This is a genomic window from Methylobacterium sp. Leaf113, from assembly GCF_001423325.1.
Classification (GTDB): Bacteria; Pseudomonadota; Alphaproteobacteria; order Rhizobiales; family Beijerinckiaceae; genus Methylobacterium.
Genome location: NZ_LMNJ01000023.1, coordinates 169,678 through 225,403, shown reverse-complemented (window position 1 = coordinate 225,403; position 55,726 = coordinate 169,678). Strand labels below are relative to the sequence as shown.

54 protein-coding genes and 1 tRNA gene (1 of these 55 cut by a window edge) are annotated in these 55,726 nt (G+C 68.2%); 27 read left to right on the top strand and 28 right to left on the bottom strand.

Going from position 1 to position 55,726, the window contains the following annotated elements:
• Positions 1-275, bottom strand: partial view of a c-type cytochrome gene (locus ASF60_RS15060; protein WP_056186421.1) — the 5' portion only. Its footprint begins 85 nt before the window's first position; the window shows 275 of its 360 coding nt (coding positions 1-275); the start codon lies at positions 273-275; its stop codon lies beyond the left edge, outside the window.
• Between the two features lie 261 nt (positions 276-536).
• Between ASF60_RS15060 and ASF60_RS15055 the strand changes: the two genes are divergently transcribed.
• On the top strand, positions 537-725 hold the full coding sequence (locus ASF60_RS15055; protein ID WP_056186417.1) for a hypothetical protein: 189 nt from the start codon (positions 537-539) through the stop codon (positions 723-725).
• 67 nt (positions 726-792) lie between these two features.
• On the opposite strand, the gene ASF60_RS15050 is transcribed toward ASF60_RS15055, so the two are convergent.
• The 12 genes from ASF60_RS15050 to ASF60_RS14995 all read right to left on the bottom strand — a co-directional run bounded on the left by ASF60_RS15050 (position 793) and on the right by ASF60_RS14995 (position 11,242).
• Complete coding sequence (locus tag ASF60_RS15050; protein WP_056186414.1) at positions 793-1,374, bottom strand: hypothetical protein; 582 nt, start codon at positions 1,372-1,374, stop codon at positions 793-795.
• Between the two features lie 84 nt (positions 1,375-1,458).
• Entirely contained in the window at positions 1,459-1,698 is a 240-nt protein-coding gene (locus ASF60_RS15045) for a hypothetical protein (protein WP_056186410.1), read from the bottom strand.
• A 45-nt stretch (positions 1,699-1,743) separates the two neighbouring features.
• Positions 1,744-2,784 (bottom strand): formate dehydrogenase subunit gamma, encoded by a 1,041-nt coding sequence (locus ASF60_RS15040; RefSeq protein ID WP_056186409.1) that lies wholly within the window; start codon positions 2,782-2,784, stop codon positions 1,744-1,746.
• A gap of 71 nt (positions 2,785-2,855) precedes the next feature.
• Complete coding sequence (gene fdh3B, locus ASF60_RS15035) at positions 2,856-3,452, bottom strand: formate dehydrogenase FDH3 subunit beta (RefSeq protein WP_055955987.1); 597 nt, start codon at positions 3,450-3,452, stop codon at positions 2,856-2,858.
• 16 nt (positions 3,453-3,468) lie between these two features.
• A complete protein-coding gene (locus tag ASF60_RS15030; protein ID WP_056186406.1) occupies positions 3,469-6,411 on the bottom strand; it encodes a formate dehydrogenase subunit alpha in 2,943 nt (980 codons plus the stop codon).
• 7 nt (positions 6,412-6,418) lie between these two features.
• Entirely contained in the window at positions 6,419-6,661 is a 243-nt protein-coding gene (locus ASF60_RS15025; protein ID WP_056186401.1) for a hypothetical protein, read from the bottom strand.
• Between the two features lie 68 nt (positions 6,662-6,729).
• Entirely contained in the window at positions 6,730-7,356 is a 627-nt protein-coding gene (locus ASF60_RS15020; protein ID WP_056186398.1) for a TorD/DmsD family molecular chaperone, read from the bottom strand.
• 146 nt (positions 7,357-7,502) lie between these two features.
• Positions 7,503-8,198 (bottom strand): DUF3306 domain-containing protein, encoded by a 696-nt coding sequence (locus tag ASF60_RS15015; RefSeq protein ID WP_056186395.1) that lies wholly within the window; start codon positions 8,196-8,198, stop codon positions 7,503-7,505.
• Positions 8,195-8,782 (bottom strand): DUF3305 domain-containing protein, encoded by a 588-nt coding sequence (locus ASF60_RS15010; protein WP_082507972.1) that lies wholly within the window; start codon positions 8,780-8,782, stop codon positions 8,195-8,197. The genes ASF60_RS15015 and ASF60_RS15010 overlap by 4 nt, the downstream gene beginning before the upstream one ends.
• Positions 8,782-9,792, bottom strand: coding sequence for a DUF6352 family protein (locus ASF60_RS15005; protein WP_056186387.1), 1,011 nt, complete (start codon positions 9,790-9,792; stop codon positions 8,782-8,784). The genes ASF60_RS15010 and ASF60_RS15005 overlap by 1 nt, the downstream gene beginning before the upstream one ends.
• Before the next feature lie 62 nt (positions 9,793-9,854).
• Positions 9,855-10,430 (bottom strand): DUF6505 family protein, encoded by a 576-nt coding sequence (locus ASF60_RS15000; protein WP_056186384.1) that lies wholly within the window; start codon positions 10,428-10,430, stop codon positions 9,855-9,857.
• Entirely contained in the window at positions 10,427-11,242 is an 816-nt protein-coding gene (locus tag ASF60_RS14995; protein WP_056186381.1) for a biotin/lipoate--protein ligase family protein, read from the bottom strand. Before ASF60_RS14995 ends, ASF60_RS15000 begins: the two co-directional genes overlap by 4 nt.
• Positions 11,243-11,591: 349 nt before the next feature.
• Between ASF60_RS14995 and ASF60_RS14990 the strand changes: the two genes are divergently transcribed.
• Positions 11,592-13,589: a 4Fe-4S binding protein gene (locus tag ASF60_RS14990; RefSeq protein WP_056186621.1), complete on the top strand. Its 1,998-nt coding sequence runs from the start codon at positions 11,592-11,594 to the stop codon at positions 13,587-13,589.
• Positions 13,590-13,625: 36 nt separating this feature from the next.
• Positions 13,626-14,102, top strand: a complete 477-nt coding sequence (locus ASF60_RS14985) for a GNAT family N-acetyltransferase (protein ID WP_056186378.1) — start codon at positions 13,626-13,628, stop codon at positions 14,100-14,102.
• Positions 14,103-14,109: 7 nt separating this feature from the next.
• Here the strand turns inward: ASF60_RS14985 and ASF60_RS14980 are convergent, their stop codons facing one another.
• On the bottom strand, positions 14,110-15,333 hold the full coding sequence (locus tag ASF60_RS14980; RefSeq protein ID WP_082507976.1) for a c-type cytochrome: 1,224 nt from the start codon (positions 15,331-15,333) through the stop codon (positions 14,110-14,112).
• Positions 15,334-15,612: 279 nt separating this feature from the next.
• Here ASF60_RS14980 and ASF60_RS14975 point away from each other — a divergent pair, with 279 nt between their 5' ends.
• From ASF60_RS14975 to ASF60_RS14960, 4 genes are read left to right on the top strand one after another with little or no spacing between them, the layout of a single operon-like run.
• On the top strand, positions 15,613-16,776 hold the full coding sequence (locus ASF60_RS14975) for a molybdopterin-binding protein (protein ID WP_338011507.1): 1,164 nt from the start codon (positions 15,613-15,615) through the stop codon (positions 16,774-16,776).
• Entirely contained in the window at positions 16,776-18,749 is a 1,974-nt protein-coding gene (locus ASF60_RS14970; RefSeq protein ID WP_056186373.1) for a molybdopterin biosynthesis protein, read from the top strand. The genes ASF60_RS14975 and ASF60_RS14970 overlap by 1 nt, the downstream gene beginning before the upstream one ends.
• Positions 18,746-19,291: a molybdopterin-guanine dinucleotide biosynthesis protein B gene (mobB, locus tag ASF60_RS14965; RefSeq protein ID WP_056186370.1), complete on the top strand. Its 546-nt coding sequence runs from the start codon at positions 18,746-18,748 to the stop codon at positions 19,289-19,291. The genes ASF60_RS14970 and mobB overlap by 4 nt, the downstream gene beginning before the upstream one ends.
• On the top strand, positions 19,279-20,532 hold the full coding sequence (locus tag ASF60_RS14960) for a molybdopterin molybdotransferase MoeA (protein ID WP_056186368.1): 1,254 nt from the start codon (positions 19,279-19,281) through the stop codon (positions 20,530-20,532). Before mobB ends, ASF60_RS14960 begins: the two co-directional genes overlap by 13 nt.
• Here the strand turns inward: ASF60_RS14960 and ASF60_RS14955 are convergent.
• Positions 20,508-21,488 (bottom strand): substrate-binding domain-containing protein, encoded by a 981-nt coding sequence (locus ASF60_RS14955; RefSeq protein ID WP_056186364.1) that lies wholly within the window; start codon positions 21,486-21,488, stop codon positions 20,508-20,510. The two genes, ASF60_RS14960 and ASF60_RS14955, sit on opposite strands and share 25 nt — an antisense overlap.
• Before the next feature lie 73 nt (positions 21,489-21,561).
• On the opposite strand from ASF60_RS14955, the gene ASF60_RS14950 reads away from it, so the two are divergent.
• From ASF60_RS14950 to ASF60_RS14940, 3 genes are read left to right on the top strand one after another with little or no spacing between them, the layout of a single operon-like run.
• Positions 21,562-22,257, top strand: a complete 696-nt coding sequence (locus tag ASF60_RS14950; RefSeq protein WP_056186359.1) for an ABC transporter permease — start codon at positions 21,562-21,564, stop codon at positions 22,255-22,257.
• Positions 22,258-22,261: 4 nt separating this feature from the next.
• Positions 22,262-22,978, top strand: a complete 717-nt coding sequence (locus ASF60_RS14945; protein WP_244478441.1) for an ATP-binding cassette domain-containing protein — start codon at positions 22,262-22,264, stop codon at positions 22,976-22,978.
• Complete coding sequence (locus ASF60_RS14940) at positions 22,951-23,775, top strand: substrate-binding domain-containing protein (RefSeq protein ID WP_056186353.1); 825 nt, start codon at positions 22,951-22,953, stop codon at positions 23,773-23,775. Before ASF60_RS14945 ends, ASF60_RS14940 begins: the two co-directional genes overlap by 28 nt.
• A gap of 34 nt (positions 23,776-23,809) precedes the next feature.
• Here ASF60_RS14940 and ASF60_RS14935 read toward each other — a convergent pair whose 3' ends face one another.
• Together ASF60_RS14935 and ASF60_RS14930 are read right to left on the bottom strand one after the other, a co-directional pair.
• On the bottom strand, positions 23,810-24,055 hold the full coding sequence (locus ASF60_RS14935; RefSeq protein ID WP_056186349.1) for a hypothetical protein: 246 nt from the start codon (positions 24,053-24,055) through the stop codon (positions 23,810-23,812).
• A 20-nt stretch (positions 24,056-24,075) separates the two neighbouring features.
• Positions 24,076-24,717, bottom strand: coding sequence for a PRC-barrel domain-containing protein (locus ASF60_RS14930; protein ID WP_056186346.1), 642 nt, complete (start codon positions 24,715-24,717; stop codon positions 24,076-24,078).
• Between the two features lie 151 nt (positions 24,718-24,868).
• Here ASF60_RS14930 and ASF60_RS14925 point away from each other — a divergent pair, with 151 nt between their 5' ends.
• The 4 genes from ASF60_RS14925 (at position 24,869) to ASF60_RS14910 (ending at position 31,198) form a co-directional block, all read left to right on the top strand.
• A complete protein-coding gene (locus tag ASF60_RS14925) occupies positions 24,869-26,257 on the top strand; it encodes a Wadjet anti-phage system protein JetA family protein (RefSeq protein WP_056186343.1) in 1,389 nt (462 codons plus the stop codon).
• A gap of 228 nt (positions 26,258-26,485) precedes the next feature.
• A complete protein-coding gene (locus ASF60_RS14920; protein WP_056186340.1) occupies positions 26,486-26,755 on the top strand; it encodes a hypothetical protein in 270 nt (89 codons plus the stop codon).
• Between the two features lie 124 nt (positions 26,756-26,879).
• Positions 26,880-27,530 (top strand): DUF4194 domain-containing protein, encoded by a 651-nt coding sequence (locus ASF60_RS14915; RefSeq protein ID WP_056186337.1) that lies wholly within the window; start codon positions 26,880-26,882, stop codon positions 27,528-27,530.
• 212 nt (positions 27,531-27,742) lie between these two features.
• The gene (locus ASF60_RS14910; RefSeq protein ID WP_056186333.1) at positions 27,743-31,198 is read left to right on the top strand and encodes an SbcC/MukB-like Walker B domain-containing protein; all 3,456 of its coding nucleotides are present in this window, start codon (positions 27,743-27,745) and stop codon (positions 31,196-31,198) included.
• 14 nt (positions 31,199-31,212) lie between these two features.
• Here ASF60_RS14910 and ASF60_RS14905 read toward each other — a convergent pair whose 3' ends face one another.
• A complete protein-coding gene (locus tag ASF60_RS14905; RefSeq protein ID WP_056186330.1) occupies positions 31,213-31,686 on the bottom strand; it encodes a cupin domain-containing protein in 474 nt (157 codons plus the stop codon).
• A gap of 552 nt (positions 31,687-32,238) precedes the next feature.
• Between ASF60_RS14905 and ASF60_RS14900 the strand changes: the two genes are divergently transcribed.
• A complete protein-coding gene (locus tag ASF60_RS14900; RefSeq protein WP_056186327.1) occupies positions 32,239-32,610 on the top strand; it encodes a response regulator in 372 nt (123 codons plus the stop codon).
• A 1-nt stretch (position 32,611) separates the two neighbouring features.
• Entirely contained in the window at positions 32,612-33,409 is a 798-nt protein-coding gene (locus ASF60_RS14895; RefSeq protein WP_082507970.1) for a Crp/Fnr family transcriptional regulator, read from the top strand.
• A 58-nt stretch (positions 33,410-33,467) separates the two neighbouring features.
• Here the strand turns inward: ASF60_RS14895 and ASF60_RS14890 are convergent, their stop codons facing one another.
• The gene (locus ASF60_RS14890; protein ID WP_056186324.1) at positions 33,468-33,671 is read right to left on the bottom strand and encodes a ribosome modulation factor; all 204 of its coding nucleotides are present in this window, start codon (positions 33,669-33,671) and stop codon (positions 33,468-33,470) included.
• A 157-nt stretch (positions 33,672-33,828) separates the two neighbouring features.
• Complete coding sequence (locus ASF60_RS14885; protein ID WP_056186320.1) at positions 33,829-36,258, bottom strand: PAS domain S-box protein; 2,430 nt, start codon at positions 36,256-36,258, stop codon at positions 33,829-33,831.
• A 525-nt stretch (positions 36,259-36,783) separates the two neighbouring features.
• Between ASF60_RS14885 and ASF60_RS14880 the strand changes: the two genes are divergently transcribed.
• The 6 genes from ASF60_RS14880 to ASF60_RS14855 all read left to right on the top strand — a co-directional run bounded on the left by ASF60_RS14880 (position 36,784) and on the right by ASF60_RS14855 (position 42,448).
• Positions 36,784-37,875, top strand: a complete 1,092-nt coding sequence (locus ASF60_RS14880) for a sensor histidine kinase (RefSeq protein WP_056186317.1) — start codon at positions 36,784-36,786, stop codon at positions 37,873-37,875.
• A gap of 11 nt (positions 37,876-37,886) precedes the next feature.
• A complete protein-coding gene (locus ASF60_RS14875) occupies positions 37,887-38,342 on the top strand; it encodes a response regulator (protein ID WP_056186614.1) in 456 nt (151 codons plus the stop codon).
• A 112-nt stretch (positions 38,343-38,454) separates the two neighbouring features.
• Positions 38,455-39,756: a LarC family nickel insertion protein gene (locus ASF60_RS14870; RefSeq protein ID WP_056186314.1), complete on the top strand. Its 1,302-nt coding sequence runs from the start codon at positions 38,455-38,457 to the stop codon at positions 39,754-39,756.
• A 2-nt stretch (positions 39,757-39,758) separates the two neighbouring features.
• On the top strand, positions 39,759-40,577 hold the full coding sequence (locus tag ASF60_RS14865) for a hypothetical protein (RefSeq protein WP_056186311.1): 819 nt from the start codon (positions 39,759-39,761) through the stop codon (positions 40,575-40,577).
• A complete protein-coding gene (gene larB, locus ASF60_RS14860; protein ID WP_200940978.1) occupies positions 40,574-41,287 on the top strand; it encodes a nickel pincer cofactor biosynthesis protein LarB in 714 nt (237 codons plus the stop codon). The genes ASF60_RS14865 and larB overlap by 4 nt, the downstream gene beginning before the upstream one ends.
• 51 nt (positions 41,288-41,338) lie before the next feature.
• Positions 41,339-42,448, top strand: a complete 1,110-nt coding sequence (locus ASF60_RS14855) for an aldo/keto reductase (RefSeq protein WP_056186308.1) — start codon at positions 41,339-41,341, stop codon at positions 42,446-42,448.
• A 312-nt stretch (positions 42,449-42,760) separates the two neighbouring features.
• On the opposite strand, the gene cynS is transcribed toward ASF60_RS14855, so the two are convergent.
• From cynS to ASF60_RS14835, 4 genes are read right to left on the bottom strand one after another with little or no spacing between them, the layout of a single operon-like run.
• A complete protein-coding gene (gene cynS, locus ASF60_RS14850) occupies positions 42,761-43,249 on the bottom strand; it encodes a cyanase (protein WP_056186303.1) in 489 nt (162 codons plus the stop codon).
• Positions 43,250-43,283: 34 nt separating this feature from the next.
• Complete coding sequence (locus ASF60_RS14845) at positions 43,284-44,270, bottom strand: ABC transporter ATP-binding protein (protein ID WP_056186300.1); 987 nt, start codon at positions 44,268-44,270, stop codon at positions 43,284-43,286.
• A gap of 5 nt (positions 44,271-44,275) precedes the next feature.
• On the bottom strand, positions 44,276-45,115 hold the full coding sequence (ntrB, locus tag ASF60_RS14840; RefSeq protein ID WP_056186297.1) for a nitrate ABC transporter permease: 840 nt from the start codon (positions 45,113-45,115) through the stop codon (positions 44,276-44,278).
• 3 nt (positions 45,116-45,118) lie between these two features.
• Entirely contained in the window at positions 45,119-46,480 is a 1,362-nt protein-coding gene (locus ASF60_RS14835; RefSeq protein WP_056186294.1) for a CmpA/NrtA family ABC transporter substrate-binding protein, read from the bottom strand.
• Positions 46,481-46,654: 174 nt separating this feature from the next.
• On the opposite strand from ASF60_RS14835, the gene ASF60_RS14830 reads away from it, so the two are divergent.
• Complete coding sequence (locus tag ASF60_RS14830) at positions 46,655-48,553, top strand: sigma 54-interacting transcriptional regulator (protein WP_056186291.1); 1,899 nt, start codon at positions 46,655-46,657, stop codon at positions 48,551-48,553.
• A gap of 158 nt (positions 48,554-48,711) precedes the next feature.
• Here the strand turns inward: ASF60_RS14830 and ASF60_RS14825 are convergent, their stop codons facing one another.
• Positions 48,712-49,050: a hypothetical protein gene (locus ASF60_RS14825; RefSeq protein ID WP_056186288.1), complete on the bottom strand. Its 339-nt coding sequence runs from the start codon at positions 49,048-49,050 to the stop codon at positions 48,712-48,714.
• Between the two features lie 379 nt (positions 49,051-49,429).
• Positions 49,430-49,504 (bottom strand) — tRNA-Gln (locus ASF60_RS14820).
• A 99-nt stretch (positions 49,505-49,603) separates the two neighbouring features.
• On the opposite strand from ASF60_RS14820, the gene ASF60_RS14815 reads away from it, so the two are divergent.
• The 3 genes from ASF60_RS14815 (at position 49,604) to ASF60_RS14805 (ending at position 53,058) form a co-directional block, all read left to right on the top strand.
• Entirely contained in the window at positions 49,604-50,356 is a 753-nt protein-coding gene (locus tag ASF60_RS14815; protein ID WP_056186286.1) for an SDR family oxidoreductase, read from the top strand.
• 102 nt (positions 50,357-50,458) lie between these two features.
• Entirely contained in the window at positions 50,459-52,078 is a 1,620-nt protein-coding gene (locus ASF60_RS14810; protein ID WP_056186282.1) for a peptide chain release factor 3, read from the top strand.
• 224 nt (positions 52,079-52,302) lie between these two features.
• Positions 52,303-53,058 carry a DUF2189 domain-containing protein gene (locus ASF60_RS14805; RefSeq protein WP_244478440.1) on the top strand — a complete coding sequence of 252 codons (756 nt, stop codon included), beginning with the start codon at positions 52,303-52,305 and terminating at the stop codon, positions 53,056-53,058.
• Between the two features lie 35 nt (positions 53,059-53,093).
• Here ASF60_RS14805 and ASF60_RS14800 read toward each other — a convergent pair whose 3' ends face one another.
• Complete coding sequence (locus ASF60_RS14800; protein ID WP_056186277.1) at positions 53,094-53,546, bottom strand: response regulator; 453 nt, start codon at positions 53,544-53,546, stop codon at positions 53,094-53,096.
• A 55-nt stretch (positions 53,547-53,601) separates the two neighbouring features.
• Positions 53,602-54,069, bottom strand: coding sequence for a BLUF domain-containing protein (locus tag ASF60_RS14795; protein WP_056186274.1), 468 nt, complete (start codon positions 54,067-54,069; stop codon positions 53,602-53,604).
• A 252-nt stretch (positions 54,070-54,321) separates the two neighbouring features.
• Here ASF60_RS14795 and ASF60_RS14790 point away from each other — a divergent pair, with 252 nt between their 5' ends.
• Positions 54,322-55,713: a flagellar hook protein FlgE gene (locus ASF60_RS14790; RefSeq protein WP_056186271.1), complete on the top strand. Its 1,392-nt coding sequence runs from the start codon at positions 54,322-54,324 to the stop codon at positions 55,711-55,713.
• The last annotated feature ends 13 nt before the right edge of the window (positions 55,714-55,726 follow it).

Below are 55,726 nucleotides of genomic sequence, written 5' to 3'. Positions count from 1 at the left end.
ACCTTGGTCTTCGGGTTCTTCAGCCACTCGTGCAGGTTGGCCTCATCCCAAGTGATCCCGGAGCCCTTGAGGGCGGCGGAATAGTTGTAGCCCTCCTCGGATGCGGCCTTGCGGCCGACGACGCCGGTCAGGTTCGGCCCGACCCCGTTCTTACCGAAGGCGTGGCAGGCTTTGCACGGTGCGAAGGCCTTCTCGCCCGCGGCCGCATCGCCTTCCGCATGGGCCGCCACCGGCAGCAAAGCGGCGAATACGGCACCGATCATCATAGACCGCATTTGGGGGGTTTCCTCTCGGATCGATTTCCTGACCAGCCATACCTAACCCCCGCTCTCGCAAAGGTATCCGAACGATCCGCCTCATCACGCATATTTGATCACCACTGACGGGATTAAGCCGTGGCCGACCCTGGAACGCGTCATTTGCCTTCCCTAACCTGAGGTGGGATCGCACAGCCGATCGCGAAAGGTGGAGCGATGCCGGTCCGACCGTCAGACGTCTGTCAATTTCTGGATCGCTCGGGATGGAGCCAGGCGCGGTTGGCCTGGGAACTCGGGGTCAATCAGCCCCGGATATCGCGCTTCATCACCGGCATGAAGAAGCCGAACCGTCAGTTGGAACAGGTGTTGGAGGCTTTCTTCGCCCGTGACGCGCGTGCGCGCGGCAACGATGGGCGCATCGGCCTGCACACGCCCTCAGGCGTGCAGCAATCCTCGATCGTCGCCTGAACGATCGTTCGAATGGACGACGAGCGTCAGGCCAAGCCCCGCGCTGATGCAGGGCCAGGTGGGCGACTTAAGGCTGTGGCGTCGAGAAGAATTTCGGATCGAGGGCCGCCAGGGCCAGGAGCGGCGGCGGCATGATCACGCCCGCGACGCGCATGGACCGAGCGGCCGCACGACAGGCCGGCTGATCGTTCGATCCGGCAGCTGCCTCGATCTTGGCAACCAAGGCTGGATCGGGCTTCGGGCTCGGGGCAGGGGCGCCGGGCGCCGGCGGAGATTTCGCGCTGGCATTGGCCTGGGACAGCACCGTCTTGCCGTCGCTGACCGGCGCACGCGTATCGCTGGTCGGTGCCTTGGTCTCGGGATTTGCCGGCCCGCTGAGCCCCGATTTTTGCTGCGGCTCTCCGCCGGACGGGGAGGGCTGCCCATCGCTCTTGCCCGACGCGTTGGAGACGGCGGTGGCCTGCTTTGCCGGCGTCGCAGCCTCCTGCTTCTTCTCTTCCGGCTGCTTCACGAAGGCGACCAGCTCCTGGCACAGGTTGGCCGGCCCCTTCGACGGGGTGGGCGCGGGCGCCGCATCCTGGGCGAAGGCGGCCGGTGCCACGAGGCAGCCCGACAGGAGAAGCGCGGCGAAAGGCAGGCGTCGGGTCATGCTCGGGTCCCTGAAATCTCGGCCGCTGGAATCTTGGGCGCTGGAATCTTGGGCGCTGGAAACGTTCGGCGATGAGCTGTCGGTTCAGGACCGCTTGGGATGCGAGGGCTCGCCGGTCGCCTTGCCGTGGGCCGACTCACCTGTGTCGTTGGTGTTCGGGTCGCCGTTCCACTTCTCGCCGACGAGATTGGTTCCCGGCTCCGAGACGCGCGCCCCCGACGTCGCGAAGGCCTGGTAGGCGAATTTCTGATTGCTCGTCAGCGCATACATGGCGAGGACGCCGAGCCCGATGGCCGCGATCACGGCAAGAATGAAGGCTTTCATGGTCTCGGTCCTCGCCGCTTGGGCATCGTCAGGCTGGGGCTTCGATTATTCGGCAGGGGCGGGGTGGCGTCCGGAGAGTTGCGGACCGCTTGCGGTCTTGGCCTGCTCCTGCTCGACCCAGAGATCGTGGTGGGCACGCGCCCAGGCGAGATCGACCTTGCCGCTGCCCATCGCGTCGTAGGCGCCCTTCATGCCGAGCGTACCAATGTAGATGTGGGCGAGGATGCCGGCGATGAAGGCGATGCCGATCAGCGAGTGGATCACCTGCATGACCTGCATGCCGTTGATGTCGAGCAGCGCGAACGGGAACAGCATCATCAGGCCCGTCACGCTCATGGCGACGCCGAAGCCGGCGACCATCCAGAACACGCCCTTCTGGCCCGCATTGAAGCGGGCGGCATGCGGGTGCTTCTTGCCGATGAAGCCGCCGCCGGCCTTGATCCAAGCCCAGTCGAGGCGGTTCGGGATGTTGTCCTTGATCCAGACGACGAACATCATCACCACGCCGAACATGAACGGCCAGGCGAGGTAGACGTGGCTGTACTTGGCCCATTGAGCCAGGGCGCCGAAGGCCTCGGGGCCGATCAGCGGCATGAGCAGGCGCTTGCCGAAGATGTAGTTCAGGCCGGAGAGCGACAGGATGATGAAGCACACGGCCGTCATCCAGTGAGTGAAACGCTCGAACGTGTTGAACCGAAGGATCTTCTTGCCGGATTCCTGGCTGTGTTCGGTCAGAATGCGTCCGCGCCAGAGGAAGAACACGCCGAGGGCCGCGATCATGCCGAGGATGAAGGCCGCGCCGATCCAGGGCAGGTAGCGCTCGCGGAACGACTGGTACTCGCGACCCTGCGGCTGGATGAGGTTCGCCGCCTTCTGATCCGGGATGCTGATGCGCCCCGTGATCTTGTCGGCGTTCTTGAAGAGGAATTCCTCATTGACGGAATCCGCCGTGGGCCTGGCGCCCATTGGGTTCTGCCCATCCCGGGTGATCGGGTTCTGTGCCCGAGCCGGTTCGAACGCCGCCGGCGCGGCCAGGAGCGTCGTTGCGACGACGAGGGTGCTGAGGAGCGTGACTGCCCGCCGCATCGGCGTTCCTTTCGATGGCGTGATGCGGGACCTCCGCCTAAGCGGAGGTCCCGAGGTCGTTTCCGCGGCGATTAGATCGCCACGGTCTCGCGGTAGGCGGTCTTCCAGCCCCAGGCGCCGGAGCCGTAGCCACGCTTGATCACGCGCTGCTTGTAGATCTCGGCGATCATCTCACCGTCGCCGGCGAGCAGGGCCTTGGTCGAGCACATCTCGGCGCAGAGCGGGAGCTTGCCCTCGGCGAGCCGGTTCGAGCCGTACTTCTCGTACTCCGCGACCGAGAGGTCCGGTTCCGGACCACCGGAGCAGTAGGTGCATTTGTCCATCTTGCCGCGCGAGCCGAAATTGCCGACGCGCGGATATTGCGGCGCTCCGAACGGGCAGGCGTAGAAGCAGTAGCCGCAGCCGATGCAGATATCCTTGGAGTGGAGCACCACCGCGTCGGCGGTGGTGTAGAAGCAATTGACCGGACACACGGCGGCGCAGGGCGCGTCGGTGCAGTGCATGCACGCCATCGAGACCGAGCGCTCGCCGGGCTTTCCGTCGTTCAGAGTGACGACGCGACGACGGTTGATGCCCCAGGGCACCTCGTGCTCGTTCTTGCACGCGGTCACGCAGGCGTTGCACTCGATGCAACGGTCTGCGTCACAGAGGAACTTCATACGGGCCATGGTGGATGCGCTCCTCTCACGCGGCCTTGATCTGGCATAGGGTACACTTCGTCTCCTGCATGCCCGTCACAGGGTCGAAGCCGTAGGTGGTCACCGAGTTGACGCTCTCACCGAGCACCACCGGGTCGGTGCCCTTCGGGTAGTAGTCGCGCATGTCCTTGCCCTCGTACCAACCCGAGAAGTGGAAGGGCATGAAGGCCACGCCCTTGCCGACACGGTCGGTGACGAGCGCCTTCATCTTGGCCTTAGAGCTGTTCTCGGCGCCCGTGACCCAGACCCAGCCGCCGTCCTTGATGCCGCGCTCGGCGGCATCGCCGGTGTTGATCTCGACGAACATGTCCTGCTGAAGCTCGGCGAGCCACGGGTTCGATCGGGTCTCCTCGCCGCCGCCCTCGTACTCGACGAGACGACCCGAGGTCAGGATGATGGGGAAGTCGCGCGCCACGTTGCGCTCGACCGCCGCCTTCTGCACCGAGAAGCCGATATTGGGCATGCGGAACTGCCGCTCGTCGGGCCGGGTCGGGTACTTCGCCACCAGATCGGGACGGGGGGAATAGACCGGCTCGCGGTGCACCGGCACCGGGTCGGGCAGATTCCAGGCATTGGCCCGCGCCTTGCCGTTGCCGAACGGAATCACGCCGTGATCGAGGCAGACGCGCTGGATGCCACCCGACAGGTCGGTGGCCCAGCTCACGGTGTCGGGCTTGTCGCCGCCGATCTTGAGGATGGTGGCGAGTTCGTCGGCCGTCAGGTCCTTGTCCCAACCGAGCTTCTTGAACACCCCGAAGGTGAATTCCGGATAGCCGTCGGTGAGATCGGAATCCTTGGTGAAGCTGTCCTCGGCCAGCAAGGTCTGGCCGTTGCGCTCGGTGCCGAAACGGGCCCGGAACGTACTGCCGCCGTCCTTCACGTGCAGAGAGGTGTTGTACAGGATGGCGGAACCCGGGTGGCGCAGCTCGGGCTTGCCCCAGCACGGCCAGGGCAGGCCATAATAGTCGCCGCCGACTTCCGGATCGTCCTTCGGCGCCCGCAGGGTGATCAGGTCGAACTTGTGCTGATTGCGCATGTGCGCCTTCAGCCGTTCCGGGCTCTGGCCGCAATAGCCGGTCGACCAGCCGCCGCGGTTGATCTCCCGCAGCAGATCTTCGGCCGACGGGACGTTGTTCTCGACCTTGATGTTCTTGAACAGCGTCTCGGCGAAGCCAAGCTTCTTGGCCAGGAGGTACAGCACCTCGTAGTCGTTCTTCGACTCGAAGGCCGGCTTCACGATCTGCTCGCCCCATTGCAACGAGCGGTTCGAGGCCGTGCGCGAGCCGTCCATCTCCAGTGACGTGCAGATCGGCAGCAGGTACGTGTTGTCCTGCCGGGCATCGAGGGCCGCGAAGGTCGTCGGATGCGGATCGGCGACGACGAGCAGTTCGAGCTTGTTCATGCCCTCGATCGCCTCGGGCAGGCGGGTCACGGTGTTGCCGCCATGGCCGAAGACCATGAAAGCCTTGATCGGACTGCGCTGGTCGATCTGCTCGGGCGGCAGGTTCACGGCATCGAACCAGCGCGTCGAGGTGATGCCGGGCGCCTCCATGTTCTCCTTGCGCGAGCGGGCCTTCCGCCCGGCCGCGGCCGGAACCTCGTCGAAGCGGGATTGCAGCCACTCGTAGGGCACGTCCCAGACGCGAGCCCAGTGGCGCCAGCCGCCCTCGACCAGACCGTAATAGAGCGGCAGCGAGGTCACATCGAGGCCCAGATCCGTGGCGCCCTGCACGTTGGTGTGGCCGCGGAAGATGTTGGCGCCGGTGCCGGGCTTGCCGACATTGCCCGTGGCGAGACACAGGATGCAGAGCGCGCGCACGTTGGCGGTACCCACCGTGTGCTGGGTCGCGCCCATGCACCAGATCAGGGTGGCGGGCTTCTCCTTGGCGAATTTCTCCGCGACGCGGCGCAGCTGCTCGCCGGGCACCCCCGAGACGCGCTCGACCTCTTCCGGCGTCCACTTGGCGACTTCCTTGCGGACATCGTCCATGGCGTAGACGCGCTGGGCGATGAACTCCTTGTCCTCCCAGCCATTCTGGAACACGTGCCAGAGGATGCCCCACACCACCGGAATGTCGGTGCCGGAGCGGATGCGGACATACTCGGTGGCGTGGGCCGCCGTGCGGGTGAAGCGCGGATCGATGACGATCATGTTCGCGCGGTTGATCTCCTTGCCCGACAGCACGTGCTGCATGGAGATCGGGTGCGCCTCGGCCGGATTACCGCCGAGGATGATCATCGTCTTGGCGTTGCGGATGTCGTTGTAGGAATTGGTCTGGGCACCGTAGCCCCAGGTGTTGGCGACGCCCGCCACCGTGGTCGAGTGGCAGATACGCGCCTGATGGTCGACGGAATTGGTGCCCCAGAAGGCACCGAATTTGCGCATCAGGTAGGCGGCCTCGTTGGTGAACTTGGCCGAGCCGAGCCAGTACACCGAATCCGCGCCGTTCTTCTCGCGGATGGCACCCAGCTTGTCGCCGATCTCCTCGATCGCCTGCTCCCAGGACACGCGCTGCCATTGCCCGCCGACGAGCTTCATCGGATACTTCAGGCGTCGGTCGGACGAGACAAGCTCGCGGATCGCCGCGCCCTTGGCGCAGTGCGTGCCGCGATTGATCGGGCTGGCATAGGACGGCTCCTGGCCGACCCAGACACCGTTGACCACCTCGGCCGTCACCGTGCAGCCCACCGAGCAGTGGGTGCAGACGTTCTTCCTGATCTGGACGTCCGGGCCGACGGCCGATGCGCCCGCAGCCCGCGCCTGACGCACGGACCCGAGCTGGATCGTTCCGGCCGCAGCCAGAGCGCCGGCAGTCAGGCCGGACTTCTTCAGGAATCCACGGCGATCCAGCACGCCGGCCGCGAGGCCGGCCGCAACGGCCTGGTGCTTGGTGCGGCTCGCCTCGCCGCTCTTGCGCTTGGTCAGCATCGCAGGCTCACTTCTTTCCGGCGTTCGTGCTGTTCTGGAGAGTCTCGTAGCCGTTGGTCCGGTAGAACGCCTTCACCTCGTCGCTGAGGCGATAGCGCGACCGGGTCTCGTCCGTGCCCGGGTCGTAGGCCTGGGCTTCCGTCGCGGTCAGCGGCGCGGTGGAGACGCCGACCGCGGCCGCCACCGTGCCGCCACCGAGGGCGCGAAAGAACTGGCGACGGCCGAGCTGGTCCTTCTGATCCTGTCCCATCGCCCAAACTCCCTGAGGGGCTCCGACCTGTTCAGGTCCGACGCCCCAATCCCACTGGAATGGATGCCTCAGGCATCCATCGCGAAAGCGGCCGCCTCGATCTCGAGGAAGGCCCGTCCCAATGCCCCGACCGAACGATAGAAGCGCGCTGCCCTGGCGCGCTCCAGATCGGTGAAGAACCGCATCCCCCACGGCGCGATGTGCCGGAGGAAGAGGTCGCGCGCGGCATCCGGCCCTGCCGTGAACCGGCCGGACGTCAGCCCCCCCATCACATCGAAGAGAATCGCGATGTGATCCTCCGGTTCGGTCATCGACGGATCCCGCTCGATCCCCAAAGCCGTGAGATCCTCACGGACCCGGGCCAGGGGTCGCTCATTGAGGAACCCGGTCAGATAGTAGGACGCATAGGGCAGAAGCTCCCCGCGCCCGACGCCGACGAACAGCGCGAAATATTCCCGCTCCGCCGCCGCCTCGGACGTTGCAGCGGCGGCCTCGCCCAGAATGCCGACCTCCCGGCCGAGCACGCTGTCGCCCCCCTTGAGCCCCTTCAGGGCATCGAGCAGAGCGCCGTTCGGCGGGCGGCCAAGCAGGACGGCCAGAAGATCGTATTGCTGGGCGCGAAGTTGATCGACCTCGTCGATGACGAGTTCGCGCGCGTCGGCCGTGATGATCGAATCCGCGATACCGACACCCATCTCCGCTGACAGCTCCGAAAGCGTCGCGCCGGAACGCACGCGCCGCCTCAATCCAACAGGTACCCGGTCACTCGACTTCGTCGTGCAGCCCAGTTTGTATTGATAATAAAAAGCGTTTGCCGCCACCGCAATCGCGTTTGTACGAATTAGCTGGGCATCGCGCCGCCATGGCGTCGCATGCGCGAAACGATTGTGGGCGATTGAAACTCTTCCCCCGCAACCGTGATCGGAAGCGGCTCCGGCGCTGCAACGTGCGGGCGATGGGCGTCGGAAACAGCGGGCGCGGGCAGCGTCTCGGCGAGTTCGACCACATCCTGGTCCTCGGCGGTCCGTTGGGTGTCCGGGTCCGCGTCCGGCTCGCGCGTGTCCCCGGGTTCGAGCGGTGTCGGCGCGGGTTTCGGACCGGCGCCCGTCATGATCCGCTCGACCATGGCCTTGATGTCGTCCGTCGGCAGCATCGGCCCGAGGCCCGGGACTCCGCCCGGCGTGTTCCAGTCATAAGCGTATTCCCGCGCTTCGCTGACGAAGTCGCGGATGCCGGGATCGACCGACCACATCCGGCGCAGAGCGGCGTTTCGCAGGGCGGAGGGGATGCCCGCCCGGAGGAAGGGCGCGAGGTCGGTCTCGGCTGTCAGATCTTCGAGCTTCGGCAGGCGTGCGATGGCTTCGGCCAGTTCCTCGTCCGCCTGGGGATTCGCCTCGATATCCGAAAGTGCCCTGGCCTCGCTATCGGCCTCGACGGCGCCACTCGCCTCGTCCGCTTGTGAAGCGGCCCGCGCACGTTCCTGCTGTCGGACGGCCTGCTTGCGCCTCGCCCAGCGCGAGAGAATACCGTCGCTCATTCGCCGCGCCCCCGGCCGCCCCGCGCCAGCGCTTCCGGGTCGGCCCGATCGCGCTTGCGCTTTTCGAATTTGCGCTCGACGTGGAACGCCTCGAAGAATGCCAGCAGGATCCCTTGCGATTCCGTCGGCATCGGCACCGCTTCCACGATCTCGCCGATCCCCTCGGCCATCGCTTCGCCCTCGTAGGGATCGGCCGTCACGGCGGCGATCTCATAGGCATCCTCGCCGAGCTTGCGCAGGGCGACCCAGAGGGACGGGCGACCGGAGACGAGGTTGTCGCGGTAATGCGAGGTCTCGGCCGGATGGAGCAGCACGTCGTAGGCACCGGCATAGAATACCGCCTCCTCCTCGGTCTCCGAGAGCCGGGTCCAGGCCGCCACCGGGGGAGCCGCCGGAAGGGCGGCGACGGGCAGCCAGGCATGGGTCGCCCAGGGGCCTCGCAGGCGCTGTCGCGCCACCAGGATGCCGACCTCGAAATGGTTGTCGGGCCTGACCCGTTCCTGCTCGGACACAATTGCATGTGCGGGCGCGACCGGGATCGGTCCTTCACCCGGAGGGTCAACACGGTCGCCGTCGTTCGGCATCAGCTGGCTCCGGTGGCGTCGTTCAGGGGCAGGCCTACGATCAGGTTCTGCGGCTTCATCGTCACGAGATTGGCAGGCGTCGCGGCCAGCAGCAGGTAGACGGGCCTGTCGCCGACAGAGGAATCGACCCGCATCCGATCCTCGAAGGTCAGGCTGAAGAGGGCGACCACCCGCTCCTGGTCGGCCGCCGAGGCGGCCTCCCCCCGCCACAGGGCATTGCCGATCCGGGTCGCCTCGGCATCGAGCCCGACGAACCAGCGCCAATCGGAATCATCGAGGCGGTCGAGCGGCGTCACGCGCACGTCCACATGAAGGAGATGCCGGAGGAAGGCCTCGATCACGCGAGCCAGTCCGTCCCGGCTCTGGGCGCTCGATCCGAGGTTCAGGGCCATCGAGAAGGCGTCGGACCGGCTCCAGTAGGTCCAGGCATTCTCCGGGTTCAGGATGTCGAGCTCATTCGCCGCCTCCTTGCCTAGCATGGCCACCAGAGGCGACAGCGGCGCGCTGCCCTCGCGCGCCTCGATCACCTCGGCATCGGCAAGCAGGACGGCTCCGTCGAGGCGACTGACCCGCTGCGGCCGGAACATGAGTTCGGCGGCCCGCAGGACGAACGGGTCATCGCAGCCGTCGAGCGCATTGCGCAGGATCAGGTGCACGAGCTGATTCAGGAATAAGGCGGGCGTGCCCTGCAATCCCTGCCGCACCAGCCCAAGATAGGCGGCCTCGATCGAGCGCGATGCGAGCAGGCGGTCGCGGAAGGCCAGCAGCACCGTCCAGTTCTCCCGCGCATCCGCATCGGCGATCGCGGCCACCATTTCAGGCGGTACGGTCCGCCGCGGGTCCGCCAGCAGATCGGCGTAGAGGCTCCGCTCCGCCCGGCAGGCCTCCTCGGGCGGCGCGAGCTCGGGCCGCGCAAGGTAGGCGAGGATCAGTTCGTCGGTGACGGCCAGGCCGCCCCCCTCGGTGCGCTGCGTCAGGTGGTGGCCGCTGGACACCCAGAATTCGGTCATTGGGGGGCGGCTCCTGACGGCGGAAAGGGCGACGGACAAGGTGGTTGCGAGCAGGCCATCGATCAGGATCCCGTCCCCGGCCGATCTCGGGCGAGACCGATCAGATCGGCTCGCTCCTCGGGCTCCTCGTCATCGGTCTCGACGAAGCGAAAGGCCCGGGCATGGGCATGCAGGCGATCGGCCCCGGGGGTCCCCGCATCGCGCTGATGGAGCGTGCGGAAGGCTTCCGAGATCGCTCCGTCGACCTGCGTCCGGTGCATCGCCACAACGCTCCCCACCGGAACCCCGCACAAGGTGCCGGCGAAATCGATCTCCTCGCGCGCAGCCGCGCGGGCCATGGCCCGATCCGGAGCGCCGAGGCGCTCGTGAATGTGTCGGGCCAGATCCTCGACCGCCGCGTCGCGCTCGGCTTCGGTGGCCTCGCTGACCACCACGAGGGTGGAGAACCCCAGCGAGGAGACGCCGACGAAACCGGAGCGGAACGCGGCGCGCGCCTTCCCCTCCAGGTTCGGAAGGTCCTGATCCCAGAACAGGAACGAGCCCGTCACGGCCCACTCGCCCGGTTCGGCGGCGTGGGTGAACACGAAAGTGTCGGACAAATCGAGCCGCAGGGTACGCGGAAGCCGGAGCGAACTCATAGACGGACTGTCCCGGTCGCCGGATCCTGCCAGCCCGGCGCGCGCAGGAGAGAGGCGAGCGGCCAGCATTCAGTCTCAGCCGTCCCAGCCTTTCCCGCCCCGGCTTTTCCCGCCCCGGCTTCTCCCGTTTCGCCGCCCAGGATGACATCGCCGGTCCGGTCGATCCGCACGGGCATCCCGGCAGGGGTCGGCAGGTGGCTGAGATAACGCGCCGCAATCCCGGAGAACCCATCCTCCTCCCAGAGCGAGAAGGTCCGGATCAGGTTCCGGGCGAAGCTCTCCACCAGCGCGTTGCGGCTATCGGGTGGGAACCCCTCCTCGTCGAGGGCGGTCGATCCCGGCGTCAAGCCCGGATCGCCGGCACCCGATTTACTCAGGATGAGCATGGCAGAGAAGACGAGCCAGTCGGGCACGACCTCCTCCGAGCAGGCCTCCGGCCAACCGAGACGACCGCCGCCGAGACGCGCCCCGTCGAAGATCAGCACATCGGGCCAGCCGAAGGTCAGCGGCATTTCCGGTGGGCCGTGCGCGCCGACCGCGTCGGCCAGGGCCATCATGGCCGCGAGGAAGGCGCGCCGCGCCGAGGCCAGCGGCTCTTCGGGCACCAGCACCACGGCGACGTCGAGAACATCCGACCGCTCGGCGAGAACCAGAATCCCGGCCGCCTCCGCCCCCTCGCGGCGCGCAATCGCGCACGCTTCGGCAAAAGCATGGCGGGAGGCCGGCACCACACGCGCCGTCAGGGACGGAGGCAGAGCGAGATCCGTCGCCGGCCGGAACTTGAGGGTTGAGGTCCTCGAAGAAGCGATCATGAACGTGAGACCTGACGGGTCGATCCAGGAGGCGGAACCGATCCCGCGTTCGGGCCGGAATGGATGTCGAACTTCGGTGACCACATGTGCTGTCAGCGGCCGGGCAACAAGACGGAGAGAATGGCGCGAGCGCGGCCCGGAAGATCAGCGCCTGACGCAAGGTCCCTGCGCCCGTGTGTCGGATCGTAGTTTTGAACCGTTTGAGTATATAAGATACGGAGCCGGACGCGAAGGGGCAGCGATGCCGCCCGGTATCGGTCCGATCCGCTCCCGCCCGTTCCCGAGCACTTGAATCCAGGGTCTGTTCTTGTCCGATCGTATCGTGTTCGCCTGCTCCTGCGAAAAGACGATGCCGCTCGATGCCGGCACGATCGGGCGGGGCTGTTCAGGCGAGGTGAAGACCGCCGACCAGCTCTGCGGCCGTGAACTCGACCGGTTCCGCTCCGCCCTGCAATCCGGGCGACCGGTGACGGTCTCGTGCACCCTGCAATCGCCGCTGTTCGACGAGGTCGCCTCCGAACTGGGTGCCGACGATCGGGTCTCCTACGCCAAGATCCGCGAGAATGCGGGCTGGTCCACCGAGGCCGATCAGGCCGGCCCGAAAATGGCGGCCCTCCTCGCCGCCTGCGCCGAGCCCGTGCCGGATGCCGCCACGGTGCCGATCGAGAGCCAGGGTGTCGCCCTGATCTATGGGCGTAATGCCACCGCGATCGAGGTCGGGCGGCGGCTCGCCGAGCATCTCGACGTCACCGTTTTGCTGAGCCGGCCGGAGGACGTCGAACCGCCACAGCGCAACGACTTCCCGGTGGTGAAGGGTACCATCGTGGGCGCGACGGGACGTCTCGGCGCCTTCGATCTGCGCATCGACGACTATGCGCTGCCGGCTCCGTCCTCACGTTCGCACCTCGTGTTCGGACCCGGCCGGCATGGAGCGAATTCCACCTGCGACGTCGTCGTCGATGTCGGCGGCGGCACGGCTCTGTTTCCAGCCCATGAGGTCCGCCTCGGCTACCTGCGGGCCGACCCGCGCGATCCGGCGGCGGTCGAGCGGGTGATCGCCGAGGCATCGCATCTCGTCGGCACCTTCGACAAGACGCGGTTCGTGGATTTCCATGCCGAGCTCTGCGCCCATTCGCGCTCGCGCATCACCGGCTGCACCCGCTGCCTCGAGGTGTGTCCGACCGGCGCGATCTCGCCGGCGGGTGATACGGTTGCGATCGACCCGTACATCTGTGCCGGCTGCGGCAACTGCGCCTCCGTGTGCCCGACGGGAGCGGCCGCCTATGCGCTGCCGCCGGCCGGCGCGCTCATGCGCCGTCTGCGCACCCTGATGGGGGCCTACCGGGCCGCGGGCGGTCGCGATGCGGTGGTCCTGTTCCACGACGGCGAGCACGGTGAACCGCTGATCGATGCGCTCGCGCGCCACGGCAATGGACTGCCCGCCGCGGTCCTCCCGGTCCGGGTCAACGAAATCACCCAGCTCGGTCCCGAGGCGTTCGCCGCCCTCTTCGCCTATGGCGCCGCCGGGGTGCGCATCCTCGCCCGTGCCCGCCCCAAGCACGATCTCGACAGCCTGCGCCGCGCGGTCGCCCTCGGCGACACCCTGGCTCGCGGCCTCGGCTATGGCGGCGAGGGCGGAGACCCCGTCGTCTCGCTGATCGAGACTGACGACCCCGACGCCCTGGGTGAGGCCCTGGCGGTTCGGATTGCAGGCGTGTCGGCGCAGGCGCCCTCACGCTTCATGCCGGTGGGCGGAAAGCGCGAGGTGCTGCGCTTCGCTTTCAACGAAATGCATGCAGCGGCCCCCGCGCCGGTGGCGCGGATCGATCTGGCCGCGGGCGCGCCGTTCGGCGGCCTGCATTTCCGCACCGACGATTGCACCCTCTGCCTCGCCTGCGTCGGCGCCTGTCCCACCCACGCCCTGTCCGACAGCGCCGACCGCCCGTTCCTCGGATTCGAGGAGAGCCTGTGCGTCCAGTGCGGCTTGTGCGCCAACACCTGCCCGGAAAACGTGATCGATCTCCGGCCGGGCGTCGATTTCGAGGCTTGGAAGGCGCCGCGCCGGGTGGTCAAGGAGGAGGAGCCCTTCGCCTGCATCACCTGCGCCAAGCCGTTCGGGACCCGCAGCACCATCGAGCGGGTGGTGGAGAAGCTGCGCGACCGCCACTGGATGTTCCGGGGCGAAGCCGGCGAGGCACGCGTCCAGGCGCTGATGATGTGCGAGGATTGTCGCGTCGAGGTCGCGGTCAACCAGGGCTTCGATCCGCATGCCGGACCGGAACGCGACCGTCCGCGCACCACCGAGGACTACCTGCGCGAGCGCGCCGCCCGGGGTGAGGCGATCTAGGCCCGTCTTCGGATGCAGGAACGGCGCTGGCGGAGCATGGACACGGGCGACCTCGCGCCGGTGGTGGCCCTGGCCGACCGGTTGTTTCCCGACCATCCCGAGGACGCCGTGCATTTCGGCGAACGGCTCGCCCGGGGCACCGATCTGTGCCTGTCCTTGTGCGATCCGGAGACGGGAATCGCCGGCTACGCGATCGCCTATCCCTGGCCGCTCGGGTCGATTCCGGCTCTCAACCGGCCGCTCGCGACCCTGGACAAGCCGAACAGCGTCTACCTGCATGATCTCGGCATCGCGCCCGCCGCGGCGAAGAACGGTCACGCCCGGACGGGCGCGGCGATGGTGGGCGAGCGGGCTCGCGCACGGGGATACGCCCGCCTTGCCCTGGTGGCGGTGAACCGGTCGGTGCGGTTCTGGGAGGCCCTCGGCTTCGCGGTCCGGGCGCCTGAAGCCGCCTTCGCCGCCAAGCTCGCGGATTACGGCGCGGAGGCCCACTACATGGTCAAGGACCTGTGACGCCGGCTCAGCGGATGTCGGTGGCGCTCTCCAGGAATTTCACCAGGGCCTCCCGGTCTTCGGCCCGGGTGATCGTCTGCTCCGGCATGCGCGTGCCCGGCGTGTAGCTTGCGGGGCCGACCTCGAAGAGCCGGGCGATGGTCCGGGCATCCCAGACGATATCCATGCCCTTCAGCGCCTCCGAGTAGCGGTAGCCCGGCGCCGTCGCGATCCGGCGCCCCATGATGCCGGCGAGGGTCGGCCCGGCGCGCGGGCCGTCCTCGGGCGTCAGGGTGTGGCAGGCGACGCAGGCGCGAAACACCTCCGCCCCGCGGTCGTCGTGATAGGCCGCGAGCGCGTCGGCCGGACGCGGCATCGCCAGGGGCCCGATCGGCGCGCCGGTCTCGGCGTTCCAGCGCCGGATCAGGCGATCGCCACCGCCGGTGAGGAGTTCCCGTCCGTCCGGGCGCCAGGCGAGGGACCAGACCGGGAGTCCCGGTCCGACGAGGCGATGCAGGATCGTGCCCCGGCTCCGGTCGATCACCGCGACGGCACCGCCGGCCGTGGCGGCGGCGATTCGGCTCCCGTCGGGGGAGGGCGCCAGGGCGATCACCGGGTTCGGGCCGACATCGACGGCCGCGCGCGTGCGCCCGTCCGGCCGCAGCAGGCGCACGACGGCGTCCCCGCCCGCAACCGCGATCTCCCCGTCCGGCGTCACCGCGAGGGCGTTCAGGATGCTCGGCAGAGTGAGCACGATCGGCACGCCCTGCGGGTCGTCGGCCCGGGGCCAGATCCGCAGCGTGGTGTCGTAGCCGGCCGACACCGGTCGTCCATCGGCCAGGAAGCCGACCGCGTTGACGTTGCCCTGATGGCCTGCGAGCACGCGCGCCGGGCCGCCGGTCAGGGGTCGGATGCGGACCGTGCCGTCCCACGAGGCCGAGGCCAGTTGGCTGCCGTCGGGTGAGAGCGCGAGCGCCGCGACCGGTCCGGCATGCTCGGAAAAGACACGCTCCGGCTCGGGCTGCCCGGCGCGCCACACAGCGATGCGGCCATCCTCCGACGCCGTGACGAAGCTACCATCGGGGAGGGCGGCGACCGCGTTCACCGCCCCATCGTGGAAGCGTAGCACGGTGAGGGCCGTGCCGGTGTCGATCGCCCACAGGATGGCGGCCTGATCGAAGCCGCCGGAGATCGCGAGGCCGCCACCCGGCGCCACCGCGAGCGCGCGGACGGGGCCGCCATGCCCGCGCATCTGCGCCTCGGCGGGGAAGCCGACCGCCAGGGTTGTCGCCAAGCAGAAGGCGAGTGTCCGAAAAGTCGAAGCGGTTCCCGCCGTGGCTTTGCCGACAGGCTCCAAAACTTGGCCGATACGCCGCAAGGCATTCCTCTCGTCACAGACCGGATGTGCGGTGCAGACAGCAAGCCTAGACGATCCGCCCGCAGGATGTCGCGGCGCCCGGGCGGGACCCGGTGACGCGGCAGGCCTGCGAGGTGCTTGATCATCGCCCGGCGATAGCGCATCGCTCGGGACATGATCGCTCACGCCCGCAGCGCCATCGAGACGGAGGTCGATCCGGCCGCATCGGATCACGGGTCGCCCCCGCACCGCGCCGCCTCCGCGGCCCTGATGCCGCTCGACGAGGCCGTGCAGCAGCTGACGGCGAACCTGGTCCCGATCCCGCCCGAGGCGGTCCCGCTCGGCGAGTCCCTTGGCGGCATCAGCGCGGCCGACCTCGAAGCGCCGCGAGCTTATCCCGCCCAACCGACCGCGCTCCGAGACGGATGGGCTGTGCGCGCCGAGGCGATCGTCGGCGCCTCTCCGTACGCGCCGATTCCCGCTCCCCACCCCCTGATCTGGGTCGAGGCCGGCGCCGGGATGCCAGAGGGCCTCGACACGATCCTGTCGCCCGAAGCGATCGAGGGCGACGTCGTGGTGGCGGATGCCCCGGCCGGTGCAGGTGTCCGCCGGGCGGGCGAGGAGATCGCATCGGGTGCGCGTCTCCTTTCCGTCGGAGACCGGATCACGGCCCTGAACCGGCTCGCGCTGCAGGCGGCCGGATTCGCGAGCGTAGCCCTGCGCCGGCCCCGCTTGAGCCTGATCGTTGTCCGGGCTGCCGAAGCCGACTCCCTGTCGCCGCTGCTCGCGACCCTGGCCGCCCGGGCGGGTGCCAGCATCGACGCCGTAATCGCAGCCGACACGCCGGAGGCCATCGCCGATGCGCTGCGTCAGCAGACCGGCGATGCCATCCTGGTTCTCGGCGGCACCGGCTTCGGCCGCCAGGATCACAGCGCGGCCGGCCTGTCCCGCGCGGGGAAGGTCCAGGCCCACGGCATCGCCCTGAAGCCTGGGGAGACGGCCGGATTCGGCACGGTCGGCGACCGGCCGGTCCTGCTTCTGCCCGGGCGGCCCGACGCGGCACTCGCCGCCTTCCTGGCGCTTGCCCGGCCGCTGATCGAAGCTCTGTCCGGGGCATCGCCGGACACGCCGGCTGTCCTTCCGACCCTCCGCAAGATCGCTTCGACCATCGGTCTCAGCGAGGTCGTCTATGCCCGACGCAGGCCCGACGGCTTCCTGCCGCTGGGCAGCAGCGACCTGCCGCTCCACAGCCTGATCCAGGCCGATGCGGCAATTCTCGTCGGACCCGAATCCGAAGGCGTTCCGGCCGGCCAATCCCTCACGGGGCTCGCCCTATGATGCGGGCGGCGTCCAACGAGGCGTTTCTCGACAGGCTGGCCAGGGCCGCACGTCAGGAACAATTCCTCACCGTGGTCAGCCGCGAAGAGGCCTTGGAGCGATTCCGCGCTGCCGTACCGCATGCCCCGCTCGGGTCCGAGACCGTCGCGCTGGGGGAGGCCGTCGGGCGCGTCCTGGCCACCGACATCGCCTCGCCCATCGACGTGCCCCCCTTCGATCGCGCCTTGGTCGACGGCTTCGCCGTGCGGGCCTCCGACACCGAAGGGGCCGGCGAAGCCCATCCGCGCCGCCTGTCCCTCAATCGCGAGATCCTGGCCTGCGGCGTGGCGCCGGCCCTGGCGGTGGCGCCCGGCACGGCCACGCCGATCGCCACCGGCGGCGTTGTTCCCCGCGGCGCCGACGCCGTCGTCATGGTGGAGCAGACCGAGTTCCAGCCCGACAGCCTCGCGATCGACCTCGCCTTTGCGGCGCGGCCCGGCCAGTTCATCGGCTATGCCGGGGCCGACATGGCCTCGGGCGAGACCGTCCTGCGCCGAGGTCTGACGGTGACGGCACGCGAGATCGGGATGCTGGCCGCCTGCGGCTTGGCATCGATCGACGTGGTTCGGCGGCCGCGCGTGGCGGTGCTCTCCACCGGCGACGAATTGGTTCCCCCCGGCCAGCCCCTGCCGCCGGGCGCGATCTACGATTCCAACGGGCCGATCGTCGCCGCGACAATCATCGAGAACGGCGGAGTGGTGCGCCCGCTCGGAATCGTCCGCGACGACGAGGTCGCTCTGGAAGCGGCGCTGCGCACCGCCATGGCGGACTGCGACGTCGTGGTCCTGTCGGGCGGCACCTCCAAGGGCGCCGGCGACGTCTCGCACCGCATCCTCCAGCGTCTCGGCGAACCCGGCATCCTCGTCCATGGGGTGGCGCTGAAGCCCGGCAAGCCGCTCTGCCTCGCGGTGGCGGAGGGCACCCCGATCGTGGTGCTTCCGGGCTTCCCGACTTCGGCGATGTTCACCTTCCACGACTTCGTGGTGCCGCTGGTGCGTGCCATGGCGGGGCTGCCCCCGCGCGAAGAGGCCAGCGTGGCGGCAATCCTGCCCCAGCGCGTCGCCTCCGAGCGCGGACGCACCGAATTCGTCATGACCGCGTTGTCCGAAACCGAAGCCGGCCTGCGCGCCCTGCCGCTGCCGAAGGGGTCCGGCTCGGTGACGGCCTTCTCCCAGGCCGACGGATTCTTCGCCATTCCCGCCGCCCGTTCCGGCCTGGAAGCCGGCGAGGCCGTCACAATCACGCGTCTCGGCGCCGGCATCCGCCCGCCCGACCTCACCATCATCGGCAGCCATTGCGTCGGCCTCGACCGGGTCGTCGGCCGGCTCGCCGCGAGCGGCTATCGGGCTCGTACCCTGTGGGTCGGCTCCGCCGGTGGTCTCGCCGCCCTCGGCCGGGGCGAATGCGACCTCGCGGCGATGCACCTCCTCGACCCCGAGTCCGGCACCTACAACCGGCCCTTCCTGGGGCCGGGCATGGTCCTGGCCGAGGGCTGGGGGCGCCTGCAGGGCGTGGTCTTCCGGCCGGGTCATCCCCTGTTCGCGGACCGCTCGGCCGCCGAGGCCGTGGCGGAGGCGCTGGCCGAGCCCGAGATGGTCATGGTCAACCGCAACACGGGGTCCGGGACGCGGGCCCTGGTCGACGGACTTCTGGCGGGCGCCCGGCCACCGGGCTTCTGGAACCAGCCGCGCTCACACAACGCCGTCGCGGCGGCGGTGGCGCAGGGACGAGCCGATTGGGGCGTCGCCATCGCGACGGTCGCCCGGGCCTACGGCCTCGGTTTTCTGCCGCTGGCCGACGAGCGCTATGATTTCGCCTACCGGGCCGAGCACGCCGCCCGGCCGGCCTTGGCCGCCTTCCTGGCCTGTCTCCGCGAGCCGAAGACGCGGGCCCTGCTCAGCGAGGCCGGGTTCTCGCCCGCGGAACCCGCGTGACGCCCGCCCGGGTCATCGGTCTCGCCGGGTGGAGCGGCGCGGGCAAGACCACGCTGCTGTCCCGCGTGATCCCGCTTCTGGTCGCGCGTGGGATCAAGGTCGCCACCATCAAGCACGCGCATCACGCCTTCGACGTGGACCGGCCGGGCAAGGATTCCTACGTTCACCGCGAGGCCGGAGCCTCGGAGGTCATCGTGTCCTCGGCGCGGCGCTGGGTCCAGATGCATGAGATCGGGGAAGCGGCAGAAGCGCGCCTCTCTGACTTGCTGCGCCGGCTCTCGCCCTGCAATCTCGTCATCGTGGAAGGTTTCAAGCGCGAGGCCCACGCCAAGCTCGAGGTCCACCGCGTGGCCAACGGCCAGCCGCCGATGCACCCGCACGATCCCCGCATCCTCGCCGTGGCGAGCGATCGGGCGTTTCCCGAGGCGTCCATCCCGGTGGTCGACCTCGACGCGATCGATCGGATCGCCGATCTGGTCCTGGCCTTGGCCGAACCGATGCCGGCGGCGCTGGCGCGCCTGGAGGAGTCATGGCCCAGCTGACCGACGACTGCTTCGCCTTCGGTGGCGCGCTGATGCGCATCGAGGACGCCGTGGCGCTGATCGGCGAGCGCCTACCGGTGGTGGCCGGCACCGAATGGCTGCCCCTGGGGCAGGCGGATGGGCGCGTCGCGGCCGAGGACGTCACCGCCCTGCACGATGTGCCGCCCTTTCCGAACTCGGCCGTGGACGGCTATGCGGTGCGGCATGCCGACCTGAGCCCCGACGGCGCGACGCGGCTTCCGGTGCGGGGGCGGCTTCCGGCCGGGGCCTCGCCCGAGGCCGTCGCGCCCGAAGGCGGCGCGATCCGGATCTTCACCGGCGCGCCGATGCCGCCCGGGGCCGACACGGTGTTCATGCAGGAGGACGTCCAGCGCGAGGGCGATGCCGTGATCCTGCCCGCCGGCCTGAAGCGCGGAGCCAATGCCCGCGCGGCGGGTGAGGATATCGCCCAGGGGACCTGCGCGGTTCCGGCCGGACGGCGCCTGCGTCCGCAGGACCTGGCCCTGGCGGCAGCCTCCGGTCACGACAGGATCGCCGTGCGGACGCGCCTGCGCGTGGCCCTGTTTTCAACCGGCGACGAACTCACCGAGCCGGGACGGCCGCTGCCGCCCGGAGCGATCCACGATTCCAATCGGGTGATGCTCGCGACCCTGCTCACCCGCCTCGGCGCGGAGGTGGCGGATCTCGGCATCCTGCGCGACGAACCCGCGGTGCTGGCCTCCCGGCTCCGCCAGGCAGCGCGGGATCATCACCTGATCCTGACCTCCGGCGGCGTCTCCACGGGGGAGGAGGACCATGTCAAGGCAGCGGTCGAGGCCGTCGGTTCGCTGATGTTCTGGCGCCTCGCCATCAAGCCCGGCCGGCCGGTGGCGATGGGCGTCGTGGACGGTACCCCGTTCGTCGGGCTGCCGGGCAATCCCGGCGCGGTCTACGTGACCCTGCTCTTCGTGGTGCGCCCGCTCCTCGCCCGGCTGGGGGGCGCCGTCGATCCGCCGACGATCGGCCAGCCCGTCCGGGCGGCCTTCAGCTATAAGAAGAAGGCCGGTCGGCGGGAATTCGTGCGCGTCAGCGTGGCGCTGGCGCCCGACGCCGTGCTGGAGGCGGCCAAGTACCCACGCGAGGGCGCGGGCGTCCTCTCCTCCCTGACCGAAAGCGACGGGCTGGTCGAACTGGCCGACGCGGTCACCGCCGTCGCGCCGGGCGACATCCTGACCTTCTATCCACACGCCACGCTCTGGTAGCCGAGGGTGGTGTCGGCAGCCCGTGCCGCCTCCGCGTGCAGGCTGGACAGCGCCGCGGCGTCGCCGGTGATGCGGGCCGCGAGGTAGTAGGTCTCCCAGCCAACCGACCGGAACGCGAGGCCGAAGCGCGCGGCAATCGCCGGCGTGCCCATGCCGACATCGGCCGCGCCCGTGGCGATCAGCGCAGCCACCGCCTGATGGGTAAACTCTTCCGTCTCCGCACCGAGGATCGCGCCGGGTTCCAACCCGGACTCGGCGCAGAGCCGCTCGAACCAGATCCGGGTCCCCGCGCCGCGCTGGCGGTTGACGAAGCACAGGCGCAGGCGGGCGATGTCGCTCACGGACGCGACCGCGTGCGGATTGCCGGGTGGAAGCATCAAGCCCTGCTCGCGCCGGAACAGCGGCCAGACAGTCAATTCTGAATCCCGGAACAGCGCGTCGAACGGCGCCGGCGCCGGCCCCTCGGAACCGTAATGGAAGCCGGCCGCATCCGCCGTTCCGGACCGCAGATGCGCCAGGGCGTCGAGGCTTCCGGCGACCGCGAGCGTGACGTCGGACCGCTCCGCGATGATCCCGAGCAGCAGCGGATCGTGGCTCGCGGCCAGCCGGAGCGTGACGGGCTTTGGCGTCTCGATCGCTTGAAGTGCCTGCTCCAGCCGCCGTGCCTCGGCGTCAAGCACAGGCTCGAGCCGCGCATAGGTTGCCGATAGGGCGGCGTGCAGGGCGCGGCCATAGGGTGTCAGCGTGGTGCCGTGCCCTTTGGTCTTGACCGCGATAGGTTTGCCCAGAGCCGCCTCGATGGCGGCCACCCGGCTCCAGGCCGAGCGGTAGGAAATCCCGAGCGTTCGCGCCGCGCTCAGCAGCGACGCCGATCCTACCAGAGCGTCCAGGACCGCGAAGGTCGATCGGAGCGCAAGGTCACGCCACGTCCCATCGGCCTCCAGATCGATCCGCATCGGCAAGGTCTTTCCTATTGATCTTTCGGTCCTCTCCGTATCATCCCCGAACCTTCCCTGCAGTCCGGTCCCGATGCTTCAGACTCTTCAGGAGACGATCTCGCGTCTGACGACCCTCGATCGCGACGTCTTCGCGATCGCCTGGCTGTCCCTGCGCGTCAGTCTCACGGCGGTGACCATCGGGCTCTGTGTCGGCATTCCCCTGGGGGCGGTCCTGGCAGTGTCCAGCTTTCCGGGTCGGTCGATCCTGGTCGGGCTCCTGAACGCCTTCATGGGTTTGCCGCCGGTGATCGTCGGCCTGGTGCTCTACCTCGTCCTGTCGCGTTCGGGGCCTCTGGGAAGTTTCGGGCTGCTGTTCACCCCGGGCGCCATGGTGGCGGCGCAGGCCGTTCTGGCGACGCCCCTGGTCGCGGCGCTCACCCGGCAGGTCGTGGCCGATGCCGAAGCGCATCTCGGTGACCAGCTCCGCTCCCTCGGGCTGTCGGCACCGCGCCGCGCCCTCGCGCTCATCCACGACACCCGGTTCTCCCTCGTGACGACGGCGCTGGCCGCCTTCGGGCGGGCGATCTCGGAGATCGGCGCGGTTCTGGTGGTGGGCGGCAACATCGACGGGCACACCCGGACGATGACCACGGCGATTTCGCTGGAGACCCAGAAGGGCGATCTCAGCCTCGCGCTCGCCCTCGGGCTGGTGCTGATCGCCCTCGTCGTCCTGGTCAACGCCGTGGCGGCGATCCTGCGCGGCTACGCGCTCCGGGCCTATGGTTGAGCCGATGCCCGCCCTTGACCTCGACGGCCTCGTGCTGACCCGCAACGGCACCCGCATCCTGGACGGCCTCGATGCCCGCATTCCGGCTGCCGGCATCACCGCGCTGATCGGCCCGAACGGCGCCGGCAAGAGCGCTACCCTGCGGGTCATCGACGGCCTGCTGCGTCCCGATGCCGGGTCGGTGTTGATCGTAAGCCAGGGGCCGGTCCGCCGCGCGCACCTGTTCCAGCGGCCGGCCCTGCTGCGGGCGAGCGCGCGGGCCAACGTCGCTCTGGCGTTGGTCCCCCTCGGCCTGTCCCGGACCGAGCGTGCGGCCCGCGCCCACGCCGCCCTGGTCCGGGTCGGGCTCGGCCACCGGGCCGACGCGCCGGCGACGCGCCTGTCCGGCGGCGAGCAGCAGCGGCTGGCCCTCGCCCGTGCCTGGGCGGTCACGCCCGACCTGCTGCTCGCCGACGAGCCCACCGCCAATCTCGACCCCGGGGCCACGGAGCTGGTGGAAGGGCTGATCGCCGACATGGCGCGGCAGGGCGCCAAAGTGGTGCTCGTGTCCCACAACCTCGGGCAGGTCATGCGGCTCGCCGCCGACGTCCTGGTGCTCGCGCGCGGCCGTGCCGTCGAGCAGGGCGCGACCCGCGCACTCCTCACATCACCCCAGGCCCCCGAAACGCGGGCCTACATCACCGGAGAACTTCCTTGGACATCCTTCGCCGCGGCCTCGTAACCTTCGGCCTCCTGTTCGCCCTCGGCGCCGCCTCCGGCGTTCGGGCCGAACCGGCCTCGATCGTCGTCGCCTCCACCACCTCCACCGAGCAGTCCGGCCTGTTCAAGCACCTGCTGCCGCTGTTCGAGGCCAAGTCCGGCATCGCCGTGAAGGTGGTCGCCCTCGGCACCGGCCAGGCCCTCGACGCGGCCCGGCGCGGCGATGCCGATGTGGTGCTGGTCCACGACCGGCCTGCCGAGGAGAAGTTTCTGGCGGAGGGGTTCGCCACCCGGCGCTGGGACGTGATGTACAACGATTTCGTCCTGATCGGGCCGAAGTCCGATCCGGCGGGCGTGCGCGGCGGCGATGTCGTGGCGGCCTTCGGCAAGCTCGCGACCGCGAAGGCGCCCTTCGTCTCGCGGGGCGACCGTTCCGGCACCCACAGCGCCGAACTGCGGACCTGGAAGGATGCGGGAATCGATCTCCCGGCGGTCAAGGGCGACTGGTACCGCGACATCGGCCAGGGCATGGGTCCGGCCCTGAACACCGCCTCGGCCCTGAATGCCTACCTGCTGGCCGATCGCGGAACCTGGCTCTCGTTCAAGAACCGGGGCGACCTCACCATCCTGGTCGAGGGCGACAAGCGCCTGTTCAACCCCTACGGCGTCATGCTGGTCAATTCGGCCAAGCACCCGGGCGTCAAGGCGAAGGAGGGTCAGGCCTTCATCGACTGGCTCGTCTCGCAGGACGGACAGGCGGCCATCGCCAGCTACAAGATCGACGGCAAGCCGCTGTTCTTCCCGAATGCCGGGCCGTAGCACGCGGCGGTGACGCCGCGCGCGACGGGTCCGGTCAGCGGATGTTGCCGGATTGGCGGCGCCGGGCGACGTACCAGATGCCGAGGGCGATGACCGCGATCACCAGGCTCAGCCAGATCCAGTTGAAATCCGTGGCCGCCGCATTGGCGGCCGTGGAGTTCGAGCCGGCGGGCCCGTTTGCCGGGATCGGCGGCGCCGGGTTGGTCTGCTGGGCGAGTGCGCCACCGAGAGTGGCCGTCCACAGGGCCACGGTCGTCGTCAGGGTGCGGATCTGGGTCATCGCTGTCTCCTCGCGTCCTGCTACTTCTCGGCCGTGCGGGCGGCGCCGTACTGGTACGCCGGCGCAGCGGTGAGTTCGGCCTTGGTCATGCGGACCTCCGCCTCGATCGGGACGCCGCCGGCCAGGACGGTGGCCCGACCCGCGGTCGGCTTCTTGGTCTCGTCGATGGTCCCGGTGGCGGGGTTGACCTGATCGGTGTGCTTGTTCTGGACCGATCCGAGCACTTCGCGAGTGGTGTCGGCCCCCGGCATGGTCTCGGGCTGGACCTTGGCCGCAGCCGCGGCGCTCGGGGCCGTCTCGGGGGTCGTCACCGAGGTCGGCCCGGAGGTGAGCGGCACATCCTTCATGTTCCAGCCAACCTTATCGAAAGGCACCGCCACGAGCTTCTCGCCGATGCCGAGGAAGCCCCCGACCCCGATGATGACTGCTTCGACCCGACCCCCGTCGCCGATGAGGACGTCGTCGATCGAGCCGACGCGGACGTGATCCATCCCGACCACCGGAAGCCCGATGATCTTGGAGCCGCGCAGGCCGCCCGGCCGAGGCTGCGCGGCCCCCGCGCCCTCCGCGGCCGGCTGTGCATGCGCGTCGCTCCCGGACAGTGCCGGGATCGCCAGCAGGGACAGGGCGAGGAGCAGGGCGCTCCGGCGTTGGGTAGGCATCGCAGACTCCACGAAAGCAGGTGGCCTCGCAGGAACGCGGACGACCGGTGGACAACGCGGCGGCGTGGTCGGGAGTTCAGGGACCGCGAGCCGCACCGCGTCCGGGAATTGACTCTCCGCGCCGGTCAGGGCTGATCTGTCCCGGCCTCCCATGCTGTTCACGCACCTCTCCGACGACCTGTTCAAGCCGCTTGCCTCGCCGAGCCGGGCCTTCAACGCGGCCCTGCTGCTGCACCTGCACGCCCGCGTCTTCGGCGACACCGCCGAGCCCCTGCGCAAGAGCGAACTCCTGGGCGCGATCGGCGACTTCGCGGCGGATTTCGTCGACCGGGAGATCGACGACGAGGCCGTGACGCCGGTCGAGCCGAATGAACGCCGCTCCGTGGTCTACCGGCGGCTCCTCGATGCCGGATGGCTGGTCGAGCGGCGCGAGCGCTACGTTCCGGTGGTCGAATTCGACCCTGAGGCCCGGATGGTGATCGAGGAACTCGCGCGCCTCGACCGGGGCGAGCGGCGCTCCTACGGCGGCGCCGTGCTCGACGTTCTGGGGAGCTTGGAAAGCGCCATTGCCAACCCGGCCGAGCGTTCCGAGGCCCTGGTCAACGCGGCGAAATCGGCTCGCACGTTCCTCAGCCACCTGCGCAGCCTCGCCGGGTCGATGCGCAAGAGCGAGGAACGCATCCTGCGCGAGGCGGACCAGGGCACCGCCCTGCGGCTCTACTTCGAGGAGTTCGTGGCACGCCACCTCGTCAGCGATTACCGGACGCTGCACACCCGTTTCAATCCGTTCCGCTTCCGGTCCGGAATCGTGCGCGAGGCGGGCCGCGCCCTGCGCGATCCACTGACCCTGCGGGCGCTGACGGATGCGGGCCTGCGTGAGGGGAGGGCGCCCGACCGGGACAGCGCCGAGCGGGCGGTCCGCAGCGACCTCGCCGAAATCCTGGCGATCTTCGAAGGGCTCGACCGCCATCTCGATGCCGTCGGCGATATCGTGGCCCGGCTCGAACGCCGCATCGCCGCGACCCTGCGCTACCTCGATCATCGCGATTCCGACCGCATCGAGCGGACCGCCGCCGCCCTGCGGGCGGTCGCCGGGAGCGACGACGTCCTCACCGGACTGCCCGACCCGCAGGTCTCGCTCTTTCGTCCGCCGATCGGGGAGCCGCATTGCTACACCCCACGCCTGCGCCGGGCACCCATCGAATCCGAGCCCCTGCCGGAGATCGAGATCGACCCCGTGGTCGAAGCCTTCATCGCCGCCAAAGACGCCTTTCGCGAGCGCGTCGCAGTCACCCCGGAACGGGTGGTGGCGTTCATCGAGGGACGGCTCGGCCCCGAACGCGCCATTCGGGGTTCGCAGATCCGGATCGCGGACGTGGACGATTTCGTGGTGTTCCAGCGCCTGCGCGAGATCGACGTCCTGTTCGACGGCACGCTGCGGGGCCGCTACCGGTTGTCCCGCGTCGAGGGCCGCGTCTCGAATGGCTGGCTCGACTGCCCGGATTTCCTGCTCGAACGCGCGCCGGCGTTGCGACGGTGATCAGGTCCGGCCCCGGGTCAGACCTCTGCTTGATTCGATCAATCTTCGCGGTCTTCGAAAACGTGTCGATTGTTCATCGCGTTACATTCCAACTCGTTAGCGCTGGATGTTTAATCCCGGCCCTTGGCAAAATTCTGGGTCGGGTTCATGCTCCCGTGGATTTCGTGCCCAAGACGCGAAACCAAGATACGAAGTGCAGAAGATGAAAGATTGCGGGAGCGATCGCCCATGACCACCGCCAAATGCTTGATCAAATCCGCCTGGATCGCCGCCGAAGTCGGGCGTGAGCGTTGCGAACGGGTTCTCGTGGTCGAGACCTACATCGCGGTCAGCCCGCTGGAGCCGAACTACGATCCGGCCCGTTACGAGGCTATCGTGGCCGAGGTGCAGCGCGTGCTGGCGGCCAACCCATCCCTCGACCGCGCGTCCATCCTCAGCATGCATCGCGACACGGCCTGCCTCTCGCTCTTCCGCGCAACGCCGGCCGTCGCCGCCTGACGGGCTCGCCAGCCCCGACCCGCGTACCCATGGCGGACGGGCCGGGGAGACGGTAGAGACTGCGTCCGGCGTGGGGCGCCTTTCTGCGGCCGCGCCGGTCCGACCCGCGCGCCCGAGACCCGCCATGCTCGAACCCTTTCGCGCCATCCTGGATGGCGAGGACCCTCCGCCGCCCGGCGCCCGTGCGCCCTCCGAGGAGGAGCTGACGCGCGCGCTGCAGGTGCTGCTGAAGAGCCAGTGCGTCTATGCCGGCACGCCCGGCATCGGCCGCTCCTACGAGCTCGCACGCCACTACGCGCCCTTCTTCCAAGCCTATTTCGCCTGCCTCGGCTACGGCTTCGAGGTGATGCATCGCGACCAGATGGTATGTCTGCGGGTGCCGCCCGAGGGCATCCGCCACGATGCGCAGGCCGAGCGCCTGCGCAAGGACGAGACCCTCGTGCTGCTCGCCCTGCGCCTCGCTTACGAGGAGGGCCTTCGCGCGCACCGGGTCACGACCGACGGGGTGGTCGAGTGCACCACCGACGACATCGTCGAATCGATCCGCACCGCCACGCGCAGCGACCCGCCCGAGGAGGCTCGCCTGACCGAGATCCTGCGCCTGTTCGCGCGCAAGGGTGCGCTGCGGCTGGGCGAGCGCGACAAGATCGAGAAGATCACCCCCCTGATGGTCCTGCCCGGCATTGCCGTTCTGTCACCCGACGCCTGGATGGACCAGGTTCGCGCCTGGGGTGCCGCGCGGGGCGACGACGAGGGCGGACCGGCGCAAGACTGACCGAACAGGACTGACTGAACAGGACTTGCGGAACAGCTCCGGATGCGCTTCGACCCGGAGCCGCGGCGTCACGCGGCCGGAGGGACGACGCGGCGGCGAGGCCCGCAGACGACCGCGCATCCCCAGGCCGGGGCCGGCACCGGCTTGCATCCGGGGCGGCATGCGTCCATGCCGGGACACTCATTTCAGCCCTGGGACAACCTGCGCCGGCCGTGTATCGCCTCACCGACATCGTTCTCTCGAACTGGTACCTGATCCGCCGCGAGCAGATCCGGATCCGGGGCGCGGCTGCGCTGGTGGGTCCGACGGGCGCCGGCAAGTCGACGATCTTCGATGCGGTCGGCACGGTGCTGGCCGGCAACAACGCCAGCCGCCTCGCCCTCAACGCCTCGGCCTCCGGGCGCAGTGCGCGGACGGTGCGGGACTATTGCCTGGGCTGGATCAGCGATCCGGCCGAGGGCGGCCGCCCGACGCGGGAAGCCTGCGAGACGCTGATCGTCCTGGTGTTCGAGAACGAGACCACGGGCCGGGTCGTCTCGGCCGGTCTCGCCCTGGCGGCACGAGCCGAGGACAGCCGCGAAACCACGCTGTCGCGCTTCGTCCATGTGGGCCACCGCTTCGAGATCGCGGATTACGTGCGCGAGGCGCCCGGCGGCAGCTTCGTGGCGCCCTGGGCCGAGATCGCCAAGGATCTGCGCACGCGCGGCGAGACCTTCGACGAGTACCGGGCCTCCGGCGAGCGCTTCACCGCCGAACTGCTCGGGATGCTGCGCGAGGGCGCGGCGGTGCCCGAGCCGCGCCATTTCCTGCGCACCTTCTCCAACGCCGTCGCGTTCAAGCCGATCTTCGATTCCTCGGCCTTCGTGCGCTCCTTCGTGCTCGAACCCGAGCCCCTGGACGTCGCGCGCATCCGGCAATCGGTCGAGACCTGGCGCCGCCTCCTCGAGACGATCGAGGAACTGGAACGCCGGCTGTCGCACCTCGCCCGCATCCTCGGGCGCTACGAGACCTGGGCCGAGGCGAGCCTTGCGGCGTCCCTCGGCGAGTTGCGGGCCGCCGATGCCGATCTGCGCCGCCGCATCCTCGATCACGGCACGGCGCGTTCGGTTCTGAAGGATGTCGCCGAACGCCTGCGCATCGCCCGCGAAAGCGTCGCCACCAGCCAGGGCTTCGTGCGCGAGATCGATGGCGAGATCGCGGGCAAGAAGGCGCTGCTGGCCGGGACCGCCGCCGAGGGACGGCTGGCCGCTTCGAATGCCGGGCTCGCCATGCTGGCGCGCGACCGGCGCGACCTCGCTGCCCGTGTCGGCGAGCTGGTCGGGATCGTCCTCGATGCCGGCAAGCTCACGGTGATCATCGGCGAGATCCGGAAGGTCTCGCCGGAGGCCGCGCGCCTGGTGGAGGCCTGCGCCCGGTCCGGCCTGCGCCGGGAGGCGAACCCGGAGGAGACGCTGCGCTCGGACGGGCCGCTGGCCGCCCTCATCGGCGGCCTCGCCGGGATGCCGGAGATCACGGCGCCGCTGGAACGGTCCGCGGAGGATGCGGCGCTGCGCGCCCGCGCCCTGGAGAACGAGGCGCAGACCCGCGCGCCGGCGCCGAGCACGGGTGGGCGAGGCGCGGCACCGCGGCTGTCGTCGGACGTCGCCGCCTTCCGCGAAGAGCTCGGCCGGCTCGGCATCGTGGCGACGCCGGTCTGCGAGTTGGCCGAGATCACCGATCCAAAATGGGGGCAAGCCCTCGAAGGCCTCCTGGGCGGCGCCCGCGAGGCCCTGGTGGTGCAGCCGGACCGCCTCAACGAGGCGTTCGGCCTTCTCGAAGCGCGCAAGAGCCAGTTCTATCGCTGCCTCCTGGTGAAGACCACGGATACCGCCCGCCGCCGGGGCGGGCGCGACGACGAGGGACCGCTGGCGCTGATCGCGACGGCGGACCCGCACGCGCAGGCCTTCCTCGGAGCGCGACTCGGGGGCTACGACCTCGCCCCGAACGATGCGGCCCTCGTACATATGAGCCGCGCTGTCGCGCCAAGCGGGCGATCGACCTCCGGCATGGCCTACTCGGTGGTGCGCCCGGTCCAGCTGATGATGACCCGGGGCCATCGCGGGCCGACCGCCGAAAGCCGCCAGGATTGGGAGCAGGCGGTTGCCGAGGCCCGCCGGGCCCGGGCGGAGGCCGACGTCCTGCGCGAAGCCGCGCGGATTGCCGCCGCTCTGACGCGTCGCCTGTCCGAAACGAATCTCGACCTCGCCGAACTGCGCGCCGAGGCGGACGCGCTCGAGGGCCGCCGCCGGAGCCTGACGACGGAGCGGGACAGCGTCGAGCGGGCCGAGACCGGCGTGCTGGAGGCGGAATTGGCGGAACTCGCCAAGGAACGTTCGGCCTATCTCACCGAACTGGTCCAGGTGCTGGAGCCGAAACGCGATCTGCTCCTCGGCGAGGAGGCCGGCCTGAAGGCCAAGGTGGCGACGAGCCGCGAAGCGGCCCGCGCCGCGCTCCAGGCCCGTCGGACCGCGTATCAGCGCTGGACCGGGGGCGATTCGATGCGCATCCGGCTGGTCCGGCCCGAGGGCTTCGACCCGGCCGCGCTGGCCACCCTCCGGGCCGAGCGGGCCGAACTCGATTCGAAGGCCCTTGGGAGCCTTGCCAATGCCGCCCGCGCCCGCTCTCGGGACGCGGCGGAGACCGCACGGACGCAGGTGCGCGCCGCCGAGCGCGATCTCGCCGAATATTGCGTGCAGTGGCGGGTCGAGAACCCCCTCGGCACCGGCGATGCCCCCGCCTCCTTCGGCTATGGCTGGGCCAAGCGCGCGCATGACGAGGTCGCGGGCCACGAGCTGCGGCGCTACCGCGACCAGGCGCGGCGGGCGGAGAGCGAGATGCGCCGCCTGATGATCGAGGATCTGCTGACCCGCCTCGCCGACAAGTTCGAGCGGGTGCGCGCCCGCCTCGACGCCCTGAACGAGCGCCTGTCGAGCCAGACCTTCACGGGCCAGACCTACGCCTTCGAGGCGGAGGTGGACCGGCGCTACGCCGCCGTCCACGCCCTGGCGACCGAGGTGGCGCGCTCGCCGGATGCCGCGCAGGCGATCCTGCCCAACGAGGACGGCACCATCCCGGAAGGCCCGCTCTCCACCGCCATCGACGAGATCACGGCCCTGATCGCCGGGGACGAAAGCGCGACGCGGCTGGCCGATTACCGCAACTACTTCGTCTATGAGATCGGCATGCGCGACCGGGCGGGCAACCGCACCACCATGTCGAATCGGGCGCTGCGCGGCTCGGGCGGCGAGGCCCAGGCGCCGTTCTACGTGGCCATCGCGGCCTCGCTCGCCTCCGCCTATTATCCCGGCGACCGGCCTGGCGACGAGAATCCCGGCCTCGGCCTTTGCCTGCTCGACGAGGCCTTCTCCAAGCTCGACGTGCGCAACAGCCAGGCGCTGGTCGATCTCTATCAGGCCTGGGGCCTGCAACTCCTGATCGCCGCGCCCGAGGACAAGCGCACGACCCTGACCGAGGTGATGGACACCATCGTCACGGTGTACAAGAGCCCCGACCTCACATCCGTGCGGATCGAGGCCGAGCACCCGCTGGAAGCGGCCAAACGCGCGCTGGCGGCGATCAACCCCGAGCGCCAGGGTATCGAGGGGTTCCGGGTCGACGCTGCCGAGTAGGGCAGGGTGCTGCGCTACCAGACCGGCTCCGGCCCGTACCAGGTGAAGTGCTTCTTCACCGGCTCGATGACGTCCCAGGTGCCGGAGAAGCCCGCTGGCGTCACGAAGGCATCGCCCGCCCGATAGGTTCGGGCCGTCCCGTCAGCATCCGTCACCGTCACCACGCCCTCGATGAGCTGGATGAACTCGGCCCGGCCGAAGTCGATGCGGAACTTACCCGGCTCGCAGGTCCAGATCCCGGCCGCGAACAGGTCGTCCGGGCTCCTGTAGATGTAGGTCGCGGTCTGCTGCGGCTTGCCCGACAGGATGCAGGCGCGCTCCGGCCAATAGGGCGTCGCGGCCGGCTGAACGGCCGGAAAATCATATGTCGAGCGGGTCGGCCCCTGGCGCAGGGGCGGCGGCGACGGGACCCTTCGGAAAGACGGCAGAGCACCGAGCAACGCCATCACGGGCATGGCGAAGGTGTGAATCAGGCGCGCAATTTCCATCGATACGATCCCGCGCTGTCGCGTTTCGTCAAGCAAGGTGATGGTCTACGAGGCAACCAGCGGTGCGCAAGTTCAATGATCCAGTCCTGCACCGATCCCTCGCGCGATCGTTAAGCAGCGGTTCTGAAGAACGTCTGCATCGTCCGCTCGTCGGACCGGAATTCCAGCACCGACGACCGAAATCGCCCCCATGACTGCCGCGTCGCCGAAGACCGACATGCCGATGTCGGGACGGAGGGCGGCAGCGACGCCGTTCTGGGGTCGATCAACGCGATCCGCAGCGTCACTGAGTGCGCGGCCCGATGTTTCCGCCACCCAAGCCGGACATGGCAGACATGGCAGACATGGCAAGCAGCCAACGCGCAAAAGCGCGCCGAAATCGAGCCCATCAAAACTGCAACAAATGTTTGTCGGGTTCCAAACATTTCGCCGCTACCCGGAACTACACCAATTGATAGGACCGACTTCACTTGCACAAGAGATCAATTAGGGCTCTATTTCAGCAGCTGGATGAATAGAGTCCAACGACCTCTGAGACCGAGGGCCGCCGCGATGGATACGGATCGAACGCTGCTGGTACTGCTGACGGAGAACAATGCGCTGGTCGGGATCGACCTGTGCGAAGCACTGGTGGAGGCGGGCTATCGCGTGGTCGGGCCTGTGGCAACGGTGGCGGAGACCGAGGCGCTCCTGGCAAATCAGGCCATCGATCTCGCGATCATCGAGCCCTTCCTGCGGGATGGCGATTGCACGGACACCATGAGGCAACTCCGCCGGCGCGGCGTCCCGTTCGTCGTGCACGCCTCGTGCGGTCGCGACGATCCCCTGGCCCTGGGCTTCACCGACGCGCCCTGGCTCACCAATCCTGCGGTTCCCCGAGATGTCGTCATCACGCTCGGTGACATCGCGTTCGGGAGTTCCTGAGATGGCGCCTCACTTTGGCAGCCGGCCGGCGGGGGAGTGGACCTTCACCCTCACGCCGGACGTATCGGTCAACCCGCTCATCCGGAAACTCGAATGCTTCGCGCACCTGTCGGGGGAGGACCGTAGCGCCCTGTTCCGCCTGATCGCGAATGGGCGGGATTATCCGGCCCAGGCCGACATCCTCCGCGAGGGCGAGCCGGCGGACGGCATCCTTATCGTCCTCAAAGGCTTCGCCTGCCGAAACCAGTTTCGCCAGACCGGCGCGCGCCAGATCACCGCGTATCTGGTTCCGGGGGATCACTGCCATCTGGAAGCCGATCTCGTCAGCCGAATGGATCACACGGTCAGTGCGTTGTCGGCCTGCCGCATCGCTCGAATTCCCGCGGACGCCTTGCGGGCCGCGACCCGCCAGCATCCGACCCTGCGCAAGGCCCTGCGGCGGAGCGATCGAGTCGACGAGGCCACGCTGCGCGAATGGATCGTCAATATCGGGTGCCGCTCGGCCATCGAGCGCATCGCACATCTGTTCTGCGAACTGCACCTCCGCCTGTCGAGCGTCGGACTTACGACCGGGATGACGTGCGACTTGCCCCTGACGCAATCCGAAATCGCGGTGACGGTCGGACTGTCGAACGTACACGTCAACCGCTCGCTCCAGGCCTTGCGGCGACAGCGGCTCATCGCCCTCTCGGGCAAACGGCTGACGATCCTCGATTGGACCCGCCTCACGGACCTGGCGGAGTTCAATCCGGCCTATCTGAACCTCGGCCAGATCGGGCAGATCGGCCACGACATCTGAGGCGGCTTCCGCCTGAACGACGCGGAAGCCACGGCGGGCAAGCCCGCGGGTCGGAGCCTCAGCCCCTCTGCCCGGATTGGGGATCGATGGTGCCGGTCTCGGTTTCCAGACGGTCGTCCGAGGCTTCGTCGAAGGCCTGCATCCAGGCCTCGCGATCCGGGCTTCCCTCCGCATAGGGGCAGCTTTCCCGCTGCTTGCCGTAGAGTCGGGCATTGCGGCCCTTGATGAAGGGGCTGTCGCTGGCGGTCGCGCCGTCGCTCATGTCTCGATTCCTCATCCTGTGTCCCGGCATGGGCACCCCCGCCGGGTTCCAGGGATCAACCCGGAGGCGCCGTCGCGGTTCACCGCTGCGGCGCCGGGGCAGGTAGCCGCGAGCGGATGCGGGCCGAGCGCACTCGAGGAGGAGATCCAGGCCCAGCTCAGCCTTCGCGAACGGACGCCCCGCGCAGCTCCACCGCCCGTCGCAGACTGCGCGACAGATCCTCCACCGAGTAGGGCTTGCGCAGCAACTCGAAGCCGTGGGTCCCCTGTTCGGCGATGACGTGGCTGTAGCCGGACGCGAGCACCACCGGCAGGCCGGAGTGCCGGGCGCGGATGGCCTGGCCGAGATCGATGCCGTTCATCCCGGGCATGACCACGTCGGAGAACACCACGTCGAAGGGCGCGGGCGCTTGCCCGAGCGCCTGAAGCGCCTGCTCCGCATCGGTCACCCAGCGGGTCGCGTAACCGAGTTCCTGGAGTGCCTGGGTCGCGAAAGCCCCGACTTCGAGGTTGTCCTCGACCACCAGAACCCGCGTGCCGTGACCATCGGCCAGAGGAGCGGGTTCGGGAAGCGCGGCCTGGGTCGCCATCGCGCCGCGCACCCGCGGGAGATAGAGCGTGAAGGTGGTGCCGTGGCCGAGTTCGCTCTCCACCACCACCTCGCCACCGGATTGCTTGGCGAATCCGAACACCTGGGATAGGCCGAGCCCGGTGCCTTGGCCGACGCCCTTCGTTGTGAAGAACGGCTCGAAGATCCGCTCCAGCACGTCGGGTGGAATGCCGGAGCCGGTGTCGGACACCGAGACCGCCACGTAATCGCCGCGTATCCGGGGATGGGCGCGGACCGCTGGGATCGCGAGGGCACGGCTGACCCGGATTCCGAGGCGACCCTCGCCGTCCATAGCGTCGCGGGCATTGACCACCATGTTGACGAGGGCCGTGTCGAACTGGCTCGGATCGGCATCGACGAGGCAGGTGAGCGGCGCTCCGTCGGGGGCGTGGCCGGGGTCGACCTTGGTCTGGACCTGGATGCGCGCCCCTGTCAGCGTCCCGACCATGTCCGCGACGGAGGCGACGCTGCGGGCGACGTCGAACACCTCCGGACTCAGGGCCTGCCGCCGGGCGAAGGCCAGAAGCTGGCCCGTCAGCTTGGCAGCGCGCGACACCGTATCGGAAATCGCGCCGATGTAGCGCTGACGCCGCTCCTCCGGCAGATCGGGCCGTTTCAAGAGATCGGTGGAGGACTTGATGACCGTCAGGAGATTGTTGAAGTCGTGAGCGACACCGCCGGTGAGCTGTCCGACCGCTTCGAGCTTCTGCGACTGTCGCAGCTGATCCTCGAGAATCTTGCGCTCGGTGACGTCGCGCCCGGCGGCGTAGAAGTGATCACCTTGCGGGATCGCATTCCAGGACACCCAGCGCACATCCCCATCCGCCGTCCGCATGCGGACGTCGAGATTGTCGAGGATGCCGCCCTCTGTCAGGCGCGCGAACGCTGCACTGGCCGCCGCAACATCGTCGGGATGAAGGAACCCGTCGAAGCGGGAGCCGACCAGCGCGTCCGCCGGCCAGCCCAGCATCTCGGTCCAGGCCGGATTCACGGAGCGGTAGATGCCGTCGAACCCGCAGATCACCAGGAGATCGCGGCTGGCGCGCCAGACCAGGTCGCGCTCGGTCGTGCGGTCCCGCGCCGTGGCGCGCAGGACCGTTTCCGCCTCCCGTCGCTCGGTGATGTCGTTGAACAGGATCGCGACGCGATGCTGCACCGGTTCGCCGACGCGCAGGGCATGAACGTCGAACCAGCGACCGAGTGAGACGGCACCGCTCTCGAACCGCGCCGGCCGCCCCGTGAGCGCGACGTCGCCGTAGGTTTCGAGCCACCGCGGCTCCAGGCCGGGAATCACGTCGCTGACCCATTCGCCGATGACGTCGCCGAGCCCGGCTTGGCGCTCGAACGCCGGATTCACTTCGAGGAACCGGTAGTCGACCGGACGACCGTCCGAATCGAACCGCATTTCGACGATGCAGAACCCCGCATCGATCGCATCGAACAGTGTCCGGTAGCGGGCCTCGCTCTCGGCGAAACGGCCCTCCTCGGTGCGGAAGCGGGTGACGTCGAGCTGACTGGCGAAGAAGTAGAGCAGCTGGCCGTCCGCGTCGAAGACGGGACTGACGTAGAGTTCGTTCCGGAAGGCGCTTCCGTCGCGATGGTAGTTGACGATCTCCACCACCACGTCCCGCCGCGCCGCGATGGCGTCCCGAACGCGGGCGACCTCGGCCCGGTCGGTCCCCTCGCCCTGGAGGAAGCGACAATTGCGTCCGAGGAGTTCGTCGGCCTCGTAGCCGCACAGATCCTGGAAGGCCCGATTGGCAAAGACGATCGGATTGTCGGGCTGATTGGGGTCCGTGATGATCATCGGCATGCGGGTCTTCTCCGCAGCCGTGAACAGCAGGTCCGGACTGGCGGCCGAGGTCTGCTGCCCGGAATCGGGCCTGCGGGGCATCGCGTCGCGTTGGGCTCGGAGCTGGGCGATCTCGGCCTCGAGTTCTCGTTCTCTCAGGCGAAGGCGTTCGAGCGCGTCATCCATATCGGTCCGTTCTGTCCCAAACCGGCCTGCCCCAAACCGGTCTACCCCGAGCTGGCACCCCGGCGAAAAATCCCGCTCGTGAAGAAATGCTGGGCGCACGCAGGAATCCGCGTCGCGCTCTGCCGGCCTTTCAGGCGCTTCGCGCTCGGTAGTTGCCTATCCGAAGCCCGCCATCCGAGAGCCCGCTATCCGAAGCTTGCCTATCCGACGTCCGGCAGGGCGTCGATGCCTTCGAACGCGTGATCGCCTGCGCCGGTTCGCTCACGCCAAGCATTTCGGAACCGGCACCGTGACGGGCGCTTTACCAGGGGCCTGTCGGTAAGCCGGCTTCCGGCCGGGAACGAAACCATCCTCGGAACGAAAGTCGGGACTGTGGATTGCGTCTGAAACCCCGGATCGCCCTGCAGCCACAGGCTGTTACGGGTGGACCGTGCACAGCTCATACACCGTCGACGTCGCGAGAACCGGCGCCAGAAGACGCCGGTCACTGTTGGGAAACGATCGTTCGTGCCAAACTGCGGACCGATGCAGACGTTCGACACCTCTACGACGACCCTCCCGACCTTGCGGCGCGGGTCTCAGTTGCACGAGACCGAGCGCCGCCTGAATGCGGTGCTCAACAACGCTTCGGTGGCGATCTTCCTGATGGATGACCGCCAGCACTGCGTCTACATGAACCGGGCGGCCGAATTGCTGACCGGCTTCAGCCTGACGGAAGTGCTGGCCCGCGACTGCCCGCTGCACGACATCGTCCATCACACCTACCCGGACGGACGTCCTTTCCCGCTCGAGGAATGCGCCATCGATCGCGCCTTTCCCGAGAACAACCAGGAGCGGGGCGAGGAGGTGTTCGTGCACAAGGACGGACGCTTCTACCCCGTCGGATTCACCGCGAGCCCGATCCGCGACGACGATGCGAAAATCATCGGGACGATCATCGAGGTCCGGGACATCACCGAGGAGAAGGCCGCGGCGGAGCGCCAGCGCCTGCTCACCAACGAACTGAACCACCGGGTCAAGAACACGCTCGCCACCGTGCAGTCGATCGCCGCCCAGACCTTCCGGGGCAGGACCGACGATGCGGCCCGTCAGATGTTCGATGCCCGCATGGTGGCGTTGTCGAACACCCACAACGTTCTGACCAGCCAGAACTGGGAAGCCGCGAGCCTGCGCAGCGTCGTCGAGAGCGCCCTGGCTCCGCACGCGCTCGCCGAAGTCGATACGGCGCGGTTCGATCTCGTCGGCCCCGACACCCGCCTGCATCCCAAGGTGGCCGTGACCCTCGCCATGGCGCTGCACGAGTTGATGACCAATGCCGCCAAGTACGGTGCCCTCTCGGTGCCGGAGGGCCGTGTCGGCGTCCACTGGACGCTGGAGCGCATCGAGGGCGGCGAGCGCCTCGACCTCGCCTGGACCGAAACCGCCGGCCCCACCGTCGTGGAACCGACGCGCCGTGGGTTCGGCAGCCGCCTGATCGAACGGCAACTGCCCATGGAATTCGACGGCAGCGCGGTGATCGCCTATCCGCCGGGTGGCGTGACCTGCCACATCCGCATTCCTCTGACGGCGCTCGGCTGGCATGGACAGGATCTGGTGACCGGGCGGGCAACCCGATGACCGCCTCCCGCATGACCGATCTCGAAGGCCGGAGAGTCCTGCTCGTCGAGGATGAGAGCCTGATCGCCATGCTGGGCGAGGACATGCTGCTCGACCTCGGCTGCGAGGTCGCGGTGGCGATGCGCCTGGAAAAAGCCGTCGCGATGGCGCGCGCGACCGCGTTCGATCTCGCCATCCTCGACGTGAATCTCGGCGAGACCGTCAGCTATCCGGTGGCCGACGTGCTGTTCGCCCGCTGCATCCCCTTCATCTTCGCGACCGGCTACGGCGCCGCCGGCATCGATCCGGCCTATGGCGCCGTTCCGGTGATGCAGAAACCCTATCAGGTCGACCAGATGGCGCGGATGCTCCGGCATTTGCTCGTCTGCGAGGCGCTTCCCGCCAAGGGCGAGTCCGGGCGGGCGCTCCCCCACACCTGCACCTTCGGCGCCAAGATCACCGAACCGCACCCGATCCGGGCGGACTGACCCAGCGCCCGCTGCGGCCTTCGGTCTCCGCACCGGACGAGATCGCGCCGGACCTTTCCGAACGATCTCGCGTTCGCCTGTTGCAATGACGGGCCGGACACCAGCGCGCGGTATGCAGATTCATCTCGACGCCCTCGGTGGGGTCGCGGGCGACATGTTCGCCGCCGCCCTGCTCGATGCTTTTCCCGGCCATCAAGCCGGCGTGATGGCCAGCATCGCGGCGGCTCTGCCGGCAGTGACCTGCGAACTCGTCCGCCACAATGACGGCATCCTGGCCGGTCGCCGCTTCATCGTCGCGCGCCAGGGAGCGGAACCGGTGCCGCCGCCCAGACCGATCCATCGGCATCCGGCGCATGATCATGACCACCAGCACGATCACCAGCACGATTCTTGGCATGCTACCGAACCCGCCACGCACGGCCACCGGCACTGGTCGCAGATCCGCGCCGCGCTCCAGGACTCCGCGCTGGAGCCGATGGTCTGCGAACATGCGGTCGGCATCTTCGCCCGCCTGGCCGAGGCCGAGGCGCGAGTTCATGGCATCGCGGTCCAGGACGTGGCCTTCCACGAGGTCGGGGCCTGGGATTCCATCGCCGACATCGTGGCGGCCGCTCATCTGATCGCCGCCCTCGGCGCGGAGGCCTGGAGCGTCTCCGCCTTGCCGCTCGGCTCGGGCCGGGTCAGGACCCAGCACGGACCGCTGCCCGTTCCGGCCCCCGCCACCAGCCTCCTGCTCGAAGGTTTCGAGACCCTCGACGACGGTGTGCCGGGTGAGCGCGTTACGCCGACAGGTGCGGCCATCCTGGCCTATCTGCGGGCCATCGCGCCGGCCCCGGCAGCCATGCCCCGAACCCTTCAAGGGTCCGGCATCGGCTTCGGCACCAGGGTTCTGCCCGGCCTCAGCAACTGCCTGCGGGTGCTGGTCTACGCGACACGCACGACACCCGCCGGCAGCCCGCATCGCGACCTCGGGGTGATCGAGTTCGAGGTCGACGACCAGTCGGCGGAAGACCTCGCCATGGGGCTCGACCGGCTGCGCGATCACCCCGACATCTTCGACGTCGTCCAGATGCCGGTCTTCGGCAAGAAGGGACGGATGATGACCCATATCCGGGCGCTCGCGCGCGCCAGCGCCCTCGACGGGGCGATCACGGCCTGCTTCCGGGAGACGACCACGATCGGGCTGCGCCACCGGGTCGTCTCGGGCGCCGCCCTGCCGCGCCGGATGCGCACCGTGACGGTCGCCGAGAGGCCGGTGCGGGTGAAGATCGTCGATCGCCCGGGCGGGCGCACCGCCAAGGCCGAAGCCGACGATGCCGTGGCGCATGAGAGCCATTCGGTCCGGGCCGGCCTGCGACGGGCCGCGGAGGAGGCTGCCCTGCGCGACGATGCGGAAGCGGGAGGCGACGCATGAGCATGGAGCAAGACCGCCTGCACCGCGTCCTGGCGGAGATCGGCCCCCTGGCGGTCGCGGTCAGCGGCGGCGTCGACAGCCTGACCCTGGCGGCCTCGGCTCATCGCAGCCTGGGCCGGGACCGGGCGCTGATGGTGCATGCCGCCTCGCCGGCCGTCCCGTCCGAGGCGACCCGACGGGTGCGGTCGGAGGCGGAGCGCCTGGGCTGGTTCCTGCGCGTGGTCGAGGCCGGCGAATTCGCCGACCCGCAGTACCGGGCCAACCCGGTCAACCGCTGCTTCTTCTGCAAGACCAACCTGTACGGCACCATCCGCCAAGTCACCGACCGGACCATGGTGTCGGGCGCCAATCTCGACGATCTCGGCGAGTACCGCCCCGGCCTCGACGCCGCTCGCGAGCACGGCGTGCGCCATCCCTATGTGGAAGCCGGACTCGACAAGGCGGCGGTGCGGGCCCTGGCCCGGAACCTCGGCCTCGGCTCCGTGGCGGATCTTCCGTCCGCGCCCTGCCTGTCGAGCCGGGTCGAGACCGGCATCCGCATCGAACCCGAGACCCTCGCCTTCATCCACGCCGTCGAGAATCTGGTATCGCGCACGCTCGGGGCCGGATCGGGCGCCCGGCGCGCCGTGCGCTGCCGGGTCCGCGCCGCCGGCATCGTGGTCGAACTCGATCCCGACAGCCTCGCGGCCCTCGACACGCCGCACCAGACTCTGCTGGCCGAGCGCATCCAGGCCGAGGCTCCCACGAGCCTGCCCCAGGCGCCGGTCCGCTTCACCGCCTATCGCACCGGCAGCGCCTTCCTGACGGGAGCCACGCCATGAGCGCCACCGACAGTATCCTGGACGAATTCGTCCTCGACTTCGCCCGGCCGGAGCGGATCGGGTTGGAGGAAGCGATCTACGCCGCCGGCAAGTCGCCGGCCCAGATCGACGCCATCCTGGCGGCGGCCGCCGCGCGCGGCGCTTCGCTGCTGCTGACCCGGCTCGACGCCGACAAGCATGCGGCCCTGGCGGAGGAGCACCGGACCCGGATCGACTACTGCGCCGTTTCGCGCACGGCCATCTTCGGCCGGAAGCGGGCGCTCTCCGGGCCGGCGCGGATCGGCATCGTGGCGGCCGGAACCTCGGACATTCCGGTGGCGCGCGAGGCCGAGCGCACCCTGGCGTACCAGGGCGAGGCGACCACCCTGTTCGCCGATGTGGGCGTGGCTGGCCTGTGGCGCCTGACGCGCAGGCTGGACGAGATCCGGGCCCACCCGATCCTGATCGTCGCCGCCGGCATGGATGCCGCCCTGCCGAGCGTCGTCGGCGGCCTCGTCGCCAGTGCGCTGATCGCGGTTCCGACCTCCGTTGGCTACGGCGTCGCCGAGGGCGGGCGCACGGCTCTCGATGCGATCCTGGCGAGCTGCGCGCCCGGCATCACGGTGGTCAATATCGACAACGGTTACGGCGCCGCCTGCGCCGCCCTGCGTCTGCTCCAGGCGGCCCGCGCGCTGGCCGACGCATCATCGACCGAAGCGGCGGAGGCCTGACATGACATCTCACGCCCGCCCTATCGCCATCCCCCGATCCGGAGAGCAAACATGGAACGCCGCAGTTTCCTACAGGGCGCCGCTGCCGGCGCCGGCCTCGCCGCCACCAGCAGCGCCGGTGCGGCCGTGACCGCGCCCGGCCTGCCGAACACCCGGCCGAAGGACCCGGCCGACCTGCCCCTGATCACCGATCCGGGCGAGCGCCGCGGCGAGATGCTGTACCGCTCCTTCGGGCGCCACGCCGAGAAGATCTCGGCGATCGGCATGGGTGGCTTCCACCTCGGCAAGAACGCGGTCTCGGACGACGAGGCCACCCGCCTGATCCATGCCGGCATCGATCGCGGCATCACCTTCATGGACAATTGCTGGGACTACAACGGCGGCCGCTCGGAACTGCGCATGGGCGTCGCCCTGGCGCAGGGCGGGTACCGCGACAAGGTGTTCCTGATGTCCAAGATGGACGGGCGCACCAAGCAGGAGGCGATGCGCCAGATCGACGAATCCCTCAAGCGCCTGCGAACCGACCGCATCGACCTCGTCCAGCACCACGAGATCCTGCGCTACGACGATCCCGACCGGGTCTTCGCCGAGGGCGGCGCCATGGAAGCCTTCGTCGAGGCGAAGAAGGCCGGCAAGCTGCGCTACATCGGCTTCACCGGCCACAAGGACCCGCGCATCCATCTCCAGATGCTCGAAGTCGCCGAGGAGCGCGGCTTCCACTTCGATTCCGTGCAGATGCCCCTCAACGTCATGGACGCCCATTTCCGGTCGTTCGGGCACCTCGTGCTGCCCTACCTCGTGCAAGCCGGCATCGCGGCGCTCGGGATGAAGACCTTCGGCGACGGGGTCATCCTGAAGAGCGACGCGCCGATCAAGCCGCTCGAATATCTGCACTTCTGCCTCAACCTGCCCACCACCGTGGTCATCACCGGCATCGAGAGTCAGCGCGACCTCGACCAGGCGTTCGAGGCGGTGAAGACCTTTAAACCGATGGACAGGGCGACGGTCGCCGAACTCCTGGCACGCAGCAAGCCCTATGCGCTCCAAGGCAAGTACGAGCTATTCAAGACCAGCGCGACCTTCGACGGTACGGCCAAGAACGCGGCTTGGCTCGGCGAGGACGTGGAGAGCGTGCAGAAGCTGGCGCCCACGATGGAGTGAGACCGGACGGCCTGATCGCGGCGGTGATGTTCGTTCCGGCCGAAGACCTTCCTCCCAGGTTCCCGGCAGCGCCCCGTCATCCCGGAGCCGCGCAGCGGAGTCCGGGATGACGGGGTGCAAGGCCATCCACTGTCGGCGGTTCTGGATTGCACGCCGCGGGCGCGCCCCTTCGGGTCCGGGGCTCGCCTTCGTCGCCCCGGGATGACGGCGTGCTGCCTGAGTCCGGGCGGGGATGGGAGGGAGGGATCGCGATCGTCAGCGTGCAGGCACCCATTCCTCCGGCGTTTCCCGAAGGGCGAGCGCAGGCGGGACTCAGCCTTCCTTGAAGCCGTAATCCGGCACGCCTTCGTCATTGCCATAGTATTTGTAGGGCAGGAACTTGCCCGAGAGGTTCATCTTGACCCGGTCGCCCTTGTTGTTGGGCTCGCGTTCCATGGTCATGTTGAAGTCGATGGCCGACATGATGCCGTCGCCGAACTCCTCCTGGATCAGTTCTTTCCAGGTCGTGCCGTAGACCATCACCAGTTCGTAGAAGCGGTAGATCAGCGGATCGGTCGGCGGCATCTGGGCAATCGAGCCGCGATAGGGCGCCTCGTTCAACATGCGCTCCTCGGCCTGGGACAGGCCGAACAGGGCGGCGGCCTTGGCGGCCTGGGCCTTGGGCAGTTTCATCTGGCCCATGCAGGCGGCGGTGATCAGGATCGGCGAGATGCCGCCGATCTCGTCCTGGATGTGCTTCCAGGTCCAGCCCTTCTCGCGCTTGATGTCGAGGAGCTTCTCGGTCAGGTCTTCGCGCTTCATGGATCGTCTCCGTGGCGGTTTGGAAAGAGGGAAGTCAGGCCCGCAGGGCCGGGGCCGCATTCGCCGACAGGGCGGCGGTATCGGCGTCGGTGAGCGCGGGGCGGATCACCGGCGGATGGCGCGGGTCGTAGCCGGCCGGCATCGCGTCCCGCAGGGTCTTCGAGCGGGTGACCAGGAAGTCCATCAGGTGATTGCGCAGGGCGTAATAGCCCGGCGCGTGGTGCAGGTTGGCCCGGTCGCGCACCTTCGGCAGCGGGTTCTCGACGATCTCCGCCACCTTGGCCTGGGGTCCGTTGGTCATCAGCACGATACGGTCGGCAAGATAGATCGCCTCGTCGACGTCGTGGGTGATCATGAAGACGGTCTGGCCGGTCTCGGTGCAGATGCGACGGACCTCGTCCTGGAGCGTGCCCCGGGTGAGCGCATCCAGTGCCGAGAACGGCTCGTCCATGAGCAGGATCTTGGGCGCGATGGCGAGCGCCCGGGCGATCCCGACGCGCTGCTTCATGCCCCCCGACAATTCGGACGGGCGCTTGTGCTCGGACCCGGCGAGACCCACCGTCGCGATGGCAGTTTCCGCAAGGGCTCGCACCTCGGCGCGGGTGGCCTTGCGCCAGCGCGACGACGCCGCGTAGGCGACGTTGCCCAGAACCGTGCGCCAGGGCAGGAGTGCGTGGCCCTGGAAGATCACCGCCCGATCGAGGCTGGTGCCCTCGATGGCCTGCCCGTCGGCGATGACGACGCCCTCGCTCGGCGCTTCCAGCCCGGCCAGGATGTTGAGCACCGTGGTCTTGCCGCAGCCGGAATGGCCGATCATGCAGACGAACTCGCCCCGCCGCATCGGCAGCCACAGGTTCTCGAACACCGTGGTGCTCTTGCCTCCCGGCGCGGGATAGCGCCGGGCGATGCCCTCGATCGAGATGAACTTCTCGGACCCTGACGAGGGAGACGGCGAGGTCTGCGAGGACACGCGGGCGTCTCCGGGGCTGGGCGCAGTTCGGAAGCGAAGGAGCGTGGCCATGGCGCTCACTCCGGGAAGGTGACGAGGCGTTGCGCCCGCGCCAGCACCTGATCGAGGATCATGCCGACGAGGCCGATGACCAGGATCGAGGTGATCACGTTGGTGATCGAGAGGTTGTTCCACTCGTTCCAGACGAAGTAGCCGATGCCGGTGCCGCCCACGAGCATCTCGGCCGCCACGATGACGAGCCAGGCGATGCCGATGGAGATGCGCATGCCCGTGAGGATGGTGGGCGCCGCCGCCGGCAGGATCACGGTGACGGCCCGGCGGAACGGCCCGACCTCCAGGGTGCGGGCGACGTTGAGCCATTCCTTGCGCGTGCCGGCCACCCCGAAGGCGGTGTTGATCAGCATCGGCCAGAGCGAGCAGATGAAGATCACGAAGATGGCCGAGAGCCCGGAATCCTTGATCGTGTAGAGGGCGAGCGGCATCCACGCCAAGGGCGAGACGGGCTTCAGGAGTTGGATGAAGGGATCGAGCGCCCGCCCCATCAGGGGCGACATGCCGATGAGGAAGCCGATCGGGATCGCCACGATCACCGCGAGGCCGTATCCGAGCGCCACACGGCCGATGGAATAGGCGAGCTGGATGCCGAGCCCCTTGTCGTTCGGCCCCCGGTCGTAGAACGGGTCCCGCAGGTGCTTCCACATCGTCGCCCCGACATCGAGCGGCCCCGGCATGGCCGATTTGCCGGTCGTGGCACTGGCGCCCATCAGGGCGGCGTATTCCGGGTCCATCGCCTCGGTCTTGCCCGTGCCGCTGACCGCGATCTGCCAGGTCAGCAAGAAAGCCAGCAGCAGGGCGAGCGAGACGAGGCCGGCGCGAACGGAGAGGCTTGGCGCCATGACTCAGCCCGCCCGCCGGATCTTGAAGGATTCGAGATATTCCTTCGGCTTGGCGGGATCGAAGGTCTTGCCCATGACCACGAAGCTCTTGGTGGTGGTCTCCGGCGGTGTCAGGCCGTTCTGCTTCATCAGCCTCGCGGCATCGGTCGCCAGATAGACCTTGGCGGCCACGGCCTGGTAATCAACCTCGCCTTTGATCTGCCCCCAGCGCTGCATCTGGGTCATGATCCAGATCGCGAAGGACTGCCACGGGAAGGCATCGAAATCGACGCGATCGGGCACCTTGCGCACGGCGCCGAGGCCGTCCGCGAAGGTGCCGGTGAGGACCTGTTCCACCACTGTAACCGGCTGGTTCAGGTAGTTGGCCGGCGCGATCTGGGCGGCGATCTCCTTCCGGTTCTCGGGCTTCGAGGCGTAGGTCGTGGCCTCGATGATGGCCCGCAGCAGGGCCGCGTAGGTGTTCGGAGTCTGGGTGATGAAATCCTGCGAGGCCGCGAAGGCGCAGCACGGATGACGATCCCAGATGTCTTTCGACAGGATGTGGATGAAGCCGACGCCGTCATAGACCGCGCGCTGGTTGACCGGGTCCGGAGCCAGGAAGCCGTCGATGTTGTCGGCGCGCAGGTTCGCGACCATGTCGGGCGGCGGCACGGCGCGGATCTGCACGTCGGTGTCGGGGTCGATGCCGGCTTCCGCGAGGTAGTAGCGCAGCAGGTAGTTGTGCATCGAGTAGTCGAACGGCACCGCGAGCTTGAAGCCCTTCCAGTCCTTCGGGTCGCGCCGGTCCTTGTGCTTCATGGCAAGCGTGATGGCCTGTCCATTGACGTTCTCCACCGCCGGCATGGTGTAGGGCTGCGGATTCGAACCGACGCCCAGCGAGATCGCGATCGGCATCGGCGCCAGCATGTGAGCGGCGTCGTATTCGCGGTTCAGGGTCTTGTCGCGGATCACCGCCCAGCCGGCGGTCTTCACCACATCGACGTTGAGACCCTGCTTCTCGTAGAAGCCCATGGGCTTCGCCATGATGATCGGCGTCGCGCAGGTGATCGGGATGAAGCCGATTTTCAGGTCCGTCTTCTCGGGCTTGGCGCCCTCGGCGAAGGCCTCGGCGATCAGGCGGGTCGGCAGGAACTGGCTGACAGCCGCCAGGGCGGTCGCCGCCCCGACGCTGCGCAGGAACGCCCGCCGCTCGGCGTCGTGCGGAAACAGCGCCCGCATCACCGTCCCGTCGACGACACGCTGAATGGCCGCGTCGCCCACCGGCTGGGCCGCATCGTGTTCACCTTGCGAGCGGTGCGCACCACATGAGCAGCCGCCCCGGCCAAGCCGCCGGGAGGCGTCGAAAGGATTGTCGAACAGGGCCATGGCTGCCTCGCCGCTGAGAAGTGCAGCCTGCTCCGCAACCCCCGTGCCAGGATCAGAAAATAACTTTCTCTGAGCTTTCACATAGTCTTAGGTCGATCCGATCTTCATACGAGATTTCGTGTTTTACGAGATCTCGTGGTTTTACAACGAAATCTCGTCGTGAGATAAGGCTTCATGCTTTCCGTTCCGGCACCGCTCAATCTCGGCCTCGCCTTCCGCGAAAGCCGTGAGCCGATGCTGGTGCTCGACCCGGATCAGGATCGCGTCGTCGAGGCCAACCCAGCGGCCGCCGACCTGCTGGGCTATGATTCTGCCGTGCTGCGGGGGATGCCGGCGAGCGTCCTTCATCCCGGCCAGCTGCCGACGCTGATCGTCTTCACCCAGGCGGTCCAGGCCAAGGGCCGGTGGTGGACCCACGCGCTGACCCCGCGCCACGGCGAGGGCAAAACCCTGCGGCTCGAATATGCGGGTTCGCTTCTTCTCAGCCACGCGCCGCTGATGCTGGTGACCCTGGCCGATCTCGATGCCCGCCGCCGGCGTCAGGTGGACGCCCAGGCGGATGCCCACATGCGGGCCGGCCTATCCGAATGGCAGCGGATGGAGCGGATCTTCCGCGATCTCGAGCGCGAGAACCAGCTCATCCTGCGGGCAGCCGGGGAAGGCATCTACGGCGTTAACGCGGACGGGGTGACCACCTTCGTCAATCCGGCCGCCGAGCGGATGCTGGGCTGGTCCGCCGCCGACCTCGTCGGGCGGGACATGCACGCCACGGTGCATCACACTCACCCGAACGGCGCGCATTATCACCACCATGATTGCCCGATCTACGCGGCGTTTCGCGACGGCGCCGTGCACCAGGTCGACACGGAGGTGTTCTGGCGCCGTGACGGACGCGCGTTCCCCGTGGAATACACATCGACACCGATCCGCGATCGAGGCCGCCTTCTCGGCGCGGTGATCGTCTTCCGCGACATAGGCCCCCGCCGCGAAGCCGACGAGCGCCTGCGCCAGGCCCTCGCCGAAGTCGATTCTCTGCGTGAGCGCCTGGAGCTCGAAAACGCCTACCTGAAGGAAGAAATCCGGCTCGAAAGCCATCACCAGGGCATCATCGGGCGATCTCCGGCCATCGAGGCGACTCTGCGCCAAATCGATGTGGTGGCCGGCACCGACGCAACCGTCCTGGTCACCGGCGAGTCCGGCACCGGCAAAGAACTGATCGCCCGGGCGATCCACGAAGCCAGCCGTCGCTCCGACCGCCCCCTGATCCGGGTTAATTGCGCCGCTGTGCCGCGCGAATTGTTCGAGAGCGAATTCTTTGGCCATGCCCGAGGTGCCTTCACGGGTGCTGTCCGCGACCGGGTTGGCCGTTTTGAATTGGCGGATGGCGGCACGCTCTTCCTCGATGAGGTCGGCGAAATCCCCATCGACCTTCAGGGAAAGCTTCTCCGGGTCCTGCAGGAGCGCTCGTTCGAGCGGATCGGCGAGGAGCGCACCCGGGCCGTCGATGTCCGGCTGATCGCCGCCACCAATCGAGACTTGCGGGACGAGGTACGCCGGGGACGGTTTCGTGAAGATCTGTATTTTCGCCTCAACGTCTTTCCGATCGCGGCGAGCCCCTTACGCGAACGACCGGAGGACATTCCCCTGATCGCACAGCACTTTCTGAAGGGCGCAGCCCGACGCCTCAACATCGCGGAGCCGCGCCTGACGGAAGGCGACGCGCGCCGGCTCAGCCGCTACGCCTGGCCGGGCAACGTGCGCGAGTTGGAGAACGTCATCGAGCGCGGCGCGATCCTCGCCGTCCGCGGGCGCCTGCATCTGGACCTGCCGGAGATCGACGCGCCCCCCCGCCATCGTGAGCCGGCTCCGGCCGAGCCCGCGCTTGCCGTCCCGACGGAGACCGAACGGCGCGCCCGTGACCGAGCCGAGATCGAGGCGGCCCTGGTGCTCACCGGTGGCAAGATCTTCGGACAGGGAGGCGCCGCCGAGAGGCTCGGTCTGCGCCCGACAACGCTCGCCTCCCGCATCAAAGCCCTGGGCATCAATCGTCGCGACCTGCTCAATCACCGGTGACAGTTTACCCCGCGCCTGTCCCAAACAGCTTCTTGGGGAGCGATTGCAACTGGGCAGCCCGTGCAGGCGGTTGCCTGTCAGGCTTCCGGTGTTTCCTAAAGCCGGTCGCAGAATGCGATCGGAACGCCTTGGCACACAAGTACCGGCCGCGGTCTTCGTCAAGCGAGGTCGCGATGCTCGGCGATGCCAAATTGGAGATACTGTGCGAGCGGATCGACTCCCGCTGCCGCCACATCCGGGTTCGCGGCAAGATAGGCCTTCGTGTTGAAGAAAGCCGAGGGATTGCGCCTCTCTTTCCAACCGAACCGATCGAAGTGAGCCAGGGGATCGATACCGGCGGCGGCCACGTCCGGATTCGCGGTGAGATAGCCGGAGGTCGAATACAGCGGGTTGGGATCGCGCCCTTCGCGCCAGCCGAACTCGGCGTAATGCTGACCCGGACCCACCTGCACCTGCCAGACATCGCGTTTCATGGCGAAGTAGAACAGGCCATCCACGAGAGGAGAGCCTGAGGATTCGTTGATCGTACCGTCGCTGAAGTTCAGCCGCTCGATGCCGGTGACATCGTGGACCGCGGTACCGAAGCGGCCAGCCTCCTGTTTGCATGGAGTGCCGGAACGCGTGCCCGGGATGATGTTCGAGCGTCAAGGCGGGCATGGCTCGCAAGACGCGATGTTTCGCTCCGTCGCGGCCAAGATCGTCCGCAACCAAGATCCTTCCCGCGCCGAAGTGCGCCAAAGCGCGTCTTCCTCGCCGATCAGCGAGACGCGGCCGGGAACGAGCCGATCCGAACAGTGCCGCCGATCGCCCCGTCAACCGGAGCCCGGGCCAGCAGACCAAGCTTCAGAGGAGGACCAGAGCCGCTTCCTTAGACATTGGCTGGGGCGCCAGGATTCGAACCTGGGAATGGCGGTACCAAAAACCGCTGCCTTACCACTTGGCGACGCCCCATCGCGCTCGGCGGAGGTGTGTCTAGACGCAGTGCCGGGTGCTGGCAACAGGGAGGGAAGGCGCTTTATGGTCGTGCGTCGCTTAGCGGAGGGTCGGAGCATGGGCGAGCGGATCGCGATCGTGACGGGAGCCGGCTCGGGAATCGGACGGGTGGTGGCCTTGGGCCTCGCGGAAGCCGGGTTTCATCTGGTCTTGGCCGGCCGCCGCCGCGCCCCCTTGGAGGAGGTTGCCGGCTTGGCTGAGACGTGCGGGGTCTCCGCCGAGGCTGTTGAGACCGATGTGGCTGATGCGGCTTCCGTGGCGCAGCTGTTTGCGCGGGTGTCCGAACGGTTCGGTCGCCTCGACCTGCTGTTCAACAACGCGGGCGTGTTCACCCCGGGGGCGGCCATCGACGCGGTCACCCTCGACGATTGGCGGCGGTCGGTGGACGTGAACCTCACCGGAGCCTTCCTGTGCACGCAGGCGGCGTTCCGGATGATGAAGGCGCAGGCACCACGGGGCGGGCGCATCATCAACAACGGCTCGATCGCCGCACAGGTGCCGCGCCCCCATTCGGCGCCCTATGCGGCCACCAAGCACGCGATCACCGGCCTGACCAAGGCGACCGCCCTGGACGGGCGCCCGTACGACATCGCCTGCGGGCAGATCGATATCGGCAATGCCGAGACGGAGATGACGGCCGGCATCGCCCTCGGTGCACGGCAGGCGGATGGAAGCATTCGCGCGGAGCCGGTCATGGATGCCCGGCACGTGGCCGACGCGGTGGTATACATGGCCGGGCTTCCGCTTTCCGCCAACGTCCCGTTCCTCACCGTGGTCGCCACCAACATGCCCTATCTCGGGCGCGGCTGAGTTTTGCGCATCGCGCTCGAAACGCCTACAGAACAGCCCTTCTTCGCTTAGACGTCGCGAACGCAGCGCCGCCGCGCGCGGACCCGGAAATTATTGCCCGCCATGCTGATGCAGACCGAGACCAAAGCTCCGGAGGCGAAGGCCGATCCGGTCGCCCGGCGCCGCACCTTCGCGATCATCTCGCACCCGGATGCCGGCAAGACCACGCTCACCGAAAAGCTGCTGCTGTTCGGCGGCGCGATCCAACTCGCCGGCGAGGTCAAGGCGAAGCGCAACCGCGTGTCGACCCGCTCGGACTGGATGGGCATCGAGAAGGAGCGCGGCATCTCCGTGGTCACCTCGGTGATGACCTTCGAGTACGGCGACTGCGTCTTCAATCTCCTCGACACTCCGGGCCACGAGGACTTCTCGGAGGACACCTATCGCACCCTGACGGCGGTCGACTCCGCCGTGATGGTCATCGACGCCGCGAAGGGCATCGAGGCGCGCACGCGCAAACTGTTCGAGGTCTGCCGGCTGCGCGATATCCCGATCGTCACCTTCATCAACAAGCTCGACCGGGAAGCGCGGGACCCGTTCGAGCTTCTTGACGAGATCGAGAAGGTGCTGGCGCTCGACGTGGCACCGGTGACCTGGCCGATCGGCCGCGGACGCAGCTTCGCCGGCACCTACGACCTGGGCAACGGTCGGGTCCGCCGCCTGGACGCGGCCGACGACGCCGGCACGGTGGCGGTCACGGGCGTTGACGATCCGCTGTTCGACCAGCTGTTAACGGAGAACGGCGAGGCCGCGACCTGGCGCGAAGAGGCGGAGCTTGCCGAAACCGGACTGAAGCGGTTCGATCTGGCGGCGTTCCGCGAGGGCCATCTGACGCCGGTGTTCTTCGGCTCGGCCCTTCGGAACTTCGGCGTACGCGATCTCATCGACGGGCTTGCCCGCTTCGCGCCGCCACCGCGCGGACAGGATGCCGACAAGCGCCTCGTGGAGCCGACCGAACCGAAGATGACCGGCTTCGTCTTCAAGATCCAGGCGAACATGGATCCGAACCATCGCGACCGGATCGCCTTCATGCGCGTGTGCTCGGGCCGCCTGAACCGGGGCATGAAGGCGAAGCTGGTGCGCACCGGCAAGCCGATGTCGCTCTCCGCCCCGCAATTCTTCTTCGCCCAGGACCGGGCCATCGCCGACGAGGCCTTCGCGGGCGATGTCGTCGGCATCCCCAACCACGGAACGCTGCGAATCGGCGATACCCTGACGGAAGGCGAGGAGATCGTGTTCCGCGGCGTGCCGAGCTTCGCGCCGGAGATCCTGCGCCGGATCAAGCTGACCGATGCCATGAAGGCCAAGAAGCTGAAGGAAGCTCTCCAGCAGATGGGCGAGGAGGGCGTCGTTCAGGTCTTCCGACCGCATGACGGCTCCCAGGCCATCGTCGGGGTCGTCGGCGCCCTGCAGCTCGACGTGCTGAAGGAGCGGCTCCAGGCCGAGTACGGCCTGCCGATCGACTACGAACCGACACGCTTCTCGATCTGCCGCTGGATCACGGCCGAGACAGAGCCAACGCTCGACAAGTTCATCGGCAGCCACGGGTCCGCCATGGCGAGCGATCTCGACGGCGCTCCGGTCTTCATGGCGACCACGGCCTTCTCCCTGCGCTACGAGGAGGAGCGCGCGCCGGACATTCGCTTCAGCGACATCAAGGATTATCAGAAGCGGGCAGCCTAAGGCCGAGCTTTCGCGGGCCGTGACAAGTGCTGCGAAATTGTTTCTCTTTCATGATCTGGGTGGAGACAGGTTTTCACAAATCGGATACCCTTCCGGGTCTTCGCTCTCGGCGCCTTCACGCACGAGCAGACGCGGAAAGGCTTGGGCCTCGACGTCGTGAGCTTCACCCCTGCGAGAGGGCTTGAGCGATGACGACTCTTCCTGTCGACGATTTCGGCCATGCGATGGCGCGGCCAGCCGTGAACACGATTGATGGCCATGATCTGTCCATGGCTTTGCGACGCGGCGTCGATGATTTCCTGGCGATGCCCACCCATGCGCTGTTCATCGGGTTGATTTACCCCTTGGTGGGGGTCGTCCTGGCGACCGTCGCCTTCGGGCTGGAGATCCTGCCGCTGGTGTTCCCCCTGGCCGCAGGCTTCGCCCTGATCGGACCCTTCGCGGCCATCGGGCTTTACGAACTAAGCCGCCGACGTGAGCAGGGGCTGTCCACCGAGTGGGCCCTGGCGTTTGCCAATCTCACACGGCCGGCAGCCGGCGCGCTCGCCGGCATGGGCATGTTGCTGACTGCGATTTTCGTGAGTTGGCTGGTGGCGGCCCAGGGACTCTACTGGGCGCTGTACGGCGATGCAGAGCCAGCCTCGCTGCTGGACTTCGCCCGAGATGTCTTCCTGACGCCGCGCGGTTGGGCGCTGATCATCGTCGGGAACCTCACCGGATTCGCCTTCTCTCTCGTCGTGCTGGCGATCAGCGTGGTTTCGGTGCCGATGCTCGTCGATCGGAACATCGATCTTGCGACGGCGATCGAAACCTCGCTGGCCGCTTTCCGCAGGAATCCCCGCATCCTGACAGCCTGGGGCTTCATCGTGGTCGGTCTTCTGGTGCTCGGATCTCTGCCGCTCTTCGTCGGGCTCGCGGTGGTCATGCCAATCCTCGGGCACGCGACATGGCACCTCTATCGGCGGGTGGTGCCCGCCTGAGGGGACGGCGCAATCCGTACCCATCGGGGCCGAATTCAGAACTTACCCAGCATCGGGAAATCGATGTTCAGAGCCGATTCCGCAGCGAGCGGCGCTTCACGCCGGCGCGGCTTGCGGTTGATGACCTGCTTGAGCTTGGTCTTCAGCACCGACATGTCGAAGGGCTTGAGGATGAAGGCGTCCGCACCGGCTTGGTGCGCGAGGTTGATGTCCTCGAAATCGAAGGACGCTTCGGTGAGGAGGAAGGGGGTGTTCATCAGGGCGTCGTCGGCCCGGATCTCACGCAGAAACGAGAGCCCGTCCATCGGCTCCATGTCGAGGTCGGAAATCACGAGGGAGTAGCGACGCTCACGCATTCGCTCCAGAGCCGTGACGGCGTCGGTCACACCCTCGACATCCGGGAAGCCGAGCCGGTTCATCAAGAGGATGATCAGCTTAAGCAACTTCTCCTGATCGTCGACGATGAGGATCGCGGGCGTATCGCTCATGGAATATCACGGGTTTGAGGACAGGACCCCGATGTCGGACTGAGCCGCGTCGGCATTAGACGAACAGATGGTCGATGCCCTGCTTCGTCATTGACTCAGCCTGCAGGGTCGCCGCCAGGGCGTGGATTGCGGTGCTCTTCGGGGTTCCGCGCTGGAACATGGGGAGAAGGGCGGCCTTCTGAAACAGCGCGTCATTCGTCGGACCCCGTATGCCAGTGGTGAAGGAGTTCACGAATTCCCGTTTCACGATCTCGCGCCATTCGACGATCTGAACATCGCGGTGGCGGGAATCGCTGCTGATCCGCGCGAAGGTATCGCTCACCGACGTACGCTCGCCTTCGATGATCTGGGCCGCGAAATTCTGCTCGATGATCAGGAAACTGGTGATCACCGAGAATTCGTTCTTCTTCTGCGCCTGCCGCGTGATCTCGCCGATCTGCCGGGTCCGCGTGGGCGCATCCGCCGCGAGGTTCAATCGCGAGAAGTAGATCAGATGGACGAGGGTCGACCGTTTGGCTCTCATGATAGCGATCCACCGCCTTCGATTCCGGGACACTAGCGGAATCGGCGATAACGTCGCGTAAACAAGATCCTTCGACCAAAGCGCCTCGGCAAAAGCTGCCGATCCGGCCGTCTCCCGGCCGTTCCTGCCGGGTCATCCCTGAAGAAAAACCATTAGTGACAATGCTTTACGCTTGGCACGTGGATTGCTGGACGAGATCCGGTCCGTGCCGCTCTGCGCCGGCGAAGCGATCGTCACACAAGGTTTTCGGTCATGGATGTCTTCTCCGCGATGCAGACGGCCGTCTCCGGCCTGAAGGCTCAGTCCTTCTCGCTGGAGAACATTTCCGGGAATATCGCGAACTCGCAGACCACCGGCTTCAAGCGGGTCGATACAAGCTTCGTCGATCTCGTCGCGGAACAGCAGTCCCCGAGTCGGCAGGTCGCCGGATCGGTCTCCGCAAATTCGCGGCAGACCACCACGGTGCAGGGCGGCCTGAACGCCACCGACATCGGGACGAACATGGCGCTCAACGGCGAAGGCTTCTTCGCAGTCACGACCAAATCCGGCGACGCCAACGGTCAATCCAGCTTCGTGACCGGCGATACCTATACAAGGCGCGGGGACTTTGCCCTGGATAAAGACGGCTATCTCGTCAACGGGGCCGGCTCCTACCTGAAGGGCAGCAGCCTCGATCCGGTCACCGGGCAGGCGACCGCCGAGGGTCCGATCCAGGTCGCGAACACGATTCTACCGGCACAGCCGACCTCCACCATCACTTATTCGGCCAACCTGCCGAAGACGCCCGCGACCGCCAAGGCCAATGCGAGTCAGCCCGGCACCGAGCTTCTCGGCACCCTGGCCTCGGGGGCCAACCCCGCCATCCTGTCCGGGACCGGCACCGCAACCGTGTCGGCGGCCGACGCGACTAGTTTCATCAACGGCAGCATTTCGGGTCCTGTCCTCACCGCCTACACTGCAGGGGGGGCCCCCGTCACCCTCACGACCCGTTGGGCAAAGGTTCAGAACGGCAATGCGGCGGCGGGGACGAATGATGTCTGGAACCTGTTCTACGCCAATCAGAGCACGGTCCTGAGCACTAATAGTACCTGGACGAACGCCGGAACGGCTTTCCAGTTCAACAGCAGTGGCCAATTGACTGCGCCCGCGGCCAGTTCGGTGACGATCCCCGCCCTCACGGTGGATGGCGTTAATCTAGGGAACATTCAGCTTTCCTACGGCACCGGGGGCCTGACTGGCTACACCTCCTCCGGCGGCACCGTCACCACGAATGCGCTGACCCAGGACGGCTCTACATCGGGCACCCTTAACAACCTCAGCATCACCAAGGACGGCAAGATCGCCGGTTCTTACAGCAACGGCAACACGGTCGCTCTGGCGAACATCAAGGTGGTGCAGTTCATCAATTCGGATGGCCTCAAGGCGACGTCAAACGGCACCTATCAGCAGACTCTCGATTCCGGCACGCCGCTGGTCGGCCTCGGTACCACCTCGATCATCGGCGGCAATGTCGAGCAATCCAACACCGACATTGCGAGTGAATTCTCGAAGATGATCGTAACCCAACAGGCGTACTCTGCCAACACGAAGGTCATCTCGACGGCGCAGGACATGATATCCGCGCTGATCAACATCATTCGCTGAGGACACCCGCGAC

Coding starts and splice junctions, on each gene's coding strand:
- ASF60_RS15020 (WP_056186398.1), bottom strand. CDS start 7,356: ATGGGTGTCGGTATCGCGGATTCGATCATCACGGCCGACGCGCGCGAA.
- ASF60_RS14835 (WP_056186294.1), bottom strand. CDS start 46,480: ATGGCCCTGTTCGACAATCCTTTCGACGCCTCCCGGCGGCTTGGCCGG.
- ntrB (WP_056186297.1), bottom strand. CDS start 45,115: ATGGCGCCAAGCCTCTCCGTTCGCGCCGGCCTCGTCTCGCTCGCCCTG.
- ASF60_RS14980 (WP_082507976.1), bottom strand. CDS start 15,333: ATGCGCGGGCATGGCGGCCCCGTCCGCGCGCTCGCGGTGGCGCCGGGT.
- ASF60_RS15010 (WP_082507972.1), bottom strand. CDS start 8,782: ATGCCGAACGACGGCGACCGTGTTGACCCTCCGGGTGAAGGACCGATC.
- ASF60_RS14925 (WP_056186343.1), top strand. CDS start 24,869: ATGCTGTTCACGCACCTCTCCGACGACCTGTTCAAGCCGCTTGCCTCG.
- ASF60_RS15005 (WP_056186387.1), bottom strand. CDS start 9,792: ATGACCGAATTCTGGGTGTCCAGCGGCCACCACCTGACGCAGCGCACC.
- ASF60_RS14995 (WP_056186381.1), bottom strand. CDS start 11,242: ATGATCGCTTCTTCGAGGACCTCAACCCTCAAGTTCCGGCCGGCGACG.
- ASF60_RS15015 (WP_056186395.1), bottom strand. CDS start 8,198: ATGAGCGACGGTATTCTCTCGCGCTGGGCGAGGCGCAAGCAGGCCGTC.
- ASF60_RS14935 (WP_056186349.1), bottom strand. CDS start 24,055: ATGACCCAGATCCGCACCCTGACGACGACCGTGGCCCTGTGGACGGCC.
- ASF60_RS15030 (WP_056186406.1), bottom strand. CDS start 6,411: ATGCTGACCAAGCGCAAGAGCGGCGAGGCGAGCCGCACCAAGCACCAG.
- ASF60_RS14855 (WP_056186308.1), top strand. CDS start 41,339: ATGGAACGCCGCAGTTTCCTACAGGGCGCCGCTGCCGGCGCCGGCCTC.
- ASF60_RS14900 (WP_056186327.1), top strand. CDS start 32,239: ATGGATACGGATCGAACGCTGCTGGTACTGCTGACGGAGAACAATGCG.
- ASF60_RS14905 (WP_056186330.1), bottom strand. CDS start 31,686: ATGGAAATTGCGCGCCTGATTCACACCTTCGCCATGCCCGTGATGGCG.
- ASF60_RS14915 (WP_056186337.1), top strand. CDS start 26,880: ATGCTCGAACCCTTTCGCGCCATCCTGGATGGCGAGGACCCTCCGCCG.
- ASF60_RS14955 (WP_056186364.1), bottom strand. CDS start 21,488: ATGCGGATCGATCTGGAGGCCGATGGGACGTGGCGTGACCTTGCGCTC.
- ASF60_RS15025 (WP_056186401.1), bottom strand. CDS start 6,661: ATGGGACAGGATCAGAAGGACCAGCTCGGCCGTCGCCAGTTCTTTCGC.
- ASF60_RS14805 (WP_244478440.1), top strand. CDS start 52,303: ATGGCGCGGCCAGCCGTGAACACGATTGATGGCCATGATCTGTCCATG.
- ASF60_RS15000 (WP_056186384.1), bottom strand. CDS start 10,430: ATGAGTTCGCTCCGGCTTCCGCGTACCCTGCGGCTCGATTTGTCCGAC.
- ASF60_RS14920 (WP_056186340.1), top strand. CDS start 26,486: ATGACCACCGCCAAATGCTTGATCAAATCCGCCTGGATCGCCGCCGAA.
- ASF60_RS14960 (WP_056186368.1), top strand. CDS start 19,279: ATGGCCCAGCTGACCGACGACTGCTTCGCCTTCGGTGGCGCGCTGATG.
- cynS (WP_056186303.1), bottom strand. CDS start 43,249: ATGAAGCGCGAAGACCTGACCGAGAAGCTCCTCGACATCAAGCGCGAG.
- ASF60_RS14930 (WP_056186346.1), bottom strand. CDS start 24,717: ATGCCTACCCAACGCCGGAGCGCCCTGCTCCTCGCCCTGTCCCTGCTG.
- ASF60_RS14845 (WP_056186300.1), bottom strand. CDS start 44,270: ATGGCCACGCTCCTTCGCTTCCGAACTGCGCCCAGCCCCGGAGACGCC.
- ASF60_RS14800 (WP_056186277.1), bottom strand. CDS start 53,546: ATGAGCGATACGCCCGCGATCCTCATCGTCGACGATCAGGAGAAGTTG.
- ASF60_RS14990 (WP_056186621.1), top strand. CDS start 11,592: ATGCCGCTCGATGCCGGCACGATCGGGCGGGGCTGTTCAGGCGAGGTG.
- ASF60_RS14970 (WP_056186373.1), top strand. CDS start 16,776: ATGCGGGCGGCGTCCAACGAGGCGTTTCTCGACAGGCTGGCCAGGGCC.
- ASF60_RS14795 (WP_056186274.1), bottom strand. CDS start 54,069: ATGAGAGCCAAACGGTCGACCCTCGTCCATCTGATCTACTTCTCGCGA.
- ASF60_RS14885 (WP_056186320.1), bottom strand. CDS start 36,258: ATGGATGACGCGCTCGAACGCCTTCGCCTGAGAGAACGAGAACTCGAG.
- ASF60_RS14830 (WP_056186291.1), top strand. CDS start 46,655: ATGCTTTCCGTTCCGGCACCGCTCAATCTCGGCCTCGCCTTCCGCGAA.
- fdh3B (WP_055955987.1), bottom strand. CDS start 3,452: ATGGCCCGTATGAAGTTCCTCTGTGACGCAGACCGTTGCATCGAGTGC.
- ASF60_RS14865 (WP_056186311.1), top strand. CDS start 39,759: ATGGAGCAAGACCGCCTGCACCGCGTCCTGGCGGAGATCGGCCCCCTG.
- larB (WP_200940978.1), top strand. CDS start 40,574: ATGAGCGCCACCGACAGTATCCTGGACGAATTCGTCCTCGACTTCGCC.
- ASF60_RS14985 (WP_056186378.1), top strand. CDS start 13,626: ATGGACACGGGCGACCTCGCGCCGGTGGTGGCCCTGGCCGACCGGTTG.
- ASF60_RS14810 (WP_056186282.1), top strand. CDS start 50,459: ATGCTGATGCAGACCGAGACCAAAGCTCCGGAGGCGAAGGCCGATCCG.
- ASF60_RS14945 (WP_244478441.1), top strand. CDS start 22,262: ATGCCCGCCCTTGACCTCGACGGCCTCGTGCTGACCCGCAACGGCACC.
- ASF60_RS14880 (WP_056186317.1), top strand. CDS start 36,784: ATGCAGACGTTCGACACCTCTACGACGACCCTCCCGACCTTGCGGCGC.
- ASF60_RS14870 (WP_056186314.1), top strand. CDS start 38,455: ATGCAGATTCATCTCGACGCCCTCGGTGGGGTCGCGGGCGACATGTTC.
- ASF60_RS15040 (WP_056186409.1), bottom strand. CDS start 2,784: ATGCGGCGGGCAGTCACGCTCCTCAGCACCCTCGTCGTCGCAACGACG.
- ASF60_RS15050 (WP_056186414.1), bottom strand. CDS start 1,374: ATGACCCGACGCCTGCCTTTCGCCGCGCTTCTCCTGTCGGGCTGCCTC.
- ASF60_RS14790 (WP_056186271.1), top strand. CDS start 54,322: ATGGATGTCTTCTCCGCGATGCAGACGGCCGTCTCCGGCCTGAAGGCT.
- ASF60_RS14890 (WP_056186324.1), bottom strand. CDS start 33,671: ATGAGCGACGGCGCGACCGCCAGCGACAGCCCCTTCATCAAGGGCCGC.
- ASF60_RS14975 (WP_338011507.1), top strand. CDS start 15,613: ATGATCGCTCACGCCCGCAGCGCCATCGAGACGGAGGTCGATCCGGCC.
- ASF60_RS14895 (WP_082507970.1), top strand. CDS start 32,612: ATGGCGCCTCACTTTGGCAGCCGGCCGGCGGGGGAGTGGACCTTCACC.
- ASF60_RS14815 (WP_056186286.1), top strand. CDS start 49,604: ATGGGCGAGCGGATCGCGATCGTGACGGGAGCCGGCTCGGGAATCGGA.
- ASF60_RS14950 (WP_056186359.1), top strand. CDS start 21,562: ATGCTTCAGACTCTTCAGGAGACGATCTCGCGTCTGACGACCCTCGAT.
- ASF60_RS15045 (WP_056186410.1), bottom strand. CDS start 1,698: ATGAAAGCCTTCATTCTTGCCGTGATCGCGGCCATCGGGCTCGGCGTC.
- ASF60_RS14875 (WP_056186614.1), top strand. CDS start 37,887: ATGACCGATCTCGAAGGCCGGAGAGTCCTGCTCGTCGAGGATGAGAGC.